The 56,971-nt window shown below is 63.3% G+C and carries 55 protein-coding genes, 1 tRNA gene and 5 pseudogenes (1 of these 61 cut by a window edge); 33 read left to right on the top strand and 28 right to left on the bottom strand.

Annotated elements, in window-relative coordinates; genetic code table 11:
• The 3 genes in view from C1737_RS24765 to C1737_RS24755 are tightly spaced (at most 23 nt apart) and all read left to right on the top strand, a layout consistent with a single transcriptional unit that may run on beyond the window.
• On the top strand, positions 1-525 hold the 3' portion of the coding sequence (locus tag C1737_RS24765; RefSeq protein WP_174813947.1) for an Nramp family divalent metal transporter. The gene continues 732 nt to the left of window position 1, outside the view; 525 of the gene's 1,257 nt are visible here — the last part of the coding sequence; its start codon lies beyond the left edge, outside the window; it ends in the stop codon at positions 523-525.
• Complete coding sequence (locus tag C1737_RS24760) at positions 526-1,581, top strand: poly-gamma-glutamate hydrolase family protein (RefSeq protein ID WP_102419699.1); 1,056 nt, start codon at positions 526-528, stop codon at positions 1,579-1,581.
• A 23-nt stretch (positions 1,582-1,604) separates the two neighbouring features.
• Positions 1,605-2,429 (top strand): LLM class F420-dependent oxidoreductase, encoded by an 825-nt coding sequence (locus C1737_RS24755; protein WP_102420115.1) that lies wholly within the window; start codon positions 1,605-1,607, stop codon positions 2,427-2,429.
• Here the strand turns inward: C1737_RS24755 and C1737_RS24750 are convergent.
• Positions 2,410-3,545: pseudogene (locus tag C1737_RS24750) on the bottom strand (CapA family protein). The gene C1737_RS24755 and the pseudogene C1737_RS24750 sit on opposite strands and share 20 nt — an antisense overlap.
• 180 nt (positions 3,546-3,725) lie before the next feature.
• On the opposite strand from C1737_RS24750, the gene C1737_RS24745 reads away from it, so the two are divergent.
• The 7 genes and pseudogenes from C1737_RS24745 to C1737_RS24715 all read left to right on the top strand — a co-directional run bounded on the left by C1737_RS24745 (position 3,726) and on the right by C1737_RS24715 (position 8,998).
• Positions 3,726-5,138 carry a phosphoribosyltransferase family protein gene (locus C1737_RS24745; RefSeq protein ID WP_102419698.1) on the top strand — a complete coding sequence of 471 codons (1,413 nt, stop codon included), beginning with the start codon at positions 3,726-3,728 and terminating at the stop codon, positions 5,136-5,138.
• Positions 5,139-5,148: 10 nt separating this feature from the next.
• Positions 5,149-5,457 carry a hypothetical protein gene (locus tag C1737_RS24740; protein WP_142393493.1) on the top strand — a complete coding sequence of 103 codons (309 nt, stop codon included), beginning with the start codon at positions 5,149-5,151 and terminating at the stop codon, positions 5,455-5,457.
• 184 nt (positions 5,458-5,641) lie between these two features.
• Positions 5,642-6,067 carry a hypothetical protein gene (locus C1737_RS24735; protein WP_067919023.1) on the top strand — a complete coding sequence of 142 codons (426 nt, stop codon included), beginning with the start codon at positions 5,642-5,644 and terminating at the stop codon, positions 6,065-6,067.
• 211 nt (positions 6,068-6,278) lie between these two features.
• On the top strand, positions 6,279-6,731 hold the full coding sequence (locus C1737_RS24730; RefSeq protein ID WP_068062178.1) for a DUF5709 domain-containing protein: 453 nt from the start codon (positions 6,279-6,281) through the stop codon (positions 6,729-6,731).
• Between the two features lie 71 nt (positions 6,732-6,802).
• Complete coding sequence (locus C1737_RS24725; RefSeq protein ID WP_067919022.1) at positions 6,803-7,024, top strand: hypothetical protein; 222 nt, start codon at positions 6,803-6,805, stop codon at positions 7,022-7,024.
• A gap of 75 nt (positions 7,025-7,099) precedes the next feature.
• A pseudogene (locus tag C1737_RS24720) lies at positions 7,100-8,665 on the top strand (APC family permease); the annotation flags it as partial.
• A gap of 260 nt (positions 8,666-8,925) precedes the next feature.
• Positions 8,926-8,998 (top strand) — tRNA-Arg (locus tag C1737_RS24715).
• Between the two features lie 136 nt (positions 8,999-9,134).
• On the opposite strand, the pseudogene C1737_RS24710 reads toward C1737_RS24715, so the two are convergent.
• A pseudogene (locus C1737_RS24710) lies at positions 9,135-9,245 on the bottom strand (GNAT family N-acetyltransferase); the annotation flags it as partial.
• Positions 9,246-9,330: 85 nt separating this feature from the next.
• Here C1737_RS24710 and C1737_RS24705 point away from each other — a divergent pair.
• The gene (locus C1737_RS24705; RefSeq protein ID WP_231984470.1) at positions 9,331-9,819 is read left to right on the top strand and encodes a helix-turn-helix domain-containing protein; all 489 of its coding nucleotides are present in this window, start codon (positions 9,331-9,333) and stop codon (positions 9,817-9,819) included.
• Complete coding sequence (locus tag C1737_RS24700; protein WP_102419696.1) at positions 9,819-10,394, top strand: DUF6036 family nucleotidyltransferase; 576 nt, start codon at positions 9,819-9,821, stop codon at positions 10,392-10,394. The genes C1737_RS24705 and C1737_RS24700 overlap by 1 nt, the downstream gene beginning before the upstream one ends.
• A gap of 1,267 nt (positions 10,395-11,661) precedes the next feature.
• Here C1737_RS24700 and C1737_RS24695 read toward each other — a convergent pair.
• From C1737_RS24695 to C1737_RS24650, 10 genes are all read right to left on the bottom strand, one after another.
• Positions 11,662-12,438 carry a hypothetical protein gene (locus C1737_RS24695; RefSeq protein WP_102419695.1) on the bottom strand — a complete coding sequence of 259 codons (777 nt, stop codon included), beginning with the start codon at positions 12,436-12,438 and terminating at the stop codon, positions 11,662-11,664.
• A 62-nt stretch (positions 12,439-12,500) separates the two neighbouring features.
• The gene (locus C1737_RS24690; RefSeq protein ID WP_102420114.1) at positions 12,501-13,229 is read right to left on the bottom strand and encodes an Mce protein; all 729 of its coding nucleotides are present in this window, start codon (positions 13,227-13,229) and stop codon (positions 12,501-12,503) included.
• On the bottom strand, positions 13,193-14,671 hold the full coding sequence (locus C1737_RS24685) for an MCE family protein (RefSeq protein WP_167527386.1): 1,479 nt from the start codon (positions 14,669-14,671) through the stop codon (positions 13,193-13,195). Before C1737_RS24685 ends, C1737_RS24690 begins: the two co-directional genes overlap by 37 nt.
• A gap of 4 nt (positions 14,672-14,675) precedes the next feature.
• Positions 14,676-15,830 (bottom strand): virulence factor Mce family protein, encoded by a 1,155-nt coding sequence (locus C1737_RS24680; RefSeq protein WP_102419694.1) that lies wholly within the window; start codon positions 15,828-15,830, stop codon positions 14,676-14,678.
• Positions 15,827-17,155, bottom strand: a complete 1,329-nt coding sequence (locus C1737_RS24675; protein ID WP_142393492.1) for a virulence factor Mce family protein — start codon at positions 17,153-17,155, stop codon at positions 15,827-15,829. The genes C1737_RS24680 and C1737_RS24675 overlap by 4 nt, the downstream gene beginning before the upstream one ends.
• Entirely contained in the window at positions 17,152-18,549 is a 1,398-nt protein-coding gene (locus C1737_RS24670) for an MCE family protein (protein ID WP_102420111.1), read from the bottom strand. The genes C1737_RS24675 and C1737_RS24670 overlap by 4 nt, the downstream gene beginning before the upstream one ends.
• Positions 18,546-19,574 (bottom strand): MCE family protein, encoded by a 1,029-nt coding sequence (locus C1737_RS24665; RefSeq protein ID WP_102419693.1) that lies wholly within the window; start codon positions 19,572-19,574, stop codon positions 18,546-18,548. The genes C1737_RS24670 and C1737_RS24665 overlap by 4 nt, the downstream gene beginning before the upstream one ends.
• A gap of 40 nt (positions 19,575-19,614) precedes the next feature.
• Entirely contained in the window at positions 19,615-21,102 is a 1,488-nt protein-coding gene (locus C1737_RS24660) for an MCE family protein (RefSeq protein ID WP_102419692.1), read from the bottom strand.
• Positions 21,103-21,107: 5 nt separating this feature from the next.
• On the bottom strand, positions 21,108-21,962 hold the full coding sequence (locus C1737_RS24655) for an ABC transporter permease (protein ID WP_102419691.1): 855 nt from the start codon (positions 21,960-21,962) through the stop codon (positions 21,108-21,110).
• On the bottom strand, positions 21,959-22,753 hold the full coding sequence (locus C1737_RS24650) for an ABC transporter permease (protein WP_067919768.1): 795 nt from the start codon (positions 22,751-22,753) through the stop codon (positions 21,959-21,961). Before C1737_RS24650 ends, C1737_RS24655 begins: the two co-directional genes overlap by 4 nt.
• A 1,388-nt stretch (positions 22,754-24,141) precedes the next feature.
• Between C1737_RS24650 and C1737_RS24645 the strand changes: the two genes are divergently transcribed.
• Positions 24,142-24,771, top strand: coding sequence for a TetR/AcrR family transcriptional regulator (locus tag C1737_RS24645; protein ID WP_067919769.1), 630 nt, complete (start codon positions 24,142-24,144; stop codon positions 24,769-24,771).
• 400 nt (positions 24,772-25,171) lie between these two features.
• Positions 25,172-25,609 carry a lipoprotein LpqH gene (locus tag C1737_RS24640; RefSeq protein ID WP_082962475.1) on the top strand — a complete coding sequence of 146 codons (438 nt, stop codon included), beginning with the start codon at positions 25,172-25,174 and terminating at the stop codon, positions 25,607-25,609.
• A 105-nt stretch (positions 25,610-25,714) separates the two neighbouring features.
• Here the strand turns inward: C1737_RS24640 and C1737_RS24635 are convergent, their stop codons facing one another.
• The gene (locus C1737_RS24635; protein ID WP_102419690.1) at positions 25,715-26,080 is read right to left on the bottom strand and encodes a DUF732 domain-containing protein; all 366 of its coding nucleotides are present in this window, start codon (positions 26,078-26,080) and stop codon (positions 25,715-25,717) included.
• Between the two features lie 175 nt (positions 26,081-26,255).
• Between C1737_RS24635 and C1737_RS24630 the strand changes: the two genes are divergently transcribed.
• Positions 26,256-26,849, top strand: a complete 594-nt coding sequence (locus C1737_RS24630; protein ID WP_067919804.1) for a CAP domain-containing protein — start codon at positions 26,256-26,258, stop codon at positions 26,847-26,849.
• A gap of 124 nt (positions 26,850-26,973) precedes the next feature.
• Complete coding sequence (locus tag C1737_RS24625; RefSeq protein ID WP_102419689.1) at positions 26,974-27,723, top strand: alpha/beta fold hydrolase; 750 nt, start codon at positions 26,974-26,976, stop codon at positions 27,721-27,723.
• Positions 27,724-28,105: 382 nt separating this feature from the next.
• On the opposite strand, the gene C1737_RS24620 is transcribed toward C1737_RS24625, so the two are convergent.
• Positions 28,106-28,957 carry an acyl-CoA thioesterase II gene (locus C1737_RS24620; RefSeq protein WP_158244000.1) on the bottom strand — a complete coding sequence of 284 codons (852 nt, stop codon included), beginning with the start codon at positions 28,955-28,957 and terminating at the stop codon, positions 28,106-28,108.
• Between the two features lie 552 nt (positions 28,958-29,509).
• Positions 29,510-29,806 (bottom strand): annotated as a pseudogene (locus C1737_RS27330) (MaoC/PaaZ C-terminal domain-containing protein); the annotation flags it as partial.
• Between the two features lie 105 nt (positions 29,807-29,911).
• On the opposite strand from C1737_RS27330, the gene C1737_RS24610 reads away from it, so the two are divergent.
• Together C1737_RS24610 and C1737_RS26800 are read left to right on the top strand one after the other, a co-directional pair.
• Entirely contained in the window at positions 29,912-31,102 is a 1,191-nt protein-coding gene (locus tag C1737_RS24610) for a thiolase family protein (protein WP_102419687.1), read from the top strand.
• A 1-nt stretch (position 31,103) separates the two neighbouring features.
• Positions 31,104-31,268: a hypothetical protein gene (locus C1737_RS26800; protein ID WP_156764297.1), complete on the top strand. Its 165-nt coding sequence runs from the start codon at positions 31,104-31,106 to the stop codon at positions 31,266-31,268.
• Positions 31,269-31,399: 131 nt separating this feature from the next.
• Here C1737_RS26800 and C1737_RS24605 read toward each other — a convergent pair whose 3' ends face one another.
• Together C1737_RS24605 and C1737_RS24600 are read right to left on the bottom strand one after the other, a co-directional pair.
• On the bottom strand, positions 31,400-31,702 hold the full coding sequence (locus tag C1737_RS24605) for a hypothetical protein (RefSeq protein ID WP_067919784.1): 303 nt from the start codon (positions 31,700-31,702) through the stop codon (positions 31,400-31,402).
• 24 nt (positions 31,703-31,726) lie between these two features.
• Positions 31,727-33,202, bottom strand: coding sequence for a class I adenylate-forming enzyme family protein (locus C1737_RS24600; protein ID WP_102420109.1), 1,476 nt, complete (start codon positions 33,200-33,202; stop codon positions 31,727-31,729).
• 357 nt (positions 33,203-33,559) lie between these two features.
• On the opposite strand from C1737_RS24600, the gene C1737_RS24590 reads away from it, so the two are divergent.
• The 6 genes from C1737_RS24590 to C1737_RS24565 all read left to right on the top strand — a co-directional run bounded on the left by C1737_RS24590 (position 33,560) and on the right by C1737_RS24565 (position 38,301).
• Positions 33,560-33,868 (top strand): acyl-CoA synthetase, encoded by a 309-nt coding sequence (locus tag C1737_RS24590; protein WP_102420108.1) that lies wholly within the window; start codon positions 33,560-33,562, stop codon positions 33,866-33,868.
• Positions 33,869-33,924: 56 nt separating this feature from the next.
• On the top strand, positions 33,925-34,293 hold the full coding sequence (locus C1737_RS24585) for a pyridoxamine 5'-phosphate oxidase family protein (protein WP_158243999.1): 369 nt from the start codon (positions 33,925-33,927) through the stop codon (positions 34,291-34,293).
• Between the two features lie 7 nt (positions 34,294-34,300).
• Positions 34,301-34,633 (top strand): pyridoxamine 5'-phosphate oxidase family protein, encoded by a 333-nt coding sequence (locus tag C1737_RS24580; protein ID WP_142393491.1) that lies wholly within the window; start codon positions 34,301-34,303, stop codon positions 34,631-34,633.
• A 380-nt stretch (positions 34,634-35,013) separates the two neighbouring features.
• Positions 35,014-36,216 (top strand): acyl-CoA dehydrogenase family protein, encoded by a 1,203-nt coding sequence (locus tag C1737_RS24575; protein ID WP_102419685.1) that lies wholly within the window; start codon positions 35,014-35,016, stop codon positions 36,214-36,216.
• A 2-nt stretch (positions 36,217-36,218) separates the two neighbouring features.
• Positions 36,219-37,211 carry an acyl-CoA dehydrogenase family protein gene (locus C1737_RS24570; protein ID WP_233214856.1) on the top strand — a complete coding sequence of 331 codons (993 nt, stop codon included), beginning with the start codon at positions 36,219-36,221 and terminating at the stop codon, positions 37,209-37,211.
• 349 nt (positions 37,212-37,560) lie between these two features.
• The gene (locus C1737_RS24565; protein WP_067919793.1) at positions 37,561-38,301 is read left to right on the top strand and encodes a FadR/GntR family transcriptional regulator; all 741 of its coding nucleotides are present in this window, start codon (positions 37,561-37,563) and stop codon (positions 38,299-38,301) included.
• A gap of 273 nt (positions 38,302-38,574) precedes the next feature.
• Here the strand turns inward: C1737_RS24565 and C1737_RS24555 are convergent, their stop codons facing one another.
• A complete protein-coding gene (locus C1737_RS24555) occupies positions 38,575-38,880 on the bottom strand; it encodes a hypothetical protein (RefSeq protein ID WP_232074998.1) in 306 nt (101 codons plus the stop codon).
• 302 nt (positions 38,881-39,182) lie between these two features.
• On the opposite strand from C1737_RS24555, the gene C1737_RS24545 reads away from it, so the two are divergent.
• From C1737_RS24545 to C1737_RS24530, 4 genes are all read left to right on the top strand, one after another.
• The gene (locus tag C1737_RS24545; protein ID WP_102419683.1) at positions 39,183-39,962 is read left to right on the top strand and encodes an SDR family oxidoreductase; all 780 of its coding nucleotides are present in this window, start codon (positions 39,183-39,185) and stop codon (positions 39,960-39,962) included.
• A gap of 255 nt (positions 39,963-40,217) precedes the next feature.
• On the top strand, positions 40,218-40,583 hold the full coding sequence (locus C1737_RS24540) for a hypothetical protein (RefSeq protein ID WP_102420107.1): 366 nt from the start codon (positions 40,218-40,220) through the stop codon (positions 40,581-40,583).
• A gap of 364 nt (positions 40,584-40,947) precedes the next feature.
• Positions 40,948-41,262 (top strand): acyl-CoA synthetase, encoded by a 315-nt coding sequence (locus tag C1737_RS24535; RefSeq protein WP_199182923.1) that lies wholly within the window; start codon positions 40,948-40,950, stop codon positions 41,260-41,262.
• Positions 41,263-41,614: 352 nt separating this feature from the next.
• On the top strand, positions 41,615-42,730 hold the full coding sequence (locus tag C1737_RS24530) for an epoxide hydrolase family protein (RefSeq protein WP_102419681.1): 1,116 nt from the start codon (positions 41,615-41,617) through the stop codon (positions 42,728-42,730).
• A gap of 371 nt (positions 42,731-43,101) precedes the next feature.
• Here the strand turns inward: C1737_RS24530 and C1737_RS24525 are convergent, their stop codons facing one another.
• The 5 genes from C1737_RS24525 to C1737_RS24505 form a co-directional block, all read right to left on the bottom strand.
• A complete protein-coding gene (locus tag C1737_RS24525; RefSeq protein WP_102419680.1) occupies positions 43,102-43,896 on the bottom strand; it encodes a VOC family protein in 795 nt (264 codons plus the stop codon).
• Positions 43,897-43,985: 89 nt separating this feature from the next.
• A complete protein-coding gene (locus C1737_RS24520) occupies positions 43,986-45,206 on the bottom strand; it encodes an amidohydrolase family protein (protein WP_067919802.1) in 1,221 nt (406 codons plus the stop codon).
• A gap of 30 nt (positions 45,207-45,236) precedes the next feature.
• Positions 45,237-46,070 (bottom strand): acyl-CoA thioesterase II, encoded by an 834-nt coding sequence (locus C1737_RS24515; protein WP_142393482.1) that lies wholly within the window; start codon positions 46,068-46,070, stop codon positions 45,237-45,239.
• Between the two features lie 21 nt (positions 46,071-46,091).
• Complete coding sequence (locus C1737_RS24510) at positions 46,092-47,303, bottom strand: CaiB/BaiF CoA-transferase family protein (RefSeq protein WP_102419679.1); 1,212 nt, start codon at positions 47,301-47,303, stop codon at positions 46,092-46,094.
• A complete protein-coding gene (locus tag C1737_RS24505; protein ID WP_102419678.1) occupies positions 47,300-48,796 on the bottom strand; it encodes an aldehyde dehydrogenase family protein in 1,497 nt (498 codons plus the stop codon). Before C1737_RS24505 ends, C1737_RS24510 begins: the two co-directional genes overlap by 4 nt.
• Positions 48,797-48,952: 156 nt before the next feature.
• On the opposite strand from C1737_RS24505, the gene C1737_RS24500 reads away from it, so the two are divergent.
• Positions 48,953-50,434, top strand: coding sequence for a class I adenylate-forming enzyme family protein (locus tag C1737_RS24500; protein ID WP_102419677.1), 1,482 nt, complete (start codon positions 48,953-48,955; stop codon positions 50,432-50,434).
• Positions 50,435-50,456: 22 nt separating this feature from the next.
• Here the strand turns inward: C1737_RS24500 and C1737_RS24495 are convergent, their stop codons facing one another.
• From C1737_RS24495 to C1737_RS24480, 4 genes are read right to left on the bottom strand one after another with little or no spacing between them, the layout of a single operon-like run.
• On the bottom strand, positions 50,457-51,263 hold the full coding sequence (locus C1737_RS24495; RefSeq protein WP_102419676.1) for an NAD(P)-dependent oxidoreductase: 807 nt from the start codon (positions 51,261-51,263) through the stop codon (positions 50,457-50,459).
• A 1-nt stretch (position 51,264) separates the two neighbouring features.
• The gene (locus C1737_RS24490) at positions 51,265-52,488 is read right to left on the bottom strand and encodes a cytochrome P450 (RefSeq protein WP_102419675.1); all 1,224 of its coding nucleotides are present in this window, start codon (positions 52,486-52,488) and stop codon (positions 51,265-51,267) included.
• Positions 52,488-52,694, bottom strand: a complete 207-nt coding sequence (locus C1737_RS24485) for a ferredoxin (protein ID WP_102419674.1) — start codon at positions 52,692-52,694, stop codon at positions 52,488-52,490. Before C1737_RS24485 ends, C1737_RS24490 begins: the two co-directional genes overlap by 1 nt.
• Before the next feature lie 24 nt (positions 52,695-52,718).
• Positions 52,719-53,921, bottom strand: a complete 1,203-nt coding sequence (locus C1737_RS24480; protein ID WP_102419673.1) for an amidohydrolase family protein — start codon at positions 53,919-53,921, stop codon at positions 52,719-52,721.
• 263 nt (positions 53,922-54,184) lie between these two features.
• Between C1737_RS24480 and C1737_RS24475 the strand changes: the two are divergent.
• The 4 genes and pseudogenes from C1737_RS24475 to C1737_RS24460 form a co-directional block, all read left to right on the top strand.
• A pseudogene (locus C1737_RS24475) lies at positions 54,185-54,484 on the top strand (SDR family NAD(P)-dependent oxidoreductase); the annotation flags it as partial.
• 67 nt (positions 54,485-54,551) lie between these two features.
• A complete protein-coding gene (locus C1737_RS24470) occupies positions 54,552-55,148 on the top strand; it encodes a TetR/AcrR family transcriptional regulator (RefSeq protein WP_068057253.1) in 597 nt (198 codons plus the stop codon).
• A gap of 94 nt (positions 55,149-55,242) precedes the next feature.
• Positions 55,243-55,614 carry a carboxymuconolactone decarboxylase family protein gene (locus tag C1737_RS24465; RefSeq protein ID WP_369807552.1) on the top strand — a complete coding sequence of 124 codons (372 nt, stop codon included), beginning with the start codon at positions 55,243-55,245 and terminating at the stop codon, positions 55,612-55,614.
• On the top strand, positions 55,611-56,414 hold the full coding sequence (locus C1737_RS24460; protein WP_102419671.1) for an SDR family NAD(P)-dependent oxidoreductase: 804 nt from the start codon (positions 55,611-55,613) through the stop codon (positions 56,412-56,414). Before C1737_RS24465 ends, C1737_RS24460 begins: the two co-directional genes overlap by 4 nt.
• An 83-nt stretch (positions 56,415-56,497) precedes the next feature.
• Here the strand turns inward: C1737_RS24460 and C1737_RS26640 are convergent, their stop codons facing one another.
• Positions 56,498-56,728 carry a hypothetical protein gene (locus tag C1737_RS26640; protein ID WP_142393489.1) on the bottom strand — a complete coding sequence of 77 codons (231 nt, stop codon included), beginning with the start codon at positions 56,726-56,728 and terminating at the stop codon, positions 56,498-56,500.
• Positions 56,729-56,971 lie beyond the last annotated feature (243 nt).

The raw sequence follows: 56,971 nt of genomic DNA, 5'->3' as shown, positions 1-56,971 counted from the left end.
CGGCTGGACGTCGTGCTGGCGATGGCCGTCGCGGGCACGGTGAACGCCGCGATGCTGCTGGTCGCCGCGATCAACTTGCAGCATCGCAACATCAGCGCCTCCATCGAGGGCGCCTACTCCGCGATCCACCACACCCTGGGTGCGACCATCGCGGTGCTGTTCGCGGTCGGCCTGCTGGCCTCCGGACTGGCGTCGTCCTCGGTGGGCGCGTACGCCGGCGCCATGATCATGCAGGGGCTACTGCACCGCAGGATCCCGATGCTGGTGCGCCGCTTGATCACCGTGTGCCCCGCCCTGGTGATCCTTGCGGTCGGGTTCGACCCCACCCGCGCGCTGGTGCTCTCCCAGGTCGTGCTGTCGTTCGGAATACCGTTTGCGGTCCTCCCCCTGGTGAAGCTCACCAGCGACCGCGACTTGATGGGCGACGACACCAACCACCCCGTCACGACGGTTCTTGGCTGGGCCGTCGGCGTAATGATTAGTCTGCTTAACGTGGTCCTCATCTGGCTGACGGTGACCGGCTGAATGCCGCCCCGCCGGCATGCCTACTTCGCATACGGGTCGAACCTGTGCGTGAAGCAGATGGCGCTGCGGTGTCCCGACGCGGCCGATCCGCGGCCGGCGATCCTGTCCGACCATGACTGGCTGATCAACCAGCGCGGCGTGGCCACGGTCGAGCCGTGCGCCGGCAATCAGGTACATGGCGTGGTCTGGCAGATCTCCGACGGGGACCTGGCGACCCTGGACAGCGCCGAGGGCGTGCCGGTGCGCTACCGGCGCGACCGGCTGACCGTGCACACCGACGACGGGCCGTCGCCGGCCTGGGTCTACATCGACCATCGGGTGACACCGGGCCCGCCCCGGCCGGGCTATCTGCCCAAGATCATCGCCGGTGCCGTGCAGCACGGGTTGCCGCAACGCTGGGTCGACTTCCTGCGGCGCTGGGACCCCTCACGCTGGCCGCGCCGCGCGTCGGCGTCGGGGCCTGCGCCGCAATCGCTTTCGGCGTTGCTGGGTCAGGAGGGGGTGAGCGAGGCCGGCCGGTTGCGGTCGCGTTTCGGCTTTCTGGCCATCCACGGCGGCGGGCTGGAAGAGATGACCGACGTGATCGCGGAACGCGCCGCCGAGGCTGCCGACGCGTCCGTGTACGTGCTGCGTCACCCCGACCACTACCCGCACCACCTGCCCTCGGCGTTGTTCGACCCGGCCGAGTCGCCACCGCTCGCCGAGTTCCTCGACCATGTCGACGTTGCGGTGTCGCTGCACGGCTACGGCCGCATCGGGCGCAGCACGCAACTGCTGGCCGGTGGGCGCAACCGCGCGCTGGCCGCGCATCTGGCCCGGCACATTCGGTTGACCGGTTATCGGGTGGTCACCGACCTCGACGACATCCCGCCGGAGCTGCGGGGTCTGCATCCCGGCAACCCCGTGAACCGGGTGCGCGACGGCGGGACCCAGCTGGAGCTCTCCCCCCGCGTGCGCGGCATCAGCCCGCGCAGCCCACTGCCCGGCGACGACGGCCTCTCGCCGGTCACCACGGCGCTGATCCAGGGACTCGCGGAAGCCGCACGTTGTTGGTAATTGTCCTCATCTGTTGAATGGAGTTGTTGGTGGCCAAGGATTTTCGCTTCGGAATGAGCATGCGCTTCATCAAGTCGCGCGCAGCATTCGTCGACAAGGTGAAGCAGGCAGAAGACATCGGATTCGATGTGCTCTGCGTGCCAGACCATCTCGGCGCCGTGGCCCCCATTCCGGCTCTGACCGCGGCCGCCATGGTCACCGACAAACTCAAGCTGAGCATGTATGTGCTCAACGCCGCCTTCTACAAGCCCGCCCTGCTCAGCCGGGACCTGGGCGACTTGGACAAGCTCAGTAACGGCCGCCTCGAAATCGGGCTCGGCACCGGGTATGTCAAGGAAGAGTTCGACGCCGCCGAGCTCCCCTACCCCAGCGCCGGCGCCCGGGTCGACTACCTCAACCACATGACGAAATACCTGAAAGAGCACCACCCGACGACGCCGATCCTCATCGCCGGCAACGGCGACCGGGTGCTGACCATCGCCGCCCAGCACGCCGACATCATCGGGCTGACCGGTTCGAGGGTGAAAGAGGCCGACGACCCGCTGACCGAACGGGTCGAGTTCGTCCGCAACGCCGCCGGCGACCGATTCGGCGCGCTCGAGTTGAACCTCGCCGTCACGGCGGTCCCGGCCGAGGGCGAGAGCCTGCCCGACCTGACGATGACGCGTCGGTACGCGTCGGGGTTGTCCGACGAGGAGATCCTGGCCATGCACTCCGTCCTGACGGGGTCACCGCGCGAGATGGCCGACACGCTGCTGGAGTACCGGGAGAAGTACGGGGTCACGTTCATCACCGTCCAGGACAACCACGTCGACAACTTCGCAAAGGTCATCGCGGAGCTGCGCTGAGCGCCTTGCCGGGTAACTCGACCTCCAGAAGGTCGTCCGGCCGCGTCACAACACGCAGCCCGAATCGGCTGCTGGCTTGCTCGATCGTTGCGCGGAGCCATTCAGCCTCGTCGCGAGGCGCACGCTCGAGCCGCATCCGGCGCACGCGCAGCGGGATCATCTGTAGCGACACCAATTCGCCGGTGGCCGGGTCGGTTCGGGTCAGATACAGGAGCCGGAGATCGGCGCGGTAGGCCTCGTGCCCACCGACGCCCTCGTAGTCGTCGATGACATCGCCGCAGCCGTAGAGGATCGGTCTGCCCCGGTATATCTCGATCGGCCTGGGGTGGTGCGAGGAGTGACCGTGCACGACGTCGACGCCGGCATCGATCAGCCGGTGCGCGAACGCGACGTCGCTTTCGGCCAGGGCATAGCCCCAATTGGATCCCCAATGCACCGAAACGATGGCGATCTGGCCGTCTCGTTTGTCTGCCAGCACGTCCGCGGCCACCTCGTCGGCGACGCCGCGGACCGATGCGTCCCGGATCAGCCGCACGCCGGGCCGATCGTGGTGCGCCGCCCAAGACACGGGAACGCCGGCCGACGGCATCGCCACCGAGCCCACCGTGACCCGGCGTTTGTTGGGAATACCGAGCCCACCGTGACCCGGCGTTTGTTGGGAATGTCGAGCACCACTGGTTGGCGTGCGGTAGGCAAATCGGCCCCCGCCCCGACGCCCCGGATTCCCGCACCCGTCAGCGCCGACACGGTGTCGGCCAGCCCGTGACGGCCGAAGTCGAGGATGTGGTTGTTGGCCAGCGCGCAGACGTCCGGCCCCAACGCGGTCAGGGCCGGCAGGTTGTCTGGATGCATCCGATAACAGACCGCCTTGCCGTGGGCGAATTGACCGCGCGCGGTGATCGTTGTCTCCAGGTTGATCAGGCGGACGTCCGGGGCGGCCTCGTCGAGGAGCGTCAGCACCTCGCCCCACGGCCACCGCCAATCCACCGGACGCGGGATCGGCCCATTTGCCCGCTCGGCGAGCCGGACGTATCCCCCGGCGTCACGCAGGTAGTGCTCACGCAGTTCCGGATCTCCGGGATGGGGCAGGATCTGATCGACGCCCCGCCCGAGCATGACGTCGCCACCCAACAGCACCGTGACCACACCGGAGTCATGCGAGGAGCCCGGTGGACGAGCCGTCTCCACCACGCCGACGCTAGGCGTTCGGAGAAAACGCCGGTCAGGGGCCTTGGTCCCCGCGGCAGTGGCCTTACGGCCCTTCGGCGCTCCGGCGGCTCGCGACACACTGAGGGGATGGCACAAACGGACCGCGATAGCGAGTGGGGTCGACCGCTGGTGCAGCGGCTTGCTTCGTTGCGCGGCGATCAAAGACTGTTCGACGATCGGGTCGACGCCGGACGACAGCTGGCCAAGAGTTTGGAATCCTTGCGCGGCCAAGACGTTGTGGTATTGGGCCTACCACGCGGTGGTGTGCCCGTGGCCTTCGAGGTCGCCAAGGCACTGCAGGCCCCGCTCGATGTATTGGTCGTGCGCAAGCTCGGGGTTCCGTTCCAGTCCGAGCTGGCCTTCGGCGCGATCGGTGAGGGCGGAGTGCGGGTGCTCAACGACGCCATCGTGCGTGAAGCTCACTTGTCCGGGGCCGAGATGGCGGCGGTCGAGGCGAAGCAGCGGGCCGAGTTGGCCCGTCGCTCGGAACGGTTCCGCGGCGGGCACGATCCGATTCCGTTGGCGGGACGAACCGCGGTGATCGTCGATGACGGCGTCGCCACCGGCGCGACGGCGAAAGCCGCCTGCCAGGTGGCTCGGGCCCAGGGCGCGAGCAGGGTGGTGCTGGCCGTACCGATCGGCGGACGCGATGTGTTCGCAAAGTTCTCCGGGTACGCCGACGAAGTGGTCTGCTTGCACACGCCCGAATACTTCTTCGCCGTGGGGCAGGGCTACCGGAACTTCACCCAGACTTCCGACGACGAGGTGGTCACGCTCCTGGATCGCGCCCGAAACGGTTCTCGCGGCCCGTTGGCCGATGCCGACTCGGCCGACCCACCATTACGCGACGAGGAAGTCAGGGTCAGCGCCGGTTCGGTGTCGGTGGCCGGGCATCTGACGATCCCCGAGAATCCACTCGGCGTGGTGCTGTTCGCGCACGGTAGTGGAAGCAGCCGCCACAGCCCCCGCAACCGCTACGTGGCCGACGTGCTGAACGGCGCGGGTCTCGCCACCCTGCTGTTCGACCTTCTCACCCCCGAAGAGGAACGAAATCGAGCCAACGTCTTCGACATCGAGCTCTTGGCTCGACGGCTCGTCGCCGCCACCGGCTGGCTGGCCCGCCAGCCGGATACGGCCGCGTTGCCGGTGGGCTACTTCGGTGCCAGCACCGGAGCGGGCGCGGCCCTGGTCGCCGCCACCGACCCGCGGGTGAACGTCGCGGCGGTGGTGTCCCGGGGCGGGCGGCCGGATCTGGCGGGGCCGTTCCTCGCCCGCGTCTACGCGCCGACGCTGCTCATCGTGGGCGGCAATGACGACGTGGTGCTGGAATTGAATCGGCAAGCGCGAGCAGCGATCCCCGGCACCTGCAAACTCACCGTCGTACCGGGCGCCACCCATCTGTTCGAAGAACCTGGGACGCTCGAGAAGGTCGCCATGCTGGCCCGCGACTGGTTCGTCGACCACCTGAGCCCGGCAGCTGTGACCACGAACCCGGTATAGCGTGGTGCGGGTGACCAGACTGACATTGACCGTGCCGGAGACAGTCGATCCCGACGAGCTGGCAAGCGAAATCGTCACAGCCCTCGCCGACCGGCTCCGGGACGACCACGGCTACGAGTTGGCGACCGCAACCGGGACGGGTGGCACCGGGACCCGCGAATATCCGTTGCATCCGGCCGGCGGCATCGTCCTCGATAGTGAGCCGGGCAAATTGACGGTCACGCTGCGCGGCGTCAACGCCGACGCGCACGACCTCTTCACTGGAGTCAGCAGTGAGCTGGAGCAGCGGCACGAAGGGATTCGCGTCGGTATCGGCTGACCGTTGGCCGTTCGGGGGCGCCAAACCGTCTGAACCGCAAGCAAATCAAAGCCTGATCGGCGGTCATGAATTCCGAGACCGGCCGGCCCATACCGATTCGCAGGGATCCCACTGTGCCGCCGGACCACCAAAACATGACTTTCGACTCTCGTCAACGGCGGCAGACCAGCACAGACTGCAAACCATGACCGCATCTGACGACACCGCGCAAAACTGGCGCGACGTGGCCGATCATCTCACCGCTGCGCAAATCGCTCAGCTGGAGCGCCTCGAACACGACGAACCGCAGACGCTGCTGGACATGGCGCGGCAGTGGGCGGCCAAGAACGTGTCCGCCGGGATGCCATTCGACGCGATCGGACCGCCCGACGGTGCGGTTCGCACGTTCGACTGGCACCTGGACAGCAATTGGTTTCGCGACTTCGAGGGCACCTCTCGCCGTAGCGGGTCTGCGCACGTGCAGATCTGCGGCCGACAGCAGGTCGACGGCTCCACGCGGCGGTGGATCTCCGTGCACGCCCGTCACCTGAATGCGCTGGACGCATCAGCCGCGCGCGAACTCGCCGCGGCGCTGACCGAGGCGGCCGACGAGGTCGAGCGACTGGGCTGAGTGTCTTCCGACCGAGATGACGGACGAGCCGGAGGCTCTATGCTGCAGATGAATTCGCGCTCCGTCGGTAGCCGGAATCAGCGTAATTGACGGATATACCTCGGCTGAAAAGGACAAATGACCCTATGCCGCAAAAGGTGCAATCCTTACTGTTGAAGTGCGCACGCGGCGAATATCGTGACAGTAACGACGATCACATGGCAGGCGAATGATGAGTGCTCACTACGAGACCGGCCCCGCGGCCGGCGAATACAGCGTCGAGGATGACAACCAACTTCAGCCGGAGGACACCCTGGTGGATCGCGGCGTGGACGACATCCTCGACGAGGGATACTCACCGCCCGAGCACCCTTACGCGCGCGGCGCATTCGGCCCGGCCGAGACCATGGACCAGATTCTCGCGGAGGAAGAGCCAGATCCTGCGTCGCGAATCAACGTCGTCCTCGACGAGGACGACCAGCGGCGCAGCGACGCCTCCGAGCGGGACGCCGAATTTCCGGAACGGCGCGAGGTGGGCAGCGCACGAGCCGGCCGGCTTATCGCGCCGGACTTGGGTTTTGGCGAAGATGCCGACGAGGAGCTGTTCGCCACGGACGTCGGAATCAGCGGAGGCGCGGCGTCCGCCGAGGAAGCCGCCATGCACGTCATCGACGAGGAAGATTAAGGCCCTCTCCCGCTCGCCGTCGCAGCGGTAGCCTCAAGAATTCGATCGGCGGACGCGGAGGGTTTTTCGGTATGAAGATGTGGATCCAGATTTGCGGCCGGGATGAAGACCACGAATATCCGGACGGCGCCACCTATGCAGTACTCACGGGCGGCGTGCTGAGGGTCAATAGCGGCAAAGACATTCACCTCTACAGTCCGACGTACTGGCAAGAGGTCACCATTGATACCGGCCCCGCGGCCGAACTCGACGAACGAGCCCAACAACTCGACGAAGATCTCAGATGGCAATAGTCGCCGCACCGCGACGGTAGGCGCGGCGACTTCTCGACGCCGTCTCGGCCCGGGAATGCTCAAGCAAGGGGCGCGATGAGCAAAGGTACGGCCACGGCCGCCCCGGATAACGAGGCCGCGGCGACTGCCGTCAAGAGCAAAGGCCTGCGGGGTGGCGCGCTCGGTCTGATCTCGGGCGTCGTGGTCGGCCTGGCGTCGATGGCGCCCGCCTACAGCCTTGCCGCGACATTGGGTCTCATCGTGGCCAGTGGTGGTGGACAGCTCGCCGGCGTCAAAGCCCCGGCGGTCGTTCTCCTTTCATTCATCCCGATCTACCTGATCGCCGTCGCCTACCGAGAACTCAACGAGGCAGAACCGGATTGTGGCACCACGTTCACATGGGCATCGCGCGCATTTGGACCTGTCGTCGGATGGCTCGGCGGCTGGGGCATCATCGCCGCGGAAGTGATTGTGATGGCCAACCTGGTCGATATCGCCGGGAAGTACTCGTTCAGGTTGGCCGGCGAGATGGGATGGCATTCGGTTGCGGACCTGGCCAACAGCAGGCTCTGGTCGACGGTCGCGGGTGTCTTCTGGATTGCCGCGATGACGTACATCTGCTATCGCGGCATCGCGGTCTCGGCCAGACTGCTGTACGCCCTGCTGTCCATTCAAATCGTGGTGCTGGTCGCGTTTTCGATGGTCGCGCTGGTCAAGACGTATTCCCATGACGCCCAGGTCTTTTCGCTGCATCCGTCGCTGTCCTGGTTCTGGCCGGGCGGTCTTGATTTCGGGACGACCGCCGCCCCCGCAATTCTGATGGCAATCTTCATGTACTGGGGCTGGGACACCGCCGTGTCCTGCAACGAGGAGTCCGACGACCCCGGCCGCACGCCTGGCCGCGCCGCCGTCATCTCGACTTTCCTGCTGTTGGCGACCTACACCCTGGTCACCGTGTCGGCCGTGGCGTTCGCCGGTGTCGGGACGGCGGGCATCGGGCTGGGGAACCCGCACAACTCGAAAGACGTGTTCGCTTCCATCGGTCCGGAACTGTTCGGCAACGGCGTCTTCGGGAAGGTTGCACTGCTGTTGCTGGCGGCATCGATCCTGACGTCGGCCTCCGCGTCGACGCAGACGACGATCCTGAAGACAACGCGCACCACCCTGTCGATGGGGGCGTACCAGGCGTTACCGCACTCGTTCGCGAAGACCCACCCTCGCTACCTGACGCCGACCACGTCCACAATCGCGGTCGGCGGAGTCTCCGTCCTCTTCTACGTGCTGTTCACGCTTGTCAGCGAGAACCTGCTGGCCGCGCTGATCGGATCGGTCGGGTTGATGATCGCGTTCTACTACGGGCTTACCGGGTTTGCGTGCGCCTGGTACTACCGCCATACCCTTACCGCTTCGGTCCGGGGTTTTGTGATGCGCGGCGTCGTCCCGTTGCTGGGCGGCGTGGTCTTACTGGTCGTTTTCGTCTACGGGCTCATCCAGTACGCCAGGCCCGAGTGGTTGACCGATGACGAGGGCCACCCCATCACGATCCTCGGGTTCGGGGCCGTCGCGGCGGTCGGTGTCGGCGCGCTGGCGCTCGGAGTGATCCTGATGCTGGGCTGGTGGGCGATCGCCCCGGGTTTCTTCCGCGGCCGCACCCTCACGCGCGGCCCCACCGGAGCGGATTCCGGTGAGGGCACCGTTCAACCGGTAGGCCCATGAGCTTTGTCGGGAGCGAGCCGCCCTAACGCCAGCCGGCACGACGAGGCTCCCCCACCTAGAAGTCACGTGGTCATCGCCATACCAGCTACACTCACACCCGCCAGATCAGGACGCGTAGGCTGATCGTCCGGAATGGCACCTGGACGCCGCGAACGCCGCTGAACCCGCCTAGCTAGGTTTCAGTCAGGTATTCGAAGACGTCCCCCGCCCTCGTAGCTCAGGGGATAGAGCACGGCTCTCCTAAAGCCGGTGTCGCAGGTTCGAATCCTGCCGGGGGCACTTGGTGTTTGCGCAGTTCAGCGATGGTTTTCAGATGTCTGCCGACTGGCCTCGGCTGGTTCTGGTCGGTGCTGTGGTCGGTGATTGGTTGGCGTCAGCTGGCGCAGCCTGGCTCGCGATAGTCAATCGCGTTGCATCAGCCGACGATGAGCGCGCGGGCGTCCTTCATCAACAGCATCAAATGCAGCGGATCGGTCGAAGACGTCCAAAACTCGAAGTTGGCGTAGAACGTGCGGACCTCATCGTGCGGCACCGCACAAAACGGCCCCCGCTATCTATAGTAGAAAATGCTATAGTTGGGCATGAGCGGTCGGAGTGACGTATTGCGGACGGTGATGCACGAAACAGGCACCACCCAGTCCGAGTTGTCTCGGCTCAGCGGTGTGCACCAGCCGAGCATCAGCCAGTTCCTCTCCGACAAGGTTGAACTCAGCGATGAGCAGCTCGACCGACTGCTGTCCTGTATGGGGTACCGACTCGAAATCACCCGCCAGCCGGTCACTCCCAAGCTGACACGTTCCGAACGCCGCTCGTGGAAACTGCACCGCGAGCTGGCCAGGCACCTGAGGCGGTCGACTCTCACACAATGGCAACCCGCGATCGAGCACAACCTGCGACGATTGCGGTCCGGCGTCACCGGCCAGCCACACATGAGAAACCTCGACCGCTGGGAATCACTCATGAGAAGCGGCGACGTACCCGGCCTTCATCGCGTCCTTACTGGACTCAGCCGCGATTGCATCGAGATGCGCGAAGTCTCACCGATGGGTGGACTGCTCCGCGATGAGGAGCGCATCCGCGTTTTGCGCACGGTGCGCTGATGCGGCGCGACCAGCTTGAGCACGCTATCCGGACTGCCTGCCAAATCGCGGGCCTGACTGAAGTGATCATCGTCGGCTCCCAAGCGATCCTCGGCACCTACACCGAAGATCAGCTGCCCTTCTACGCCACCAGATCGGCGGAAATCGACGTTCTCCCGATCGCCGACAACACCGGTGAAATCACCCGTCTCGCAGACGAAATCGAAGGAGCAGCGGGCGAATTCTCCCCATTTGAGCAGCTTCACGGCTTCAGTATCGACGCCGTAGACCTGCAGACCTCGACACTGCCCGGCGGATGGCGCGATCGACTGGTCAAGGTCCAGAACGAGAACACCGCCGCCCCATCGGGCGAACCTCAATTCATCGGATGGTGCCTCGACAAGGAAGACCTGTGTGTTGCGAAATTGTGTGCTCTCCGAGAGAAGGACTTGAACTTCGTCGACGCACTGATCACTGCTGATCTTGTTGACCCGCAAGTGATCGCAACGCGCCTCGCGACCGTACCCGAACGCTTTGGGAGAGCCTCCCAACGCGCAGCCGCCTGGCTCGCTCACCGCACAAACAGCGTTGAGTAGCTCGCGAACCGCAGCCGCGGCGTTGGGATTGGCCAGGATTGGGAAAGGATGTCACTTCGCCGCGAGGCACTTCTTCCGAGTACTGCCACATTATGGATAACCGCTATTGATCCATCAGGTTCCGGCTACACGTTCGCCCGCCGCTCGCAGACGTGCCAACCGGATGGGGCGCCGATATGTCGCCCTACGTCGCTCGGGACGACGTTAGTGGTGCTAATGCGTCGCGGCAGTCACCGTGAGACAAGTCGGCTTCTCTGCCAAGGGCGGCTCTGGTCCTGCCGACCCTCCGTCAACGCTGATCCGTGGTCGGTGTTTGGTCGGTGAATCTGGGACACGCCGTGGCGCGATGTAGCGTCAGATGGCCCAATATGGCGGGGCCAGAGGCGCTTCGACCCCGCGGACTCGTCCGCTTGGAGGTTCTCACAGGACGAGCGAGCTGACCGGTGGCGTAGCGGCTTGAGCCAAAAGCCCCTGGCGCATCTCGCCGAGATATAGTCAAACGCCTCGCCAAAATTCATTGCCGAACCTTGCCGATGGCCGCCCCGAATTCATCAACCCTAGCGATAAACCGTGAGCATAAGCGGCCGAGAACATCTATCTGGTTGGTCCAGCGACCATGACCTCGCTATACGAGAACACTCACGTGTGAATGATCTGTGGCCGTGCCAGCAAAATGGGAAGCTCACCGAGCCTCCACGGGGTATTGATACCGCGCTGGGCTCGAAATCTGTTGTGGGGCCAGCGTAGTTCGACTCGCAAGCGTGCGTGTCAGACCCTACCTAGCCGGGGCGCTGACTTGTATTATTCAAAGATGTTTCGCTGTCTCGCGGCTTTTCGCCTGGTTATCGGGATGGCGCTCGTTCCCGTCGGATCGGCCGGCGTCTCGCACGCATCGCCGTCGGGGGAAGATGCATCCGGACAGTGCTCCTTTGTGCTCACACCGCCTGAAGTTGTACAGGTATCCGGAGAGAGCAAGGTGTTGGTCACGATGCATCCGGGGCCGTGCACCACAGCTGCCGTCCCCAACTCGCAGGTGGTGTGTGTATCTATAGCGGGCGACGGTTCGCCTGGGCATTGCGCATATAAGTCCGGTCAGGAGACGGTGCGCATGTACTACTTCTACCGGCCTGGGGCGACATACGTGGTGAAGGCCCAAGGATGTGCAGACTCCATCACGCCGCCGTACACGTTGTGCCAGAATTTCGGCCCGACACAGACGACCCTGTAATGCTGCCGCGCATATCCCTTGGGCCACCGCGCTTTCCGACTAGACGGGGTCGAAAGAGGAGATCAGCCAACGGCCGCCGCTCTTGTCCAACGTCACCCGGACAGTGGACGCGGTGTCCGTGGGCGCATCATTGCCAACAGTCACGGTCTGGTTGACGAACACCAGGACAACCGCGTGGTTGGGAGTCGCCGACACCGACGCCGCCGCGGGAACGGTGGCGATCGCCGAAATGTGGTCCTTTCTGGCGCCGGGCATCACGACGTCATGGACCAATTGTGTGTAGGAGTCCTTGAACTTGCCGGTCAACCGGTCCCGCGCGGCAGTTAGGTCTTTATCGACGGTGTCGGGCTGGTAGGACAGTATTGCCACGGTGGAATCCTTAGCGGCCGCGACCGACTCGATACCGGCGACCGCCGAATCCCGGACCCACGCGTCTTGCCACTTCAAATAACCCGCGGCAGCCGCGATCATCATCGCGACCGCTGGAAGCACCCAGAAGACAAGCACCCGCGACCATTTGATCCGGCTGATTCGGCGTTTACGTTCCGGCGGCTCAACGTCTTTGACATCTTTTTCGGTTTCAACATCATCGGCTTCAGCATCATCAGAGGACGTGTCGCCCGATTCGGCAACGTCTTCCGCGTCCCCGCCGCTCGTGTCCTCGGCAGGTTCGGCCCGGTCTTCGGCGTCATTGGTGATGGTCTCCGCGTCGCCGATCGCCTCGGGTTCGCTCGTCTGGCTGGCGACCTGCCCAGCCTTCTCCTCGGAGACCTCGGTTGCGTCCGGATCGGTCTTACGATCGGTTTTGAGCCGCACTGCGATAGTTCCTTTTCTGGTTGGCAGAGCCCGGTGTCGGCGGTTGCCGGACAACGGCCTGCTCACGGTACAAATCCGACATTGGAGACTTTTGCGCCACCGCCGACCTTCTGCACCGTTATCCGCATTCGCCAATGCCGCGGATCCTGTTCGGCCGCAACGGCATTCGAGGTCTTAACGGATACAGCCACCAGAACCTGGGCTTCGTCGCCCGATTGCGACTCGAGACCCGCGTCGGTGATTGTCCCCACCGACGTGGACTGCGCCTTCTTGACCACATCAACGAAAGGTTTTGATCGCTGGGAGAAATCGTCGTAGAACTGACCCGTCGCGGAGTCCAGGATGCGCTGGACGTCAGCGTCGGCGTGGTGCCAGTCGATTGTGGTCAGGTTCAGCGCGCCTTGCCGCCCGACCTGAACCAGCAGCTCGCGTTGCTGTTGGGCCTGACGTGACTGATATCCCCGATACCCGAACCATCCGGCCACCGCGCCCAAGGCCACGACCGTCACCAAACCCAACGCCGCTGCCAGCCGCACCGGCGTGGCCCGCTTTTTAGGCGGCGCAGCGTCTTCGGAAGCGTCGTCGACGTCTTCATCGACGGCAGTGTCATAGTCGTCGGCCGCATCGGATTCGTCCGGGGCGACTCCCGCCTCGGCGTTCTCGTCTTTCGAGGTGATCCTGTTGGGCAATTGCGTTGAATCGCCGTCGCTCTGCCCCGGCGTCGCCGCGGACGTAGACGGACGGCCTGTCGCGCTCAGTTCGTCTTGGGCGGCATCAGCATGCTTTGCCATGTTTGCTCCTTTGTGGCACCACGGGCCAGGTCTCGTTGTGTGTACATACGCCCGTCGGGTCCCACGTACATGCCCGTGGCTGGGTCGTACTGGACGGCTGCGATCGGCGGTGGTTCCGGACCGGGCGGCGACGGTGCGGGGACCTGCCCCGCTGGTTCCTCCCCCGGCCTGAACTGCGGGACACCTTGGCCGGAAAATGTAGCGTTCGGATCACCCTTCCAGTTCCAGCCGTCGTTCAGCGGAACGTACGTCTCGTCGCTCTCGCACATCTTGACGGTAGGCGCCCGCTTGCCGGGCCGGGTCTCACACGGCAGATTGTGTGCGCCACGCACGTTGAGCTGCGAGTCTTGTGGCACCCGGCAGTAGAAATCCCCCTTCGGGACATCCGGGTAGTCCTCGTAACTGGGCGCCCGCTGCTGCTGGGCCGGCAGGAATCCCGTCGTGCACGGCGGCGGCCAGTTGAGGTTTAGCTTGAAGCTCAGAAAGGGGGCGCGGTAGGGCTGCTTGGTGTCTTTGTTGGCCACGCCGATCGCCTGGATGTCGGCGGCCCCCTGTGGCAGCTCCACCAGAAGGGATTCCAGATTGTCGCGGTAGGTGACGCCTACCTGCCCGACACTGACCAAGTTGGCCAGGACGATCGGCAAGGTGGGGTTCAGCCGGTCGAACAAATCGCGTGCCTCGGCGGCGGCTGGGCCACCCTTATGCAGCAGGCCCGCAACCGAGGAGTCGTTGTTGCGCAACTGCGAGGTGATCGCCGCCAGGTGTGAGGCCCACGCCTGGATTCCGTCCGATGAGTCGATCTGACTGTCGAGCAGCGGCTTGGAGTTGTCGATCAGATTGACCAGTGCGTCCAGGTTCTTTCGGGCGTCGATCGACAGCGCAGTCGTCCCTTTCACCAGCCGGGAAAGTTCCGGCCCGAGCCCGCCGACTGCGACATACGACTCGTCGACCACCGTTTTCAGGTTGTCCCGTGGGATCGCGTTCAGTCCGCGGTTGGTGGCCGCCAACAGCGAATTGATGTCCGGCGGGACATACGTGCGGTCGACCGGTATCACGTCACCGTCTTTCAGTGGCGGCCCGGCCGTGCTGCGGGGCAGCAGTTCGACGTACTGCTCGCCGATCGCCGACACGCTATGCACCTGGGCGCCGGAATCGGCCGGAATATGGAAATCCGAGTCCATCCGCAGCACCGCCTCGGCGCCGCTATCGGTCAGGCGCACGGCCTGCACCCGACCGACTTCGACCCCGTGGTAGGTGACATTCCCGCCGGCATACAGGCCACCCGCCTGCGGCAGTTTGACCGTGACCTCATACCGATCGATCCCGAAAAAGAAGGTCGGTATCTGCATGTAGGCGAAAAAAATGATGGCGGCCGCGGCGGTGCTGACCGTCGCGAAAACCGCCAGCTGGAGTTTGACGCGTCGGGGGAGTCGGTTCAGCATGATGTCACGGCCCCTGGTTGAAGTGGTAAGGCACGACCAACGGGTTACCGGGGTTGTACTGGCTTCCCGCCATGCAGGGGCTGGGCAGCTGGCCGATGGTGCGGCCCCACTGAAGCTCCAGCTCGCTCAGGTTGCACTCAAACCGGGTGCCGGTGAACAACCCCGAGTCCAGCCGGCTCAGGGTCAAGTCGAAGATGCCGGTCAGGTTTGCGTAGTCACCGCGCAGCCATTTGCTCAGCGTGTCCTTGGGGAACGGGAAGGTGCCGAAGAGGCCCAGCGAACGGGTCAAGGACACCCCCGCGTCGCCCAGTGACTGCAGCACCGGGCCGAGGTCGTTAAGTTCCTGCACGAGGCTTTGCTTGGTCTTGTTGACCGAGTCGGCGGCAAGCGCACCGAATCGGCTCAGGTCACCCAGCGCGTTGGCAAGGTCCTCCCGATCGTCCTTCAGCGCCGTCAACGCGTCCGGGATCGTCTTCAGCGCCTTGTCGATCACCGGTTTTTCGTCGGCGAATTGACCGGCCAGGTTGTTCAGGCTGTCCGTCGCGGCGATGATGTCGTCCTTTTGGTCGTTGAGGTAGCCGACGAACTTGTCGAGCTGGCCGAGCAGGCTTCTCAGGTCCTGCTCGCGACCGGTGAACGCGGTGCTCAGCGCCTTGGTGATGTCCTGGACCTGCCCTAGGCCGCCGCCGTTGAGCACCAGGGAAAGCGCCGCCAGCGTGCGTTCGGTTGACGGATATCCGCCCGCCGAGGACAGCGGTATAAACGACCCATTTTTGAGCTTGCCCAGGGGCGGCACCCCAGTGGGTGGCGCCAATTCGAGGTGTACCGAGCCCAGCAGGCTGGTCTGGCCGATCGTGGCCGTCGCGTTGGCCGGGAGGTCCACGCCGCCTTCGATGCTCATCGTGACCAACGCGTGCCAGCCCTGCAGTTCGATGTCGGTCACGGTGCCGACGGTGACGTCATTGACCCGGACGCGGGAGTTCCGCTGCAGGTTTTGAATGTCGGACATCTCTGCTTTAACGGTGTACGAACCGGGCCCGCCGCCCTTGGTTCCCGGCAGCTTGAACGAGTTCGCCCCGTGGAAGCCGCAGCCCGATAGCACCAGCGCAAGTGCCGTCACCAGGCCCGCGGCCATGCGATACCGTGGTGCCCGGCTCATTGTCCACCCCCGGACGGCACCATCATTCCGCGCAAGCCGGCGGCCGGATCTGGGGTCTGCACCGGCGCGGCCGGCGGTGGCGCGGCCGGCGCGTCTGTTGCGCTTTCCTGCGGCGGCGCGGCGGCCGGTGCGGGCGCTCCCGGAGGTGGCGGGGGAACGTAGTCGGGCCGCAGCCAGTCCTCGCTGTAGGTGATTTCGTTCGGCCGCGCGGTGGCGCCGACGAAGAGGTTTTCCCCCAGCGGGAGGAAGTTGATCTGGCGGTTTTTGATGATGGGCGCCAGGTACTGCACGCACAGCTTGGCCGACTCCTTGGAGTTTTTGCGCGACGCGGCTTCGACCGCGGCGCACAGGAATTGGATCGTGTTGGCGAATTGGTTGACGTCCAGGATGCCGGTCAACGAGCCCTGCGCGGGGTTGTAGATGTTCAGGAAGTTCTGGAACGCGGTCGGGGCGACATGCAACACCTGTTTGATGTCGTCGAGACTCTGGTTCACCGCCGTGGTCACCGACGCCAGCTTGTCCGACGCGGTGCCCAGCGTCTCTCGGTTGTCGGCGACGAAGTCTCTGACGTCGCCGGCCACGTCGTTGAGGTCGCGGACCGCGTTGCCGACGGCGTCGGGGTCGCTGGCCAACAAGCCGGTCACCGCGGCCAGGTTTTGGTTCAGTTGCCGCAGCAGGTCGCTGCTGTCGTGCAGGGCGGAGACCAGGATGGACAGGTTTTTGAAGGTGCTGAACAGGTCGTCGCTGTGATCGCCGAGCGCGGAAATCGCCTGCGACAGCTTGATGAGCGTGCTACGGATATCCGGCCCCTGGCCGCGCAGGTTGTCGGCCGCGGTGTTGACGAACGCCCCCAAGGTGCTGGTTCCGCCTGGCTTGGCGGGCTGGAGTGTCTCAGTCAGTTTTTGTAGCTGCTGGCGAAAATCGTCGTATTCGACCGGAACGGCGGTGCGGTCCTGCGGGATTGTCGCGTGATCGGCCATAGTCGGCCCGCCCGTGTAGGCGGGCGTCAGCTGGATGGCTCGCGGTGTCACCAGTGACGGCGCGATGATCACGGCTTTGGCGTCGGCGGGGACCTTGTATTTGTCGTCATACCAGAAGGTGATCTTGACGCGGCTGGGTTGCGGTTCGATCTTCTCGACCCTGCCCACGCGCACGCCGAGGATAACGACGTCGTCCCCGGCGTAGAGGCCGGTGCTGTCCGCAAAATAGCCGACGACTTGCGTATGGCCGATGCCGGTCGCCAATCCGACGACGGTGACAATGCCGCCGACAAGGACGACCGCAAGTGCGATGGCCACGCCGAGCTTGACGTAACGGTTCCTCACTGGCCACCCCCTCCAGCCGGCTGGGATGGGCCGATGGGTCCGGGTCCGTTCAGCACGGGCGGTTGGCTCGGCGGTATCTGACCAGGTGCTGGTAGTTCGACGGGCCCCCCTGGCGGGATGGACTGTCCTTCGCCCGGACCCGGCGGCGCGGGAGGTCCCGGCGGGGGGCCGCCGGGTGGCGGCGCGGGCAGCGGCTGCCGATACGGATAACAGCCGGGGCCGGGCAACGCCACGCCGGGCACACCGCATGGATGGTCGCTCGGGTTGCCGGTGATGGCATCCGGGATGGTCATGCGTGGTTCCCCGCCTTGGCCGGTGCGCGGGAACGGTATCGGCAGCGGCGGCGTGCCCGGCTGCCCGCGCTGCGGGTCGGTGCGCTGTGAGGGCAGCAGCACATTGGGGTCCAGGCCCAAGTCGGAGAAGGCCGCGTCGATGAAGGGCTGCACGAACTGCCCGGGCAGTAGGTTGACCAGATACGCTTTGTAGAACGGTCCCGAGCCGACGGATTCACCGAGCCCTAAGGCGTATCTGCCTAGGCCGACGATCGCTTTCTGGACGCGTTCCTTGCGGTTGTCCAGGATGGCCAACACCCCGTTGAGCTTGTCCAGTGCCGGCTTGAGCGTGTTGCGGTTCTCGGCGATGAAGCCCTTGATCTGCTGCGCCACGGCGGACAGGTTGCTCGAGATCTGGCTCAGCGCACTGCTTTGGCTTCTCAGTTGAACCAGTAGCGCGTTAGTATTGGCGACGAGCTTGACCACTTCGTCACTGCGGTCGGCCAACACCTTGGTTGCTTTGTTGGCGCTGCTCAACAGGTTTCGCAGCTGCGCATCGCGCTCGTTCAGTGTCTGAGAGAAGCGCGCGACCCCCTGCACCGCCTGCTTCAAGTCGGGCGGTGTGTCGGCGAAGGTGTCGGACAGCACGGCCAGCGAGGTGGACAACTGCTGGGTGTCCAACCCGCTGATGGTATTGCTGAGATCGCTCAGCGCGTCTGGCAGTTGATAGGCCGGCCTGGTTCGGTCGAGCGGTATCGGGCGGCTCAGCTGCCCATCGCCGCGCGGGGTTACCTCCAAGAGTTTGCTGCCGAGAACGCTCTTCAGCTTGATCGCCGCCTCGGTGCGCTCACCGAGGCGGACGTCGTTGGCGACGCTGAACTTGACCAGCACCCGCGGTCCGTCCAGGTCAACGCCCAAGACCTGCCCGACGCGGTAACCCGATACCTGGACGTGGTCACCCGGTACCAAGCCGCCGGCCTCGGCGAAGTACGCCGAATAGGTCTTGCCCCTGCTGGAGAACGGCAGCTTGTCATAGTTCAGGGAGATCAACACGAGAGCCAGGGTGACGCCGATGCCGATGAGGCCGACGATCAACGGATTGCGTTCGGAGAAGGGTTTCATCGCGGCGTGCACCTGCCGGTGGCCTGGCCGGCCAGCTTGATGTACACCGGCTGGCCGCCCTTGCCGTTGACCTTGATCAGAATGTCGCACAGATAGAAGCTGAAGAAGTCTCCGTACATGCCCTGCCTGTTGAGTATTTGCGTCGCGTCGGGCCACGTGTTGAGGAAGTTGTCGAAATAGTCGTGGTCGGCCAGCACGTTTGCGGCGGTCCGGTCGAGTTCGTGGACCACCTTCCTGGCCGGCGGACGGGCCTGTGACAAGAGATCGGCGATTGACCCGGCGGCCGCGTTGGCGTACGCAACCCCGTTGCTGATGTCTTGCTTGCGGCCCTTGAGCCCTTGCACCAGTTCGGCCAGAGAGTCGACCGCCGTGGCGAACTGCTTGCTCTGGCCGCTCAGTGAACCGAGCAGGGTATTCAGGTTGGTGATGACCTGACCGATCAGTTGATCGCGGTCGGCCAGGGTGTTGGTCAGGGCCGCGGCCTGGGTGAGAAACGAGCCGATCGTGCCTCCCTGTCCCTGGAACGCCGCGACGAGTTGGCCGGTGAGCTTGTTGACCTGGTCCGGGTCCAGCGCGCGGAACAGCGGCCGGAAGCCGCCGATCAATGCGTCGAGGTCCAGCGCCGGCTCGGTCCGCGCCAGTGGGATGGTCGTGCCCGGATTAAGCCGCTTGACTCCCCCGGCGCCCTCCTCCAGGGCCATGTACCTGCCGCCGATAAGGTCCGCGAAGCGGATGGCGGCCCTGGTGCCCTCGGTGAGCACTACCGAGTCGGCCGTGGCGAACTCGACGAGCACGGTGGAGTCGGGCTGGACGGTGATGCTTTTGACCTTGCCGACCTCGACCCCGGCGACGCGGATGAAGTTTCCCTCCTGCAGGCCGGACACGTTCGCGAACTGGGCCTTGTAGGTCTTCTCCGACTGGAAGCGCAACTGGGCGAAGACCGCGATGAGCGCAAACGCGCCGAGCACGCACACGACCAAGTAGATGGACAGGCGCCACAGGGCACCGACCAAATTCTCTCGCATGTCTGCCTTCCTCTATCGCTGCTGGTGTCTCATTCGGTGGTCACGGCGCCGGGCTGTAAGGCGGCGGTGGCAACGGTGCGCAGTCGTTGTTGACCAGGCCGCAGGTTTGTTGCTGCCCGGTGCGCACCGGCGGCACGAACGGTTCCGAACCCGCCGGCGGGGGACCAGGTTCGCGTGGCCTGCCCGGCGGCGGAGCCGGCGGCAGACCGGGATACAGCGGGGTGCCGTCCGGGGCGTATCGCGGCGCCCCATAGGGTGCCGGACTGTCGTATCCATCCGTTCCTTGGACGGGGCCGGGCGCCGGGCCGCCGGGGTGCCGAATGCTAGGCGGTTGCGGTGTCCCCCGAGTGACGGGGAGATAGTCGACATACCCCGGGAAGCCGATGCCGGGGTTGGGCCGCATGTCTAGTCCGGTGCCCCACCCGGTGTTGGTGACGAGGTAGCGCTGCGGGAAATTCTTGGCGACGTCGGGCAACGATCCGCACCCGGGCTGGCCACCGGGGCCACCCTTGGCGCCGTTGATCGGCAGGTTGTCGGGGAACTTGTATGCGTCTTCCCCGAAGAGTAAACCGGCGTCCAGGATCACCGAATATCCGTTGTCGCCGCCGGTCGGCCCGATGAACCTGTCGACGGCGGTCTTCCCGCCAACCAGCGTGCAGGTGAGCTCTGGGTTGTACTTCATCAGCAGCCGCGTTGTGGACTCCAGCAGGTTGATGCCGTGCACGAGGTTGTCCTTGTTCGGGCCGATCAGGTTGGTGCCCGCGCGGGAGAGTCCGCTGACGTTGAGCAACAGTGCGTCAAGTTCCTTGGCGTTCTTGGTGACCGTCGTGCCGGTCGTGCTGGCAGCGTCCAGCGTCGTGAGGATGTCGTGTGCGGCCGCGCTGTAGGCGCCGCTGAATCCCTTCAGGGCGCGGTAGTCGGCCCGGATGGTCTCGCTGCGCGGATTGATCGTCAGCAGGACCTGGTTGAGGTCGGTGGTGGCTTCGCCAATCGCCTCGCCCTTCCCGCGAAATCCGTCGGCCACCGCGGTGAGCACGGCGTTCAGTTTGGGGACGTCGACCTGGTTGAGTACGCCCACGAGGTTCTGAAAGACGGTGTTCACCTCGACGGTCACGTTGCTTGCTTCGACCACCGCGCCGGATGCGAGCCGTTTCGAGGTCGGGTGGGCGGGCGTGGTCAGGTCGACATACTTGGCACCGAAGGCCGTGGTGGCGGTGATTTTGGCGCCCACGTTGGCCGGGATGTACTTGAGCTGCTCCGGGTAGAGCTCCAGCTGAAGTCTCACCGGATCACCTGGCTGAATCGACGAGACCCGGCCAACCTGGACGCCGCGCAATTTCACCGCCGCGCCAGGTTCCATCACCAGGCCCGCACGATCCGACATCAAGGTCACTCGGCTATAGGGCCGCAAGTCCCTGTTGAACTGCGCGATGGTCAGCGCGACCGATCCGATGATGACGCCGAGGAGAACGAAGGTCCAGATCGCGGGGTGCAGGCCGGCTTCGCGGCGCTTCTTCTTCTTTTCCATAGCCGCTACCCGGACAGGTGGAAGTTGCCGGACACTCCATAGGCGGCGAGCGCCACCGCCAGCGTCACCGCCATCGCCACGGTCAGTGAGGCGCGCACCGCGCGACCGACCGCCTCACCGACGCCGGCCGGACCGCCCGAAGCGTAGAAACCGTAGTAGGTGTGCACCAGCATGATCGCTGTGGCCGAGGCGATGACCTGGAGCAAGGACCAGATCAAGTCGAGTGGCTGCAGATAAGAGTGGAAGTAGTGCTGGTAGACACCGGGAGCCTGGCCGTACCCGAAGATGATGAGACTGCGGGTGGCAAAGTATCCGGCCATCGCCGCCATACACCACAGCGGAATCGCGACGAGCACGCCCGCGACCACCCGGGTGGAGACCAGGTAGGGAACGACGCGGATGCTCATCGTCTCGAGCGCATCGATCTCCTCGTTGATCCGCATGGCGCCCAGCTGCGCGGTGGCGCCGGCGCCGACGGTGGCCGCCAGGCCGATGTCGGCGATGATCGGCGAGGCGATGCGCGTATTGATGTAGGCGGATGCGAAGCCGCACAACGCCTGCACGCCTACATCGGATAACGATCGGAAGAGTTGGATGGCTACATACGAACCGGTGGCCATCGTCAAGATGACGACGATCACCACGGTGCCGCCGATGACGGCCAGCGCGCCGATGCCCATGCTCATGCTGGCGATCAGGCGCATCATCTCCACTTTGTATCGGGCGATGGCTTCCCAGACCGAGCCCAGAGCCCTGACGTAGAACGCGGTCTGGCTTCCGAGCTCGTTCCACCTGTTGGCGAAGGCGCGCGCGGCGTTGCTCAGCCGCGGCAGCCGAAGTGCTGCTGGCGCGGCCGTCACATCGTCGCCTTCGTCGTGATCGCGAGCAAGATCCCGTTGATGATGAACAGTGCCAGGAACGTGTACACCACGGTTTCGTTCACCGCATTGCCGACACCTTGCGGACCGCCGCCAACGGTCATGCCCTTGTAACACGCAATGAGGCCCGCCACCACCCCGAATAATGCCGCCTTTGCGTAGGCCGTGATCGTCTCGGTAAGCCCGACAAGCAGCGTGAGGCTGGCCGCGAAGGTACCAGGGTTAACGTGCTGGAAGTAGACGGAGAACAGATAGTCAGCGACCAGGCTGACGATGGTCACAACACTGTTCAACACCAACCCGTTAAGCCCGAGCGCCAAAACCCTTGGCACCAGCAAACGTTGGACCGGGCTAATCCCCATCACTCGCATGGCGTCAATTTCTTCGCGGATGGTGCGAGCGCCCAGCTCGGCGCACATCGCAGTAGCGCCGGTACCGGCGATCACCAGCACCGTCGCAATCGGTCCGATGAACACGACGCTGGCCAGCGCGGCCCCGGTCCCGGATGCGTCGGCGGCGCCGATCTCGACCAGCAGGACGTTGATGATGAAGATCGGCAGCGTGCTGAGCGGGATCGCCAAGAAGACGGCGGGAAACATCGACACCCGCGCCACGAACCAAGACTGATGGATGAACTCACGCCACGCGAAGGGCGGCCGCACGAGCTGCACGAGGATGTCGAGCGACAACGCGAAGAAGGCGCCGACCTCGCGCAACGGCTTCGCTTCAACGTCCCAGGTGGGCCGCACCCCCAGGGACGCCAACACCGCCATCGGAGATCTGACGGGAGCCGGATCCGACGCCGCCAAAGGCTCTGTGTTCGCCGTGTCTCTCACAACCATTAGTGCCCTCGTCGGTATCTAATCGCCACCGACATTGGACCGATCAATGCTCACCCAGCGGAAAGTCAAACCGCCCCCTTCCAATAGTGTGACAGGTAGCACAGCGGGACGGTACACCATGGCTTTCATGGAGGGCAACATACACCTCTCTTATTCGCGCCCATGCCGGATTGGTCGACGCCTGATAAACAACCGCCGATTTGCTGCGACGGTTCCGACAAATTTAGTCCGAATGTGGCAACCGTTATCGAAATAGTCGGCCAGCGCCCCCCGGTCGAAGGCTCTCAGCTAGCCGTTCTTGCATGTGAGCCGCCCACTAGGCCAAGGTCTCGCGGCCCGGGCCAGCGTGGAGGCGCCCCCGCCCTCCAAGCGGATTGGAAGGGTTCGGCGGAAGTTAAAGGCGACCCGTCACTATGATTGAACAATTTGCCATTCGGCAAATATTTCGCATATTCGGAAGACTTTTTGGACGAAAGTTGCCATACAGAATTTTCCACTAGAGCGCGCTTGGTCAATCTGGGCGGACATACACTTTAGAGAGCGTCGACAATTCTGTCTTACAATGCCGGCAGAGCGGTCCAACAATAGAACGCCACCACGACAAATAGATCGCGATAAATGCTTCCACATCGCCGCCGAAAAGCAGCGCTCGTGTGGCGAGGTCGATCGCAGCGCGGCTGCATCAGACGACCAACGGCCGGGGCCTCGGGGAAGCCGGCTGACGTCCGCACTCGAAAACAGGCTATGAGCTGCAATTTTGCGAGACAACGACGACGCCATCATGGTTGATGGACGCGCCGCGGTGCATCCGCGGTCATCAACGTCATCGCGTATGCCATCTCAATATCCCCCAAATGCAACACCAGTAACCAATCGCTCCCAACCCACCGGGGGATCATTGCTGGCCGCGTCGCGTCGATGACCACTTGCGAACATATGACGCCTGCGGCTGCGTTACGACATCAAACCATCTATCTATTTATCTGATTTTCTAATTTGCACGATTCGGCGCGTTGCCGTCGAATTTGAAGCAATCTGTCGGGCGCCCAACCTCATCGGGATTACGGTTGCTGCCCAACGGTTGCCCACGGTTAGCTCGCCATGGAATCAACTTCCACCCACCCGGAGAGCAGCTGGACCGATCCCTGCTGCGCAGCAGGTCCGTTCTTCTACTGCGGCGTGCCACCCCGCCGTCAAGTGCTCCCTCAGCGTAGAAATCTTCGGCCAGCGCCGGAAAAGGCCGGTTTTCGCGCGCCAGTGCCGAGCCGTCCGGCTTGGCCATTGCCTCACTGGTGCTCCGTGCGTCGTAGTGTGCACTTGTGACCGCGAAGGGCCACGCATCCCGCGCACGTTCGTGGCGTGCCGACACTCCTGCAGACGAGGAGGAGGCGCGCGAACGGTTGCTGGCCGCGGCGGACGCTTGCTACGCCGAGAAAGGCCCAGTTCGCACGCGGATGAGCGACGTTGCGCAGCGCGCCGGCGTGCACCGCTCTACTGTGTACTACTACTTCCCGAACAAGGACGCACTGCTGGCAGCCTCGTTTGTGCGAGTGCTTGGCGTCACGGTGGAGCGCGTTTACCGATGCTGGCAAACGGACGAACCCTTCTTGGCTCAGCTGGTCGCGGCATGCCTGGTGGGCCAAGAGATCGCTCGCAGCTCACCGATAATGCGATCGCTGGTCGACGACCACCAAGCCCTCGGCGCTGCCTATCACGCGGCCGAGGGTTCTGAGTTGTGGCGAGCCAAGCTTGCTGACGCGCTGGTGCGGCGCCTCGAGGATGCCGCCGTTGCTGGTGAGATTCGCCGTGATCTTCCGGCGGAAACCCTGGCCCGCTGGATTGTCCGGGTCAGCTTCAGTCTCGTTGCCGAACCGGCCGACCCTGAAGACGGTGGTGACGAGGGCGTGCTGCGGAACCTACTTGGTGCTTCGTTGAAGCCTCGGCCCTAGCCCCGTCAGGCGCCCAACGGTGTTATGCCGGCTGGGCAGTCGCCGTTCGCCACCATCGTCCCGACCTTTCTCCGCGGCTCGTGCCGGGCCGAAACCGGCTAGGACACTGCTGGATTCGTGCCCTCGTTTTTCGCCGTTCCGAACGGGAGGACGCCCCTACCGAATGCTCGTACGCTCGCCGGTGACGAAGGAGCCAGATCGTCGGCTGATCACTAGCTCCGTCGGAAACGGAACGGCGATGCTGGTGGCGAAAACATCAGAGTATGGATAACCTTGTCTCGCTTAGCCATCACCGCGGTTTGTCGAGTAAGTTGCCGTCGGGCGGCCGTGACGGTGGCACATATCGTTTGGCGCGAGGTACGCGGCATTGCAGATCGAAACCTACTGAGGTGGGCTTGTGTTGAAGTCGTTCATCCACGCGTCCGCAGCCGGTGTGATCGCGGCAGGCCTCGCGGCGTGCTCGTCGTCGCCCGCCAATCTATCTTCGTCAGGGCGACTACCGGGGGGAACCGCGCAGGTGACGATCAACAATCGGACTCTCCCCGAGATCCACTCAGTCCAGTGCATTCTGCTCGGTTCACTAACGACGATCGCAACCGGCAACCCAGCCGCGGGCGTTAAAGCATTCGTCTCCAACAAGGATGCGCTCACTGCTAACTCCGTCAGCATCAACGACTTGGGCGGATTCACTGGCAGTTATGAGGCCGGCCTCGGCGGCAGGGCCGACGTGACCATGAACGATCAGACGTACACGATCCGTGGCAGTGCGGACGGGTTCAACACAGATAACCCCGGCCAGAGGACAACCGGCACCTTCACGATCAGAGTCGCCTGTTAGCGGCTAGCTGAAACCCCGTTGGTAACTGCGAGACATGCCTTTCGCCACAGCGTTTCGGGGGCGGCGCCGTTTTTGTCCGGCAGGTGCCGCGATGCATACCGGGCATCAGCCTGGCGGTGGCAGGTAGTTCCCCGCGGAATTCCGCAGCGGCCAAATGAGGCTGGGGCACAGTTCCTGGGCGGCCTGGCTTATCAGATACGTCGCCTGATACTCGCCGGAGTTGTTGAAGTCGGCTTTGACGTCACGCGCGATGCTGGCGTAGCTGTCACCTCGGGTGATCTTGTCGCAGATTCCGTGACCGTAGGCCAGGGCCGCATCGGCGTTGGCGAAGCCGTACCCAGGCCGAACAGTTACGTTTAGCAGGTACGCGACCGCGTCCGCGTCTGCAGCTGGGGCTGTTGCCACCGCGACAACGCTTGAAGCAACGAACGTAGCGACGGCGAGCTTAGCCCTAGTTTTCCCTTGCTTCATGACCGTCAAAGCGTAATATATCTATCTAATTTCTACTAGTACCATTCCAAACCGCGACGTGTACACGGCGTTGCGCTCAGCTGGGGGTTCTGCGATGACGGTTCAGACAAGCAGGAGCCTGTACACGCGCTATCGGCCGTTGCCTTTGCCCGTCCTTCTGATCGCCGCCACCCTGCTGGCCAGCCCCACCGCGCACGCCGACAATGACAACAACACGCTCATACCGAACAACAAACGATTCAACGACGGTGTCCTCGCCAACGTTTTCACAGTGCAGCACCATGCAGGCTGCACCAATGACGTCAGGCCCAACAAGCAACTGCAACTCGCAGCGCAGCGTCACGCCGAGGATCTGCTGAACAACCGCGCCCTCGATGGTGATACCGGCTCGGACGGATCAAACCCACAAGATCGCGCCAATGCGGCCGGCTACCAAGGTCAGGTGACCGAAACGGTGGCCATCAATCAGTCCATAGCAATCAGCGGCGTCGATCTGATCAACCGGTGGTATTACAACCCAGATGATCTGGCCATCATGTCCAACTGCGCCAACAGCCAAATGGGAGTTTGGTCGCTAAACAATCCAGGTCGTACCGTTGTCGTCGCCGTTTACGGCAAGCCAGCGCAGCCAGTCAACACCGAAGGCGAGAACATTCCGCCCGATCCCAGCCCCGACTATGACGCCAGCGACGAGCTCGAATTTGGCTTCAACTGGTTCCCCTGGATTCTCAGGGGCGTGTACCCGCCGCCTGGAAATCCACCGCAATAAGCAAGGCTCACACGTAATGATCAACACAGTCGGCTTCATTGGAGCGGGTCAGACGGGTGAGCCCGTCGTGCTGCGCCTGCTCGACGCCAACGGGCGCGCTATGCGGTTCCGCTGAGGACTTCAGATGCCGCTACCCGATCTGGTTCTCGTCCATGGTGGAGCGCATGCTGGCGACTGCTGGGATCTGACGGTCTCGGAATTGCGCCGCCAGGAACCAAAACTCCGCATCCTCGCGGTGGACCTTCCCGGTCGCGGCTCGAAGCCAGGTGACCTGACCGCAGCCAGCATCGGCGCCTGGGTGGACTCCGTGGTCGCCGATATCGATGATGCGGGTTTTGGCGAAATCGTCATCGCTGGCCACTCGATGGCGGGGGTTACGGTACCCGGGGTGGTGGCCCGGCTGGGCTCTGCGCGCGTCCGTGAGATGGTTCTGGCGGCGGCGTTCGTGCCGCGTCAGGGCGAAGCGATCACGGACACGCTCGACGGTCCAATGGCATGGTTCGCTCGACGCGGCGTGGGGAAGCGAAAAGCGATGAAAATACCGGCTTTCCTTGCGCGCTATGCGTTCAGCAATGAGATGACCGAGAAGCAACGCCGGTTCATGATGGCACGGCTCTACCCCGAAACGATATCGATCGCGACTGAACCGGTGGACCGTAGTGACTTTCCGGCGAACGTATCCCGCACCTGGATCCTCACTACCCGCGATCGCGCGCTTTCCATCGCGTCCCAACGGCGAAGTATCGACGCCCTGGGCGGGGTCCACACCATCGTCGAGGTCGACTCATGCCATGACATGATGATCAGCCATCCGAATCGCACAGCGCAGGTCCTTCTCGACCGCTGCCGCCGATACGATGCCTCGGTCGGGTGAGCGCGTGTACTTCAGATCGAGCCCCGCAGGCTTGGCAGCACCGACTTTTGACTCGTGCTGGCGGCCGCGGTTGACCTGCCCCACCCGACGTACTTCGTTCCGCGGGGACGATTTGCATCAGTGGAGCAGGCCACAGCCCTCAGGTTGTACCGCAGGGCGCAGTCCCGACGCCTGACGCGGACTGTAGGAGACAGCCGACGGCCCTTCAGCGTATGAATGCCACTTTGGGTCAGTCGGCTTGACGATCTCGTCACCGATACACCAGACATCCATTTCCAGATCGTCGACGTAACGTACCGCGGAATAAGCTCACCCCACTTCGGCGGCATCCGCGAGGTCCAATGATCCGGCGGCTCACACACATGACCGTCTGCGTCGATGATCATCTGTTGTTCCTCCAATTGTGTTGACCTGACCATTCTCGAATGAGACCCACTTGCGTCGCAGAGGCAACGTGGTTGCCGCGCTCGTCGAAGAATCCGCCGACGCAGAACGCCCTGCCTTCCGAGGCACTCGGCGACAAATGATCGAAGCGCAACCACTGATCAATGCGGAAGGGGCGGTGAAACCACACAGAGTGATCGAGGGTGAACGTCTGAACGTCGTTGTGGGGCCCGATCTCGTGGGGGCTGAAGGAGCTCCTCAACAAAGTCAGGTCAGCGACACATATGGCGATGGCACTGTGGACCGCTTGAGGACCTTCGAAAGGTGTCGACGTTCGCACCCAGAGGCGCGGCAGCGTACCCTTGCCCGTTGTCGTAAGCGGCTTGCGCCCATTCGAATCCGGGCACCAGTCGACGTCCAGAGAAGACCATCGTCGATAGAATTCCGCCCAATCATCGGGAAAGGGACGCATGGCCGCGCCGGCCTTTGGCGGGCCGTCGACCGCTTCGGCAGCCAGTTGATGCTCGGGCCCAGTTTCCGGAGCGTGGAACGAGGCCTGCATGGAAAGAAGCTGCCGACCCTGCTGCTCGGCTATGACGTGCCGGTCGGAGAACGAGCGTGAGTCGCGCAAGCGTTCGACGCGAAAGTCGATCGGCGGCCCGATCAGCCCCGCGGAGAGAAAGTGCGACTGAACAGAGTGTGGGAGGCGTTTTTCCTCGACGGTCTTGGCCGCTGCCATCAGCGCCTGGCCTGCCAGCTGCCCGCCGAAGACCCGGGGCATACCGATATCGGGCGTGGTCCCTCGGTAGAAGTCGCTTGCGACGAATCGGACGTCGAGCAGGTCGATCAAGGATGCGACACTGGCGACCATCAACAGCCCTCTTGGAGCGGGCTGCGACTTCCGACCGGCGTCCGCGATGTCCGGCGCTCGTGTGCAAGTCGCAATACCGCGGCGGCTTGTTCGGCTGGGATGAGGGCGAGGACCCCGCAAAGGTTCGACAGCGGTGTCTTCTTGACCCGGCGAACGGACGCGACCGCGCTTTTGCTGGGCGTGCCTCGTGTCTGGGTACGCAGAGCTGCCATGGCAATCCCTGTCTATCTAGGCCACTCTTCTGGGCCGTGACTGCCCGAGAATTTCCGTCCGCTTCCCGGTGACCATTTCGCGATACAAATCTACTATATAGCAGAAATTCGAGTACGCCGGCGCGCCCAAAATCAAGGACCGAGGCACTGCAGGCTGCTGTGACACGTCACACGCAGCACCACGGGCCTGGCACAATCGCCAAGCACGCGAACGGCTTTCGTCAAGTCCTTGTTCGCGCCCTTCGCTTCGACCGTTACCGAACGCATCCACCCTTCTTGGGAGGGCCCCGCGCTGGGCGCGATACCGTCGATGAGGCAGCGACGCGAACCCGACCGGGTTCAGCCCGTAGTTGATGCCCATCCTGGCATTTTCCACGCGGTAGTTGTCCATGCTCAGGCCCGGAATAAGCGACAGGGTCAGAAAGCCTTGCGTAATGGTTGCGCCGTAGGGACTTTCAGTTTCCACGCGCTCCACATCGACGTGGGTCCACTGGTGGTCCCTGGTCACATCGGCGAACTCGTCGATACGCGACTGCTCCACGTCGAACCACCGGCTGACGCCGAGTTCGGCCCCTGTCGCCTCGACCGCGTCGTCGACCGATCCGAATGACTTCATTTCACTCCCGCCACACGACGAATACAGATATCTATTTAACGGTATACTCTGACGGCGAATCAGGACGACCCATCGGGGCCAGTCCGAGAACCTTTCGGGAGACACATGACGCCGACGACGTCGCGCGCAGCCATAGTGGCCGCCGCCCGCACCCCTATCGGTACCGCCCGCAGAGGGACGCTAATCCACATGCCTGCCGTTGAGTTGGCGAAACCGGTGGTCGCCGCGGCCATCGAACGATCAGGACTTGATGCCGCCGAGTTCGACGACCTGGTGCTCGCCGAGAGCCTGCAGGGCGGCGGAGACAGCGCCCGCTACGTCGCCGTCGACCTGGGCCTGATCGGCATTCCCGGGATGGCGGTCAACCGGCAATGCGCGTCGAGTCTTTCTGCGGTCGCGGTGGCCGCAGGGCAGATCGCGGCCGGAATGAGTCGAGCGATCCTGGCCGGCGGGATGGAATCGTGTTCGACAACACCGCTGCTGCGCAAACGCAAACCGTTCACCACTGGTAAGTCCCCGGAGGACTACGAGGACCCCTGGTCCCCGCTGTCACACCCGCCGACACCGGACGCGCCGGCCCTCGACATGTCAATCACGGTGGCACACAACTGCGCAGTCCAGTACGGCCTCTCGCGTCAGGACCAAGACGAGTGGGCGCTGCGCAGCCACCAGCGCGCGGTGAAGGCCATCGACGCCGGTTCCTTCGTCGACGAGATCGTGCCGCTGCGAGTTCCGCAGGCCGACGGGTCATCGGTCACCTTCGCCCAGGACGAACACCCGCGCCGCGACACCACTCTGGAGGCCTTGTCCGGACTGAAGGTGCTGCATCCCGAGATCGAGGGGTTCACGGTGACTGCAGGAAATTCCTCGGGGCTCAACGATGCGGCGGCGATGGTCGCACTGGCCAGACCAGACACTGACAAGGACGTCTTGGCCAACGTGCTGGCGTGGACCTCGGTCGGCGTGCCGCCGAATCGGACTGGGAGCGGACCGATCTCGGCCATCCCCAAAGCGCTGGAGTTAGCGGGCCGCAAACTAGGAGACGTGGCGCTGTTCGAGATCAACGAGGCGTTCGCCGCCCAGGCGGTGGCATGCACACGTGAACTGGGCCTCGACGAGGACATCGTCAATGTTTACGGATCCGGCATCAGCCTGGGCCATCCTATCGCCGCGACCGGCGCACGGATGTTGACGTCGGTGATCTACGAGCTCCGCCGCCGCGGTGGCGGAATCGGCGTGATGTCGATGTGTGCGGGCGGCGGAATGGGGTCGGCAATGGTTATCGAGGTGGCATGACATGCCTCAACTCATCGCAGACAATCTCTTTCGGGTCGACGGCGAACGTGCCGTGCTCCAAGGGTCACGACGGTGGTCCACCCTCATGGTGAAATTCCCGGCGGAGCGCCCGGAGCTGTTCGACGCCAATCCCGATGTTCAGGCAGACATCGAGTCCAGCGAGTAACCGCTTTTCGACGACTCGCAGTCGACGTATGGCAAGATGCCCCGGACACCCCAGCGACGCGTCCCGCCCAATATCTAAGTGCCCTTTCTGGGAGGGCTCGGTTGCGGACGTAGTCCGAGCCAACATGTTTCTCAATCGCTGGCGGGCAGCGGTTTTGCCTCTTTGAGTGCCAGCGGAGTGTCACCGACACTCAACGCCCCGACTCCGGCCTTGGTCACCAGCACTTCGGCGCCAGTGTCGTCGACGTAGCGTTTGCCCATCGTGCTGCCCCCGGCGAAAGCAGGATCCAGGTCGGCATGGGGTGACTTCTCAGCGTCCAGGGGCACCATCGGCTCTCCCCCGCACCGCAAGTCATCGAGGCTGTCGGCGGACCGCACGACGATGACCTGCGTGTCGCATACCTGGCTCTGCAGACGGGTTCCGTTCTTGATCATCTTCAGCTCCTTGGTTTTTGGTGACTAATGTTGTTCGGCCACAGTGTGCAGACTTTCAACGACTTCGCGGCGGAGTACCTTGCCTGTCGCGGTTGTCGGCAAACCATCGCGGATGACGATGCGGTCAGGAGTGCGTGACCCCCGTAGCGTTTTGCGAACGAACTCGCGCAGCTCTTCAACATCCGGTTCGGCGCCCGGCTCGGGCACCACGATTGCGACGATGATCTGCCCCCACTGCGGGTCGTCGATGCCGACCACCACCACCTCGTGGACGTCGGGATGCTCCACGAGCACGTCCTCCACCTCCGCAGGGGCAATGTTCTCACCACCGCGGATGATCGTGTCGTCGGATCGGCCACCGATGAACAGATAGCCTTCGTCATCGAGCATCGCGGTGTCCCTGGTGGGGAACCAGCCGTCGGCGTCGAGCACTGAACCGATTCCCGTGTATCGGCCTGATACCTGGGGCCCCCGTACGAACAACTCCCCCGTTTGACCGGGCGGGAGTACAGTGCCCGTCTCATCACGGATCTGGACCTCGATGCCGGGCACCGGCCTGCCGACTGAACCGAGCCGGCGCGCCACGGCCTCCTCGGTCGAGCCGTGGGCCGTGCGGTGGTCCTCCGGCGTGAGAACCGCGATGGTAGAGCTTGTTTCGGTGAGTCCGTACGCGTTGACGAGCCCCACGTGAGGCAGCAGCGCGATGGTCTTACGGACCAGCGGCAGACCCACTTTCGATCCTCCGTACGCGAGAGTGCGCAGCGTCGGGAGATCCGTCGGGCTGGCCTGCAACTCGGCGATGATGCGGTCGAGCATCGTCGGCACCACCGTCGCAGTCGTCACTCGCTCGTCGCGCACCAACTGTGCCCACTCCCGCGGATCGAACTTGCGTAGGTAGACGATCCGTCGGCCTGCGTAAAGGTTCGACAGTGCCGCACCAATGCCGGCGATGTGATAAGGCGGCACACACACCAGGGCCGCGTCGTCGGCGTCGGCGGAACCGAATTCGACTGTGCCCGTGACGTAACCGGTCAGGTTGTTGTGTGTCAGCTCCACAGCCTTCGGCGCAGATGTGGTACCTGAGGTGAACAAGACGATTGCCACATCATCAGGATCGGCGAACTCCTCGACGGGTTCGCCCGCACGAGCGGCTTCGGTGAACTCCTTGGACGTCATCACGCGTCTACCCGCGTCGGCGACCAGTTCGGCGTACTCCGGGTCCGCGATTACCAGCGGCGCCGGCAGGCGCCCGATCAACTGGTGCAAACTCTCGGCGCTCAGACGGTAGTTCAGCGGCGTGAACGGAATGGCCGCTCGCGCGGACGAGAAGATCAACGACGGCAGCATGTGCCCGCCGGTGCCGACGTATGCCACGTGCTGAGCGCCGGAGCTGCGGACGACTCCAGCTCCCCCGCTCGCGAGCTGACTCAACTCCGACGCGGTCAGCCGGGCGCCACGATCGACTACGGCGAGACGATCGGGATCGCCGGAAACGGCCATCTCCAGCAGCAGTGCAATGCTCAAATCCCGGGGCCTTTCTCGAATCCGATATATAGTTATATACTTACTGTCCGCCGGAGTCCAACCAGCGATTCGAGGAGCACCATGAGCAGCACGCTGGGTACCGCAATCATCGGCATCGGGCTCCATCCCTTCGGCCGCTACGAGGACCGGGGCGCAGTTCCGATCGGCCGCGCGCTTGCGATCGAGGGCAGATCGACCCACGTCATGCTGGGCCAACCTGGGCCGAGCGCGGAGGCGATCCGGGCGTTCATCCACAGATGGGCTCCTAATTGTTTAGGTGTCTATGACTTAGGAGCGGTAAGAGGCTAATTGCTGTTCGCCGAAAGGAAGACCATGGCAAGCGTCGACGAAGCGGTCCCGACACGCGAAAGGCTCGATGAGGACGACCACGACCTATTGACGTTCGGGGAGGCAGGCGAGCGGCTTCACTTGGAGACCGCAGCCGCCGAGCATGACGTTGGACATCTCGAGCAGTCCAGCGCAGATCACGACCCCTCGAAAGGCCGAGCCCGCCTGAAAGCGCTCCGCATGGCAGCGCGATGCAATTCGACGCACCGGATCAACCACGAGAACTTCCAGGAGTTTTTCGGCAAACCCCGTAAGGCCAGGCGCAGCCTACCCTGCACCCAGGCTGCCAATTGACGGTCGTATACCCCGGATGGTTGGTGAACGGCCGGCCGGTTTTGATGTTCCTCTTCATGAGGCGACCCGACGACACGGTGATCGGATACCCCATGACCGGCACCCCACGTGACGGAGCCATCGAGTTCACGACCTATCGCAAGGCCGCGAAGGCGCGCTATCTGGCCGCGGACGAACGCGTCTGCGTTGTCATTGTCAACGACGACGATCCCGCCGAGGGCGTTGCCTTATGGGGCCGTAGCCGCCTGATCGATCCAGCCGCGTTCATTCCCGCACGACCTGAAGTGGGCCCGACAGACGTACCCGATGCCGTGATCGACACCGTTCGCGAGCGTTTGGAAGACGGTAAGCGGGTCGTGTTCCGAATCGAAGTCGATCATTCCCGACCCTCGCGGAGGGTGGTCGCCGCCAATGCCGAAGCGTGATATCCGCATGGACGCGGAGGAGATCGACGAATTCCTGTCGCGCTGCGAAGTCATGGCGGTCGGCACCGTCGACGCCGAGGGCTGGCCGACGGCCACCCTCACTCATAGTGAGTTCCGCACCACAGCGCTGCTGCTGCGGTTGGACCCGACTGATCCCGTCGCGGTAAATGCCATTGCGCGCCAACAGCTCTGCTGTGTCGCCGATGAGCATTCGAGCTACTACGAGATTCGGGGTGTAATAGTGCACGGCCAGCCAAACTTCGTCGACGAAGGTGTTCGTGTCGACATCGAGCGAAGCACGGGTTTCGATTTCGGAAAACTCCAGCGGGGCGAGTCGTAGTGAGCCGAGTGAGACAGGGGCCAGGTTCCGGGCGTCCTACGCGATAACCGAGCGTATGAATGCCAATCTGGGTCAGACGGCTCGATCGCTAGCGCATCGCCTCCGCGAGACGTCTCCATTCATCACGCGGCAAGGCATTCGCATCATGTGACACGAATTGTATGCACACGTGGTCGACTCGGGCTGAGAGATGCTCACGCACCCTGCCTAGTCGGTTGAGAGACGCGGCCCTCCAATCGCTCTCCCGATCTAGTATTGTGCGCCGGCCCCGAGGCTTTCTCCTGCTGGACGGCGGGCGCGACCTAGTGTACCTCTTATAGATAACTGTTTAGCTGATCAGGCGACTGATCCAAGCCGGTTGACCCGAAGGGGGTGACGTAGTGTCGGCCTCCCTCAACGACGTTGTGAACCGTGGCGACTACGTGTCGCAGGTCGCGATCTTCCGCGAGGATCTCCGACAGTCTCTACGCACGCTCGACTGCGCCGATTACTGGCGGACCGCCGCGTACGCGACCGCCGAGACCGGGCTCGAACACGATGCAGCCGTGATGGCACGGTTGCACGCTGATGGCTGGAATCGATACGGCTGGCCCGAGGCGGCTGGCGGCTTGGGCGGCAACGAGATTCACCGCGCCGTCCTCTACGAGGAGCTCGCGAACGCGATGCTGCCCATCCCGGCGCAGGCGTGGACGTTGGAGGTGATGGGGCCGGCGATCCTGAAGTTCGCCCCACACCTGGCACGTGAGTACCTTCCCCGCTGTCTCGACGGCTCCGAATGGTGGGGACAGGGCTTCTCCGAGCCGGAGTCCGGCAGCGATCTGGCCTCCCTGCAGACGCGGGCAACCGACGACGGCTCGGGTTGGTTCATAGTCAACGGTCAGAAGATCTGGACCAGTCACGGCGGCACGGCCAAGCGGCTGTGCGTGCTCGTTCGCACGGGATCACCAGAGAGCAGACACCGCGGCCTGACGATGATGCTCATAGACACGGATGCACCGGGCGTCACGGTGCATCCGATCGCGTTGGCCAGCGGGCGGCGCGAACTCGCCGAGGTCTTCTTCGACGATGTCCGCGTGCCACCGGAACGGCTGGTCGGTGAGATCGGCGCCGGCTGGGCCGTGACGATGTTCCTGATGCAGTACGAGCGCGGCATGTACGGCTATGCCGCGCTGAACAATATGTTGATGGAGTTGGGACGGCTGCGCGAATACATGGTGACCCGTGGAGCGGGTTCGGCCCAGCGAGAGCGGTTCGCGCGCGTGTACGTCGAGGTCATCGCAGCGCAGGCCCGTGCCGCCACCACCGTGCGCAAGCTGGCTGCCGGCGAGTCCGTAGACTCCGAGAGCAGCATCGACAAGCTGCTCTGCAGCGAAGCCGAGCGCGCGGTGTACGACCTGATCCTCGACCTCATGCGAGACCACATGATGGTCGGCACCGGGAGCGGCCCTGACGAGCTCGACACCGCACGCGCGAAGTGGTGGTACTCGCGGGCCGCCACGGTCATGGGCGGCACGGCTGGGGTTCAGCGTGGGATCATCGCCGACCACATTCTCGGGTTGCCGAAGGAAAGCCGCGCATCGTGACCATGCGCACGCGAGGAGCGACTCCAACCGACGAATCGTGGCCCATGATCGAAGAGGCGGTGTTCCGCCTGTTCGACGAAGTCGCGGCCAAGCAGGACCACGTGGCGATCGATCCGCTGCTGGCCGAGCTCGGCTGGTCGGAGATCGAGTCCGAATACCCGGTAGATGCGTGTGCGCTGTTGTTCCGGGCACAGGGGCGCACGCTCGCGCTGACCGATGCTCTGGACCGCGTCATGCTGGCCGAACTGGCTGCGTTGGCGGATCCGCCACTCGATGCCGTCGTGCTGCCTGCGCTGTCCCAAGGTTCCACGCCCAGTTCGAACGAGGGCCAGGTGAAGGGCATCCTGCTCGGTGTCCCGCGCGGCCGTGTCCTGGTTCCGATCTCTGGGGGGATGGGAACGGTCTCTGTCACCGTCGTCGATGCCGACCAGCTGCGGAGCGAACGGCTCGACACATTCGACGCAAGTGTGATCTGGAGTCGCGTCGAGGGGGCCGCCAACGGCGACCTGACCGATGCGTCAACGGAGTGGGGCCGCGCGATCGCGGCGGCGCATCGCTCGCTGGCCACCGAACTCGTGGCGTTGGCAGACCAGGCCCTGCACATCGCCGTTGAACACGTCAGCGCCCGGGTCCAGTTGGGTTCGCCGATCTGCTCGCGCCAGTCCGCGCTCCATGCCCTAGCGGCTGCTGCGGCCAAATTGGAAGGCGCGCGAACACTTCTCGACGACTCGTGGCGATACGGCGGGGCGTTGTCGGCCCAGGCCGCAAAAGTTGCAGCAGGTCGGGCACACCGCGACGTGGCCGACGCCGTCTTGCAGGTGTGCGGGGCGGCCGGTTTGACCGCCGAACATGACCTCCATCGATACGTGAAGCGAGGCTTTCAGATCGATGCGCTGTGCGGCTCCTACTTGCAACTGGAGTCGCTGCTGGCCGACCGCCTGTTCAACACATATGCACCCGGACGCACACTTCCTGCGATCATCAACCTGGACTGAGGAATCGGTACGCCGCAGCATTTTCGATGAAGTAGGTGAAGTAGATGACGACTTCCGCGCCACCGCGCGGGAATTCTTCGAGCGGTTGAGCCTTCCCTATGTGGAGAAGTCGGACCGACGCGGCTAAGTCAGCTGTGATCGACGGAAAGTACGGCAGACTCGGTGTGAAGGATTTCCGGTTCAACCAGATCATCTCCGAGCAGATGTGCACGAAGGACCTGATGGGCCGGGCGATGCGGTGCCAGAAATGAGCTTGATCACTGGGTGGGCGCGTAACTCGGTTTATGCAGCCCCGTTCGGCTAACCTACAAATAATTAGTTGATTACCACTATCGGTGGAAGGATCGATATGGAGCTCACCAGCCTTCGTGAGCCGAAGATGGCGGATCGCGTGGCCACCGTGCTGCGCAGGATGTTCATCCGTGGCGAGATCGCCGAAGGGACGATGCTTCCGTCGGAGTCAGAACTGATGGAGCGGTTCGGCGTGTCAAGACCGACGCTGCGCGAGGCATTCCGCGTTCTCGAGTCGGAATCGCTCATCGTCGTCCAGCGTGGCGTACGTGGCGGCGCCAGGGTCACCCGACCGCGACGCGAGACGCTTGCCCGTTACGCCGGACTGATTCTCGAGTACGAAGGCGTCACGCTCAAAGACGTCTACGACGCGCGAATGGCTCTCGAGACGCCAATGGTGGTGCAGCTGGCCAAACAGCGCAACGCAAGAGTAATCGCGGACTTGGAGCAGATCGTCGAAGCCGAGGAGCAATTGAAACCAGGCAGCGATGCCGTGGTCCAACTGACAGACTTCCACGTCGCAATCGCACGGCTGTCGGGCAACAAGACCTTGCAGATCGTCAGCGACATGTTGCATCACATCATCGTGAACGCAAACCGCTCGTTACAGCCCACGGAAGGTGCTCGCGCAGAGCAGGCGATCCGCCGATCGGCAAAGACGCACCGCATGGCGCTGGAGCTGATCAAAGCCGGGGATGCTGAGCAGGTCGGCGAGCTGTGGAAAAAGCACCTACGCAAGACGGAGGAGTTTGTGCTGTCGGGTTCGGAATTATCCACCGTCGTCGACCTTCTCGACTGACAGCACCAACACATAGACTCGTTCCTCAACGACGCCGTTGGCGTCGGCGGGGCTCGAATTGGCCGCATGCGCGACGGTGAACACTGGCGGCGCGCCGATGCGAACCGCGTCGGTCCGGGTGGACTATCTGTGTCCCTTCTACTGCCAGCGACCGGTCCCGCTACAAAGCAGTGCCGCTGCGAATCGGGCGCGGCACCGCCGTCGCCGCCGCACGCGCGATCGGGGGACGGCAAGCCTGCGCCGGCGGCACGCGTCACCGCCTACCGCTAGCGGCTACTTCTTGGTTCGAGCGCGGAATGCGGCGACTCGCTCCTTGAACTCTGGTGTCGAGAACGACGTCAGTTTCTCCGCGAACGCGTACTCCAGTACATCTTGTGCAGCCGGGCAAGGTGCATGTTCAGTGCCACCTTCGACGACCCGTAAAGTTCGCGGCGGCAGTGCGGCGAACCGCTCGCCGAGCGCCAGCGCCTCGTCGGGCACCGCGTCGTCATCGGCGTCGAGCGCCTTCCAGTTCGTGGCGAACACGTGGTGCACGTCCTCGGTGACGGAGTTGAGCGCTTCCCGCCGATTGATGCTCACGATGTGGACGCTGCGCCGCGCTTCTCCACAGAAGCCATGGGACATAGGGCCTCGCTCCTGCGCGACGGGGCCCGCCGCGATCGCAGATCCAATGCGATATATAGTTATAGCATTTGACTCGCATGTCCGTGTCAGCGGGCGAGAGGAGCCGTGACACGGCGCGCGCAGAGCTGGAGAAACGACTACGGCACACCGGCCGGCTATGCGCGTCGGCTCGGCCGGATGCCCCAGACTGCTGCCGATCCGTGGGACCTGGCGATCGGCAATTTATGACAGGTTCAGTCCACACAAAAGGAGAATTAGTGACAGTCGAAAAATTCAACGGTGCGTCCGCGATCGTCAGCGGAGGCGCGGGCGGCCTCGGTGAGGCCACGGTGCGGCGATTGCACGCCGAAGGCCTCGGCGTGGTGATCGCCGACCTGGCCACAGACAAGGGCAAGGCGCTCGCCGACGAGTTGGGCAGCCGCGCGAGTTTCGTCAGTACCGATGTGACGAGCGAAGACTCCGTCGAGGAAGCGATCGAACAGGCCAACCACCTCGGCCAGCTGCGGTATGCCGTGGTCGCGCATGGTGGATTCGGCGTCGCACAACGCATCGTGCAGCGCGACGGCAGCCCGGCCGATTTTGCGGGGTTCACCAAGACCATCGATCTCTATCTCAACGGGACCTACAACGTCGCTCGGCTCGTCGCCGCTGCCATAGCGGCCGCGGAACCCCAGGCCGACGGCGAACGAGGCGCATTGGTGCTCACGGCGTCCATTGCCGGTTACGAGGGACAGATCGGTCAAACCGCTTACGCTGCGGCAAAAGGCGGTGTGATCGGATTGACGATCGCCGCCGCGCGCGACCTCAGCTCCGCCGCCATTCGGGTCAACACCATCGCACCCGGGACCATGAAGACGCCGATCATGGAGTCGGTCGGAGAAGAGGCCATCGCCAAGTTCGCCGCCAACGTGCCATTCCCCAAACGCCTCGGGGCTCCCGCGGAATTCGCCGATGCTGCGGTCTTCCTGCTGACGAACGGGTACGTCAACGGCGAAGTGATGCGTCTCGACGGCGCACAACGGTTTACTCCGCGTTGAGTAGCAGCTCACACCGGCCAAGCACGCTGAAATCTTGTGTCAGCAAGCGTTTTTGACGGAGCACGTTCCGATCCTGCCCAATCCTTTCTTTAGCCCGCGAAGAATGGCCGACGCGAACGACAGTGGCGCAGGGCGGACAGCTCATTGGGTTGGTCAGCCGCGGCGCCTACCCATGTCAGAAACGGGCGCCCCGACGCAAGGATGCATAAGGTCACCCAATTGACTATGGCAGTCACCTGTCATAACGTGTCCGCCGTGGCCAAAAACGTGCTCATCGTGCTGAGCAATCCGATCGCTGATGAGGACGATGCCTTCAACAAGTGGTACGACAACACGGGCATACCCCAGGTCCTTGATGTACCCGGAGTGGTTGCGGCGCAACGGTATGCGATCTCGGAGGTCAACGTTCCCGATGATCAGGAATTGCCCGCCGTGCTGCCACCCCCGACTCACCGGTACCTGGTGATCTATGAACTAGACCGGGAACCCGAACAAGTGATGCAGGAATTCCTTGCAAGGTCGATGGCAGGAAAGTTCACGCTCGGCGAGTCGCTGGACCTGGGCACCATCTCGCTCACCGGGTGGACACCGGTCGGTAAGCGCCGGCTCGCGAAATTGTAGGACGCCCGAGCGAGATCCTCGACATCTTGCACACCGAACGAGTCTCCCGACGGATTAATCCGACGCGATCCCGTCGACCTGCCGCCTGAGGCCTCACAATACCGGCAGTCAGCGGAGCGTTTCCCGCCGACCTTGCCACGATGAACGATCAAGACCGTCAAGAGCTGTGGGCGACGAATGGGAGGAGAAGGGCCAGTGCTACCGAAACCATTGGGTCTCAGTGCATAATCTCGAACCGTGGGAGGACCTGGCTAAGTTCCTCCATCACGCAGCGCTCGCGCATACGCGCTGAAGTGCCTGTCGGCCCGCCCCGAGCTCGGTACGATAGGGCATCACTGATTGCCGTCCCCCGAAAAGGATGACCATGGCAAGCGACGATGAGGCAGGCGCCGTCCCATCACGCGAAAAGCTCGACGAGGACGACCACGACCTATTGACTTTTGGAGAAGCAGGCGAGCGGCTTCGCCTCGAGATCGCGGCGGTCGAGCGTGACGTCGTGCATCTCGAGCGGACCGGCTCCGCGGACGGCCTGCCGAAGGCTCGAGCGCGTTTGGCCGCGCTTCGCGCGGCAGCGAAACGCAATTCGGCACACCCCATAAACGACGAGAACTTCGAAAAGTTCTTCGGGTACGCCGGCAAAGCTAAGCGCAACCTGTCGCACATCCACCCGACCAATTGACGAGTGAGTTATCCGGAGCGGTGGATGGCTGGCCGGCCCGTTCCCCCGGCGTTGCACTAGGCGTTGCAGTCGCCTCACAAATACGTGACTTGTACCGGTAATCATTAATCCAGCCAGCTCCGGATCCCCGCCGACTACTGATCGCTGGAGCCATGGCATTGGCTCCCTGCGGGCGGTCGAGAGCGCAGATCGCCGTTTCGCCAACACGTTTCAACGTGAGAAATGGGTATCAAACCACTCGCCGTCGGGCGGGCCATCGAGATCCTGAGACCGGAGTCGATCCTCCCGGGTCGTGAATCCGCAGACAGCTATACATTTATATGATTACTGCAACCTGTGCTATAACGGACGCATGCCCTCCATCAAGCCTTTCCGTATTTTGGTTCCTGATGCCGCACTCGACGATCTGAAGGCGCGGCTGGAGCGAACCCGTTGGCCGGAGGTCGAATGCGTCGAGGACTGGAGCCAGGGCATGCCGCTCGCTTACACCCGCGAGTTGGCTGCGTACTGGGCGAACGAATACGACTGGCGCGCACGCGAGTCGGCTTTGAATAGGTTCGATCACTGCACCACCGAAATCGACGGCCTGGAGATTCATTTCATTCATCAGCGCTCCCCGCGCAGCGACGCGCTGCCGCTGGTGATCACCCACGGTTGGCCTGGATCAATCGTTGAGTTCCACAAGGTGATCGAACCACTGACGGAAATGGGATTCCACGTGGTGTGCCCGTCGTTACCCGGTTTTGGCTTCTCAGGCAAGCCCACGAATACCGGTTGGGGCATCGAGAAGATCGCCACCGCGTGGGATACGCTGATGGGCCGTCTGGGATACGAGCGGTACGGGGCGCAGGGCGGCGACTGGGGCGCCGCCGTGACCACACAGCTGGGCCGTGCCGGCGGAAGATGCGTCGCCATTCACCTCAACATGCCGGTCAGCTTTCCGCCGGCGGACATGGGCCAGCCGACTGACGAAGAGCAACAGGCGCTAGACAGCCTCGCCTACTATCAGCGCTGGGACTCAGGCTATTCGAGCCAACAGGCAACCAGGCCGCAGACCCTCGGCTACGGTCTTGTGGACTCACCGGTCGGGCAGATGGCGTGGATCGTTGAGAAGTTCTGGCGTTGGATGGACTGCGACGGCCACCCGGAGAACGTGCTGACACGCGACGAGCTCCTCGACAACGTGATGCTGTACTGGACGACCGCGTCGGCGGCGTCGTCGGCCCGCCTGTATTGGGAGAGTTTCTTCTCCACCTTCGGCGGTCAATTCGATCGCGTAGAGGTACCCACCGGCATCGCGGCATTTCCGAAGGAAGTATTCAAGACTCCCCGTAGTTGGTGCGAGCCCAACTACAACATCACGCATTGGACGTCCATGCCGCGCGGCGGTCACTTCGCCGCGTTCGAGCAGCCCGAGCTCTTCGTCGACGACGTGACGTCATTCTTCGCTACGGTGCGAAAGAGCTGAAATATCGGGCTGGTTGGTCAACCCGCGATGGCGTCAAACTCAGTGCCGAGTGCAAGGATGTCGGGTCGGTGTCGAGGTTCGACCGCACAGGCCGGTGCGCGATTTTGCGTCCGCTCACCGCGGTTGCGATACGGGGAGTCGCGGCTTCACCACCCGTCGTGATCGATGGCATGCTCGCCGCGGCTGGATTCACTGTGGTGCAGCAGATTTCGACAACGAAATCTCGACCTCGTCAGCGAAGCGCGCCATGCCGCAGCCCGACTCCGGTACTCAGCTTGGGCAGCTGCTCGGCATCCGCGCAACCGGGCGCCGCTCTTCTACCCCGGCTCACCATGCCAATCCGCATGATGGGTGTGGGCCGATGCGGACACCTATTCGGCAGCGAACTCCATCATCACGCCCCGATTGTCGGCGGGCATAATCGCGAGAGTGTCGGTCTGGTCGCCCGGAGCTAGCTCGACACCGTGGCCGGCGAAATGGGCTGCGGCCGCACCGAGATCATGAACTCCGAAGACAACCGACCGCACACCATTGCCCCACCGTCGCAGGTGACGGTCGATGACACCGGCGCCGGTCGGGCTGATCAACTCGACCACAGTGTCCGCCAACTGAAAACCTGTCACCCTTCCGGCGATGAACGGACGGTCTTCCTCGTAGAGTTCGTCGATGACGAATGTGTCCCGAAAAAAGGCCAGTCCAGCGTCGTGGTCAGCGACGGCCACGCTGTAGCGCTTCAGGCCGGTGTACCCGATCGGATGATCGCGCCGCCAATAGTCGGCCGACTTGAGGGGTTCCTTCCAATCGAAGGGCTCGTTGTGGAAACTGTGGTCGTAGAACTCGAACGCAATTCCCATGCATGGCTCCGGTTCGGTGTGAAAAGCCATCCCGATGTCTCTGATCAAGCCCACACCGCGGGCGGCAAGCTGGTGACGGGTGGCACTCAGATCGTGCACCTGGTATTCGATCCCCACGTAGTGGGGGCCATATCTGCCGTTGAGCAGAAAATGTTCCGGTACAAAGAGCTCGAAGAGCACGCCACCAACGTAGACGAGCACGGCATGCCAATGGGGTGCCGGTATGTCGTACACGTACTGCGCGCCCAAGACATCGGTGAAGTGTGCCATGGTGAGCTCGAGGTCCCGCGCAGCAATGTTGATGTGCTGCATCTCCAGGCATTGGATCGATCCATGTGTGGCAGCGATCCGGCCGTCCTGCTCCGCGGCAGGCGACGCGCCAGTATTTCGCTGGGTCACCATCAGATCGGCAGCGCAGCGCCTGGGATCCTACCGACCTCGTGCTCAGCGATGTTGAAGCAACGCATCGCGTTTCGGTAGGCCACCTTTTTGCGGTCCTCCTCGTTGAGCGCGCTCAGCTTGGTCGTCAGCGAATCTTGGATCTCTTCGCCGAATAGGCACGTTGGGTGTGGATAGTCCGTCTCGAACATGATGTTGTCGATCGGCAGCAGCGCGAGGTCGTCGGGGCGGAGATTCTCATACCAGGTGTTGACGAAGACCTGGCGCCGGAATGCCTCGCTCGGCAGTTCGTCGGCCTTGAGTTCGGGACGGTTTTCCCACGGCCGGTACCGGAGGAAGTGGACGTCGAGGGACTCCAGCAGGAACGGCACCCAGCTTGCGCCACTTTCAACTATGGCGAATTTCATGTCGGGATAACGAGGCAGCACCCCGGACATCAGCAGCTTGCTGCAGGCGTTGGCGTTGTCGAGGAATGACTTCACCACATCGACGACGGCACGGACCCGGTCCCCGCCCACCGTGCGTTGAGTCGGATCGACTCTGTACTCAGCCGGGTTCATCGTGGTGCCGGCGTGAAAAGCGACCGGGCCCCCGGATGCATTGATGACATCCCACATCGGGTCCCAGTGCCGATCCGACAGCGGCGGCTCGCCGTGGTATTCGGGTGTGCCCGACAAGACCCAGCCTTTGTGACCGAGGGCAGCGCAGCGTTCCAGTTCTTTGACACACCGATCGATATCCCAGTACGGGACGACCGCGAGCGGGATAAACCGGCCCGGCTCCCGCTCAGCCCAGCTCAGGACGAAGTCGTTAAACGCTGCAATAACGTCGAATTGGAAGTCGAGGGTGGCTCCGGGGATGGTGCGATAGCGATCCGGATTCGTCAGCCCGAGGTTCGGGTAGAGCGCTGCCATGTTGATGCCGGCCTCGTTCATCACCTTCACCCGCTCCGTTGGATCCCACGACGACGGGTGGACCTCCTCGACGCGTTGCGGCACCTCGGGAAAGTCGTCTTCTCGGCGATGCGGCAGCGGATTGTCCGCTTCCTGATAGAAGACGGTAAAGGCCAGGGAGTTGACGATCTCGTCCCCGATACACCAGACATCCATCTCCAGATCGTCGATGTAACGAATCCGCGGAATGAGCTCACCCCACTTCGACGGCATCCGCGAGGTCCAAGTATCCGGCGGCTCGCACACATGACTGTCTGCGTCGATGATCATCTGTGTCTCCTCCAATTATGTTGACACGAATCAAAAGTCATGAGTTACCACTCTCGAACCAGACCAACCTGGGTCACAGAGGCCACGTGATTGCCGCCCACCGAAGAGCCGGCCCATACAGAACGCCCTGCCTTCCGAGGCACTGGGCGACACCTGCTCGAGGAGCAGCCACTCATCAATGCGGAAGGGGCGATGAAACCATAGACAATGATCGAGGGTGAACGTCTTGATATCGCGATGGGGCTTGATTTCGTGGGGCGTAAAGGCGCTCATCAACAATGTCAGGCCAGCGACACATGTGGCGATGGCACTGTGGACCGCTTGGGGAGCGTCGAAGGGTGCCGATGTCCGCACCCATTGGCGCGACAGCGTACCCCTGCCGGTTGTCGTGAGAGGTCCGCGCACATGCGAATCCGGGTACCAGTCGACTTCCAGAGAAGACCATCGTCGATAGAATTCCGGCCAGTCCTCGGGAAATGGACGCAGGCCCGCGCCAGCCGACGGAGGACCGTCGACAGCCTCGGCAGCCAGTTGATGCTCTGGTCCGTTTTCTGGAGCGTGGAACGCGGCCTGCTGGGAAAGCAGCTGTCGACCCTGCTGCTCGGCTATGACCCGCCGGTTGGACAGCGAGCCGGAGTCGCGCAACCGCTCGACGTGAAATTCAATCGGCGGCCCGATTAGCCCCGTGGAGAGGAAGTGGGTCTGAACAGAGTGCGGGACACGTTTTTCCTCGACGGTCTTGGCCGCTGCCATCAGAGCTTGACCCGCGGCCTGTCCGCCGAAGACCCGAGGCATACCAATGTCGGGCGTGATCCCTACGTAGGAATCGCTTGCGACGCGTTGGACGTCAAGCAGGTCGATCAAGGAGGCGACAGTGGCGACCATCTAAAGTACGACCGACTTGACCTTGAAGTCGATGATCTGGTCTTCGTCGTAGCCGAGTTCGGCCAGTACTTCATCGGTGTGCTCACCGTGTCCTGGTGCGCACCTCAGTGATAACGGCGTCTCATCGAACTGGACCGGGCTGCCGGCCAAGGCGAATTCGTTGCCGTTGGTGTCAGTAGTGCGGGGCAGGTATCCGTTTGCAATCACCTGGGGGTCGTCGTGGATCTCGCGCGCGGTACGCATCACGTCCCACACGCCCTCGAACCCGGCGAAGGACTCCTCCCAATGCGCGAGATCTTGCGCTGCGAAGACCGCCCGTAACTCGGCGATGCACTCCTTGCGATTCTCGAAACGCATGGGCGCAGTGGCGAATCGCTCGTCCGAAATCAAGTCCGGGCGACCCAGGCGTGTACAGAAATCAGACCAGAACCGATCAGCCTGAAGAAGTACAAAAGCGATGAACCGGCCGTCGCGCGTCTTATAGAGATTGACACCCGGGTTGGGCATCTCCTCGAGCGAGAACTTGGGAACGTCCTGACCGGTGATGCCCGCGCCGACGATGTTGGGTCCGAGTTGCCAGATGGCGGCGCTGAGCAGAGAGACGTCGACAATAGACGGTTCACCTGTTCGCTCGCGCTTCACCAAGGCCCCGGCGATTCCTGCGGCGATTGACAGGCCGCCATATACGTCACCAAACGCCGGCAGCTGAAGCGGCGGATAGGATCCGTTGCCGGCGGCGTAGCCCTCACCGATCCCTCCGCGCGCCCAATACGCCGCAAGGTCGAAGCCACCATGCGTTGCTGCTTCTCCCCTGGTGCCGTAGCCGTGGCCGCGGGCATAAATGATCTTGGGGTTCCGCGCACGCACCTGGCCGACGTCGATTCCCATGCGTCGCCGAGAGTCCGGCAGCAGGTTGGTGAGGAACACGTCGGCCGTTTCGATCAACTTCATCAACACCTCCAGGCCGTCTGGACTGGAGGTGTCCAGACCGATGCTGCGTTTGCCGCGGTTCGGCTGTTCGATGAAGTGGTTGACGCCGCCCGCGCCGGCGACAACTCCCGAATTGACTAGTCCGCGTTGCGGATCTCCGGTTTCGGGGTGTTCGATCTTGATGACGTCGGCACCCCAATCGGCGAGCACGGCACCAGCAGCCGGAACGAACGTCCATGCGGCGAGCTCGACGACGCGAATTCCGCTGAGCACATCAGTCATGCGCTGGTGTATCCAATCGTCTTGGTCTCAAGATGCTGTTCGAAGCCTTCGTGACCGTTTTGCCTGCCCAGCCCACTCATCTTGTAACCGCCGAACGGTGCGTCGGCGCCGTAGAACATGGCACCGTTGAGATTCAACGTGCCGGTGCGGATTCGCCCGGCCACCGCCATGGCGCGATCGGGCGATCCCATCACCGCACCCGACAAACCGTAGGTTGAATTATTCGCCAGCTCGACCAGACCATCGTCGCCGCCGTCATAGGGGGTGATCGTGATGACCGGCCCGAAGATCTCCTCCTGGAACAGACGGTGACTTGGGTCCACATCGGCGAAAACGGTCGGCGCCACAAAGTACCCACAGTCCAGCCCGTCAGGCCTTCCCCCGCCGACTGTCACCCGGCCCCCTTGCTGCTTGCCGATCTCGATGTAATTCAACACGCGGTCACGTTGCTTGGCCGACACCAACGGACCGCAGAACGTCGCAGGATCGGTAGGGTCACCGACCGGAACCGCCGCAAAGGTCGCAGTGGCAACTTCGACCGCCTGGTCGTAGACCTGCCGCGGTACCAGCATTCGCGTGGTCAATCCGCAGCCTTGGCCGGAATGGATGAGCGCTCCCATACAGCCCGGCAGAACCGCCTCCATGTCAGCGTCATCGAGCACCATGTACGCCGATTTGCCGCCGAGCTCGAGCAGAGTTCGCTTCATGGTCTCGGCGGACAGTCTTTGAATCAACTTGCCGACCGCCGTCGAGCCGGTGAAGGAAACCATGTCCACGCGCGGGTCGGTGGCGAGCAGCTGCGCGACGTCGTTGTCGGACGTTGGAACGACATTGAACACACCCGCTGGGATGTCGGTCTTCTCCGCGACGATACGGCCCCAGCGCAGCCCGCTCCATGGCGTCTCGATCGCCGGTTTGAGCACCATGGTGTTGCCGGTCGCGAGGATCTGCGCCACCTTGTTGCTGATGATCTCGAACGGAAAGTTCCACGGCGTGATAGCACCGACGACGCCGACCGCTTCCTTGACGACCTTACGGTGATACGGCGCGCCCAGCAGCACACCGTCGGGAAGTGCCCGCTCCCAAGGAAACTCCGAGATGTACCGGGCCGGCCACCGAACGGCGTCAACGATCGGCCACTCGAGCTGCGCAATGTATGTCGACGAAAGCGGCGCACCCACCTCGGCGACGAGCTCGGCGCGGATGTCCTCTTTCTCCGCCTGGAGGGCTTCGTGGAGTTGCATCAGGCAGTGCTGACGGAACTCGTGATTCGTCGACCAGTCGGTGCTGTCGAAGGCGCGCCGCGCAGCGCCAATCGCCGCCTGCATATCCTCTGCGCCGGCGTCGGTCGCCACGCCCAGCACCTCTTCGGTGGCCGGATTGATGTTGTCGGCGGTCATTCCGGTCAACGAGTCCCGCAACTTCCCGTCGATGTACAAGCGGGATTCGGCATTGAACGGAACTGTCGGAGTGGCAACCGACGAAGTCGTCATGGAATGTCCTCTCGCTGGGCTGGCGGCACCCTCTAGCGTAAACCATAATAGATAACTATTTATCTGATTTCGCGCGATCGACGGTGCCTAGTGCGGAACGCAGCGTTACTATCCTAGATTCTGTTACTAAGTAGATTACTCCACGGAGGAACGCACGTGGCCCCAGGCACGGTCGTCGAACAGCTTGAAGCTGGTGCACTGGAGCGCCCCGACAGCCCCCTCCTGCTCGAACCCACCGGCGCGGTACTGACCCTCGGTGAGGTGTCCTGCCTGTCCGCTGCCGCGGCACGCTGGTTGGCCGCACACGGCATCAATAGCACCATGACCGTCGCTTGGCAGCTACCCAGTCACTGCGCTGCCGCAGTCCTGATGCTGGCGCTGTCGCGAAGCGTGTCCGTCCAGGTCCCGGTGCTGCACTTGTTCCGACAGCGTGAGGTAGCCGCCGCACTCGAAATCGCCAGCGCCGACGTGTTGATCGTTGACGAGACCACACAGCACAACGCACCATCGAATACACCCGTGATTTGCCTGCCCTCCGATTTCCTCGACGTCCTTCGGACCATGCCCGATGACCAGCCATCAGAGACTGCAGCGAACTTCCGGTCGGACTGCCCGCGATGGGTCTTCTTCACGTCCGGAACGAGCGGGCGCCCGAAAGGGGTGCGACACAGCGACAAGTCGCTGTTGACCGCGGCGCGTGGCTACGTGAAGTATCTCGGGCTGGGATCCGCGCCCGACGACGTTGGGACCATCAACTTTCCCATCGCACACGTTGGCGGCATCTTCTATGTCTCGTGCGCCCTTATCGGGAGGTTCTCGGTGCTGTTGCTGCCGCGGGTCGGGCCGGACATCGCCGCAGTGCTTGCAGCCAATCGAGTGACGTTCACTGGCTCAAGTACGGCGTTCTACCAGATGCTGCTCTCCGCACAGCTCTCCTCGGGCAGTAATGCTCCCGTCATTCCCACACTTCGCATGCTGATCGGTGGCGGTGCACCCTGCCCACCAGAGCTGCACGAGAAGATCAGACTCGTGCTCGGGGTGCCCGTACTGCACGGCTACGGCATGACTGAAGCCCCCGCTATTACCGCCAGCCCGGCGTCGGACAGCTTTGAGCAGCAGTCGCACAGCGCGGGCCGCGCCGTTCCCGGCGCCGAAGTCCGTATCGCGGAGTCGGGAGAGGTCGAAGTGCGCGGCGATGTCCTGACACCCGGCTATGTCGATGATGGGCAATGGGCCTCATCTGTCACGCCGGAAGGCTGGCTCCGAACCGGGGACACGGGATACCTGCGGACCGACGGCCGGCTGGTGATCACCGGTCGGATCAAGGATCTGATCATTCGAAAGGGTGAGAACATTGCTCCCGCCGAGATCGAGAACGAACTGCTCGCGCACCCGCTCATCGACACCGTCGCCGTACTGGGCCTTGCCGACGAGGCACGCGGCGAGCTCGTCTGCGCGGTCGTCCAACGATCACCCAAGCACCGCGATGTCACACTCGAAGAGATCTGCCGTTTCCTTGATGAACGGGGCTTGATGAAGCAGAAGTGGCCCGAGCGGCTTTACATACTCGATGCGTTTCCACTCACCGGTTTGGGCAAGGTCGCGAAGCGTGAACTTGCTAAGCAGTTGACGGCCTGAATCGGCGACACCCCGGGCGGAATCACGTCACGGCCAGTGGTCCTTTTTCCGCGACACCGCGCACAAAGTCGATCGACACACCCATCTCCTCGGCCAGCGCGATCGCCGTCGCGACGTCCTTACGCAGATACGGCGTCACGCGGCCCTCGAAAGGAGCAAGACCGCCGACCTGCCGCACACGCTGAAGGGCCGCGCTACTGCCGCTACACGCACTCAACGCGGCGAGTAACGACCCCTCGTCCAAGCCCAACTCTGCTCCGGCTGCGGCGGTACCCGCCAGCAATTGCGAATTCGCCGCGAACAGAAGGTTATTGAGCAGCTTGACCAGCAACGCGCTGCCCAGCGCACCGGTCGCAATGATGGGATCGGCGTAAGCACCCACCACGTCGCGCGCAGTATCGACCGGGTCAGGTTCCCCGCCCAACAGGACCGTGAGCCTGCCCTGAAAAATGTCTTCCGAATCTCCACTGATCGGCCCGTCGACCACCCGAATATGCGGCGCCGTCTGGGCGATGTCGGCGACGAGCGCCGGACTACCCGTCGTATGCGAAACAAAGATCGCACCCTCGGGCAGATGACCAAGGAAACCCTCCTCGCCAAAAGCCGTTTCACGCAGCTGCAGATCAGAGAACAGACACACGATCAACACGTCACTGGCTCGCGCGAGCTCCTTGAGCGAGCCGGCCAAACCAGCCCCACGCGCGACATGAGGTTCGCATACCTCGGGTCGGCGCGCATAGAGTACGACTTCGTGCTGACCGCGATCGAGCAGCCGCGACACCATCGGCGCACCCATTTGACCGACACCGAAGAAACCGACTCGTGACATCTCATGGCCCCGAACCGGGATTAAGACGAGGACCCGGCGTGAAACGGATGGGCAAATGGCGGACAGCGTAGACCTCACCAGCGTCCTCAAACCGCACGATTTCGCCGTCGATCGCGAAATCGGGCAGACGGGCGAGGATTTCGGAGATCATCTCCTGGAACATCACCCGGGCGAAGTTGGAGCCGAGACAACGGTGAGCGCCGAGGCTGAACGCGAGGTGGCGGTTCGGCGAACGGGTCAGGTCGATCTCCTCAGGCTCGTCGAACACCTTCGGATCGCGGTTGCCCGAGGCGAACATCAACATGACCCGGTCTCCCGCACGCAGCTTGTGACCGTGAAATTCACAGTCCCGTTTGACGACTCGATAGAGCCCCTGCGTGGGAGTGTCGTGCCGGAGGAACTCCTCGGTCGCAGCATCGAGAAGCTCGGGATCGTCAATCAACTGCTGACGCAATGCCGGATCTTCTTCGAGCCGAACCAGCGCATTACCGGTCAGTCCGCTCGTCGTGTCCATACCGGCAAGCAGCAGGAGGAAGATGTACCCGATCCGCTGCTCCTCGGTGAGCGGCGCGCCGTCGACTTCGGCTTGCAGGATGACACTGATCAAGTCGTCGCCGAAACCGTTGGTCCGCCGATGCTGCATCGCGGTCACGATGGCGCCGTAAATATTCATGACGCCATTGCTGGCCCGCTCGGGGTCGTGCGAGCGGTCATGAATGGCGGAATGGATCCACTCCACCCATTCCGGCCAACGGCTGTCGTCCAGACCCAACATCTGCAGGATCCAGCGCGCTGGCAGTGGGGTGGTCAGCTGTTGGACGATGTCGGCTCGGCCGGTCTCGATGAAGTCGTCGACCAACTCCGCCGCTAACTGGCGAATTCGCGGCCTCCAACGCTGGGCAGCGCCCGGGGAAAAGCGTGGCAATACGATACGGCGGCATGCGCCGTGCAGCGGCGGATCGATGTCGATGGGAATCAACGGATCCGGGGACAGCGCCGGCACCGCTTTCTCCACGCCATTGCCGAACAACTCGGCGTCCTGCGCGGCGTCGACGATCGCGTCGTACCCGAGAAACAGCCAGAACCCATCCCATGCGGTCGAGTGCAAAACCGGGCAACGATCGCGAAACTCATAGTAGATCGCGAAATTGTTCTCCCGGAAGTACGCCGAATGGTGGTCGAGGTCGGTCGAGGCGGCCTCGGTGCCTGAGTCGATAGTCGTCATCACGCGTCCTTTAGGTCGTCGATCGTGATCGCCCGCTCGGGACATTCCTGTTCGGCTCTTCGGATCAAATCTTTGTCCTCGAGCGCGATTCCGTTTTGGCTCGTCACCGCTCGCTCTTCGAGGTCGAGGAATTCGAAGGCGTTGGGCGCTATCGTCAAGCAGCGTGCATGTCCTCGACATCGCTGCGGGTCCACCGCGACCCTCATTCGGCCTCCCGTTGTCTTCACCCGCTACACATTGGCGGCGGGTTGCGGCTCGGCCGTCCTTGGGAAGTTGAGCATGCGCCGCGCGTTGTCCTCGACGATGAGCGCACATTCGTCATCGGGCACCGTGGCAAGCACTTCGGCCGCACGCTTGCGCGAGTTCGGCCAGTTCGAATCCGAGTGCGGGAAGTCGATCTCCAAGGTGATGCGATCAACACCGATCGCATGGCGGTTGGTCAATCCGTGCTCATCATCGATAAAGCAGCCCCAGAAGTGGGAACGGAACAGATCAGAAGGGCGCGCGTCGAAATCGATCGGCTGGTAGTAGCGGTGACGCTCCCACACGTAGTCCGTGCGCTCCAAAATGTAAGGCACCCAACCGATACCGCCTTCGGATAACGAGATCTGAAGGTTCGGAAACTTCTGCAGTTTGCCGGAGAACAGCAGATCGACGGTTGACCACATGAGATTGGTCGCAAACAACGCAATCGCCACCGCGAAGGGCGCCGAAACGTCTTGGTTAGCCAGATCATTCTGGAATGTGCTCGTCCCCGAGAACGAGAATCCGGGAACGTAACCGCCCGACCCGAAATGCAGTGCCAGCGGCATGCCCGCGTCCGAGCACACCTGCCACAGATTGTCCCAGTGATCTGAGTGAAACGACGGCAGACCCAACGACACCGGGCTGTCCGGAAACGACACAGTACGCGCCCCCTTCGAGGCCAGACGCTCGGCCTCGACGACGCACGCGTCGATGTCCCAGACCGGAAGCAAACCAAGCGGAATGAACCGGTCCGGCGCCGTCGCGCACCACTCGTCGATGTGAAAATCGTTCCACGCCTTCACGCACAGCAGAGCCAGCTCGCGATCGTTACCCCGATAAAACGTCCCCCCCGCAAACCCCGGGAAGGAGGGAAAGCACAACGCCGCCTGCACCCCATCGAGGTCCATGTCCGCCACCCGCGCCGCAGGATCGTAGCAACCGGGAATCATATCCTCGTAGCGCACCGGATCGGTGCCCCACTCCTGCGGTGGCTTGCCCGCAACCGCGTTCAGCCCGATCGTCGGATACAGCGTGTTGTCATACGACCACAAATGCTGGCCGTTGATCTCGACGATCTTGGGTCCGGCCTCCCGATACTTCTGCGGCAAGCGGTCTTGCCACACACGTGGATGCTCGATGAGGTGGTCATCGACCGACACGATCTGATGGGTGTCTTGTAACGGCATCCTTCGCTCCCTTGCGCCGTGCCCCGCCGGACCCGGCTGAGATCCGTCCGGCTCAGTGTTCTACCAGAATCTGTTTATGAACATATTCTATATGTGCTTCGAATTTTATACCTGAGCGATGTCGCGAACAAGTCCTTCAAGCACGTGTGGGTCAATCCGGTTCCTGCGTACTTGTCGAACGCGCCGACTCGTTCGCGCTCACACGGCACTAATCAGCCAGGTCCAGCTGGCATGCGTCTCGGTGGAAGGAAGGGACACAGATCGTGGGTTTGCTTGACGGTCGCGTCGTTTTCATCACTGGCGCGGCACGCGGTCAGGGCCGTTCGCATGCAGTCACTCTCGCAGAAGAAGGCGCCAACATCGTCGCCGTGGACATCTGCCGCGACATCGACGCCGTGCCGTACAGGTTGGGCACGTGGGAAGACCTCGAAGAGACAGCTCGACTCGTCCAGAGAACGGGCCGAGAGATTCAGTTCCAGGCGGCCGACGTGCGGCATAAGTCGGCCCTACAGGCCGCGTTCGACGCAGGTGTAGAGCAGTTCGGGCATATCGACACGGTGCTGGAACAAGTGGACCCCTAGGTCCGTTTCATGTTAACCTGCGTAGGTGCCGTGCCAGGGAGGTCCACCTATGCCACCGACAGCCAAAGCGCGACGACAGCGGTCCGATGCACGCGCTAACTACGAGCGCATCGTCCATGCCGGGCGAGAGTTGTTCGCCGCCAAGGGCACTGCCACTCACGCAGATGTCGCGCGCGCGGCAGGCATCGGCAAGGCCACGGTGTTCCGGGTCTTCCCCAGCCGGGAGGCGATGATCTCGGCCTTTCTTGAACCGCAAACGATTTGGATCGAGGCGCGCGTTTGTGAGGCGATTCTGCAGGCACGCCAGGGCGATCCATGGACGGCGCTGGCCGAGGCGTTGTACGACGTCATCCATCGCATTCGCCAGGACCGCATCGCCGGCATGGTGTTCGATGTCGACACGCATGCCGTCGGTGATGACGCGCATCGACTCGCGACGTTGAGCGACGAGCTGATCGCATTGGGGATCCGCGCCGGCCGGGTGCGTTCTGAGGTGACCTCACGCGACTTACGCCGGCTGATTCGAGGCCTGGCGCTGGCTCTGTCGTCCGAACAGGAAGCCCGTCCCGAGGAATGGGATCGGTGCGTCGAGTTGACGCTGGCAGCGTGCGCCGTACAGCAAGGGAAACACTCGCATGCCCCCTGACCCTCGCTGCCGGATCAAGCGGCCCGCACTCACCTGGTTCCGTCATAGATAAGGAAGTAGATTCATGTCAGAACGCATACAAGCGGGGCTGGAAGTGTTCGCCCAACTCTGCCCCGATATCGCTGCCAAAATCGGTGAGGGCAAGAGCGAGCCGCGGTTCGGTGACGAACTCGGCATTCTCAGCGCCGACAATCTGTTCGGTGCGTTGTGGACGCGGCCCGGCCTGGACTGGCGGTCTCGTAGCCTCGTCACCATCGGTGCCCTGATCGCGCTCCGCGCCAACGACCAGTTGAGGGAACACTTCCAGATCGGGCTTCGCAACGGTCTTACGCGCGCCGAGTTGGAAGAAGTCATCTACCACCTGTCGGGTTATCTGGGATTCCCGGCGGCCGCCAATGCCAGTCAGGTTGCGGCCGGCGCAATCGGCGCCCACAAGACCGACGAGCCGATTGGAGCATCGAAGTGACCGGGAGACTCGACGGCAAGGTCGCGGTCGTTGTCGGCGGTGGTCAATCCGCCGGGGCCACGATCGGAAACGGGCGTGCGGCATGCATCACGTTCGCCCGCGAGGGCGCAACAGTTCTAGTGGCCGATCGTGTGCTGGAGAGCGCCGAGTCCACCGTGAAGATGATCCATGACGAGGGCGGTACCGCGGCGGCGATCGAAGTGGACGTCACCGCGACGGCAGACGTGGAAGGCCTTGCCGCACGCGTCCGCTCGGACTATGGCCGCGTCGACGTGCTGCACAACAATGTCGGTATTATCTCGACCGGCGCCACGGACGAGATCGATCTGGACTTCTGGAACCGCATGTTCGCGATCAACCTCGACGGAATATGGCAGGTCATCAAGCATCTCGGACCCATCATGCGCGAACAGGGGTCAGGGTCGATCATCAACATCTCGTCGTTGGCCTCGTTTCTCGCCGGGCCGGAGAACATCGGATACGCGACCTCGAAAGCAGCGCTGAACTCCATGTCGAGGTCGTTCGCCAAGGAGTACGCCAAACATCATGTGCGGGTGAATGTGATCGCCCCCGGAGCCGTGGAAACGCCGATTGGCGTTGATCAACTGGTCGAGCGCACAGGCCTCAGCCGCGAGAAGGTCATGGAGATGCGGGACTCCACCGTACCTTTGGGCAAACAGGGCAGCGCCTTCGACGTCGCCAAGGCAGCCGTGTTCCTTGCGTCCGACGATGCCGCGTGGATCACCGGGATCATCCTTCCGGTTGACGGCGGCGCCACCCTGAGCATCATCCCGACGTAGGTCGCAGCGGATTGGTGCCAATCCTGGCGGCAGAATGATGGTCCGCACCTCGACTGCGGATCCATGCATCTCCGCTCGCCACTTCATGCGGCCGGCGCCGGATTTTGCGCAATCCGCCGGCACAGCGACAACAGCTGGACTACTTGAAGCACATCGCCGTCACCCAATTTCGATTTCGACCATCTCGGCGGCATCGCCGCGTCTTCGACGCCGAAGTTCAGTGCACCGATTCGGTTCGAAACGGCAGTCGGCCCACCTGGATGGAAATCGTCACTCATACATACGAAGGCGAAAGCTGGTGCGGCTTCAATCATCTCGATCCTTTCAGACGCATCCTCGTGTCCACTATCCTTGGTACCGCCGGCCATAGTCAGTGGCCCGATCGTTGCCTCGTCCGATGCAGCTAAGTTTGGCCTCGCGAGTCGCCGGACCAGCCGTTCTGACTGGCGGCGAGCGCGAGTGGCCTGACATGCGCGGCAGGTCGGCTTACTACCACGGGCATCCCGATCGATGAGCCGTCTCCGAGGAGGAACTTGCCGTCGAGGCTCAGCTTGCCG

The sequence above is a fragment of the Mycobacterium sp. 4858 genome (assembly GCF_900240975.1).
Classification (GTDB): Bacteria; Actinomycetota; Actinomycetes; order Mycobacteriales; family Mycobacteriaceae; genus Mycobacterium.
This window is presented reverse-complemented; position numbering and strand designations above follow the sequence as displayed.

Excerpts from the sequence above, each read along its gene's own strand:
- C1737_RS24760 (WP_102419699.1), top strand. The coding sequence starts at position 526 with ATGCCGCCCCGCCGGCATGCCTACTTCGCATACGGGTCGAACCTGTGC.
- C1737_RS24745 (WP_102419698.1), top strand. The coding sequence starts at position 3,726 with ATGGCACAAACGGACCGCGATAGCGAGTGGGGTCGACCGCTGGTGCAG.
- C1737_RS24735 (WP_067919023.1), top strand. The coding sequence starts at position 5,642 with ATGACCGCATCTGACGACACCGCGCAAAACTGGCGCGACGTGGCCGAT.
- C1737_RS24730 (WP_068062178.1), top strand. The coding sequence starts at position 6,279 with ATGAGTGCTCACTACGAGACCGGCCCCGCGGCCGGCGAATACAGCGTC.
- C1737_RS24725 (WP_067919022.1), top strand. The coding sequence starts at position 6,803 with ATGAAGATGTGGATCCAGATTTGCGGCCGGGATGAAGACCACGAATAT.
- C1737_RS24700 (WP_102419696.1), top strand. The coding sequence starts at position 9,819 with ATGCGGCGCGACCAGCTTGAGCACGCTATCCGGACTGCCTGCCAAATC.
- C1737_RS24690 (WP_102420114.1), bottom strand. The coding sequence starts at position 13,229 with ATGGCAAAGCATGCTGATGCCGCCCAAGACGAACTGAGCGCGACAGGC.
- C1737_RS24685 (WP_167527386.1), bottom strand. The coding sequence starts at position 14,671 with ATGCTGAACCGACTCCCCCGACGCGTCAAACTCCAGCTGGCGGTTTTC.
- C1737_RS24680 (WP_102419694.1), bottom strand. The coding sequence starts at position 15,830 with ATGAGCCGGGCACCACGGTATCGCATGGCCGCGGGCCTGGTGACGGCA.
- C1737_RS24670 (WP_102420111.1), bottom strand. The coding sequence starts at position 18,549 with ATGAAACCCTTCTCCGAACGCAATCCGTTGATCGTCGGCCTCATCGGC.
- C1737_RS24665 (WP_102419693.1), bottom strand. The coding sequence starts at position 19,574 with ATGCGAGAGAATTTGGTCGGTGCCCTGTGGCGCCTGTCCATCTACTTG.
- C1737_RS24660 (WP_102419692.1), bottom strand. The coding sequence starts at position 21,102 with ATGGAAAAGAAGAAGAAGCGCCGCGAAGCCGGCCTGCACCCCGCGATC.
- C1737_RS24650 (WP_067919768.1), bottom strand. The coding sequence starts at position 22,753 with ATGGCGGTGTTGGCGTCCCTGGGGGTGCGGCCCACCTGGGACGTTGAA.
- C1737_RS24635 (WP_102419690.1), bottom strand. The coding sequence starts at position 26,080 with ATGAAGCAAGGGAAAACTAGGGCTAAGCTCGCCGTCGCTACGTTCGTT.
- C1737_RS24625 (WP_102419689.1), top strand. The coding sequence starts at position 26,974 with ATGCCGCTACCCGATCTGGTTCTCGTCCATGGTGGAGCGCATGCTGGC.
- C1737_RS24610 (WP_102419687.1), top strand. The coding sequence starts at position 29,912 with ATGACGCCGACGACGTCGCGCGCAGCCATAGTGGCCGCCGCCCGCACC.
- C1737_RS26800 (WP_156764297.1), top strand. The coding sequence starts at position 31,104 with ATGCCTCAACTCATCGCAGACAATCTCTTTCGGGTCGACGGCGAACGT.
- C1737_RS24605 (WP_067919784.1), bottom strand. The coding sequence starts at position 31,702 with ATGATCAAGAACGGAACCCGTCTGCAGAGCCAGGTATGCGACACGCAG.
- C1737_RS24600 (WP_102420109.1), bottom strand. The coding sequence starts at position 33,202 with ATGGCCGTTTCCGGCGATCCCGATCGTCTCGCCGTAGTCGATCGTGGC.
- C1737_RS24590 (WP_102420108.1), top strand. The coding sequence starts at position 33,560 with ATGGCAAGCGTCGACGAAGCGGTCCCGACACGCGAAAGGCTCGATGAG.
- C1737_RS24585 (WP_158243999.1), top strand. The coding sequence starts at position 33,925 with ATGAGGCGACCCGACGACACGGTGATCGGATACCCCATGACCGGCACC.
- C1737_RS24580 (WP_142393491.1), top strand. The coding sequence starts at position 34,301 with ATGGACGCGGAGGAGATCGACGAATTCCTGTCGCGCTGCGAAGTCATG.
- C1737_RS24570 (WP_233214856.1), top strand. The coding sequence starts at position 36,219 with ATGCGCACGCGAGGAGCGACTCCAACCGACGAATCGTGGCCCATGATC.
- C1737_RS24565 (WP_067919793.1), top strand. The coding sequence starts at position 37,561 with ATGGAGCTCACCAGCCTTCGTGAGCCGAAGATGGCGGATCGCGTGGCC.
- C1737_RS24535 (WP_199182923.1), top strand. The coding sequence starts at position 40,948 with ATGGCAAGCGACGATGAGGCAGGCGCCGTCCCATCACGCGAAAAGCTC.
- C1737_RS24530 (WP_102419681.1), top strand. The coding sequence starts at position 41,615 with ATGCCCTCCATCAAGCCTTTCCGTATTTTGGTTCCTGATGCCGCACTC.
- C1737_RS24525 (WP_102419680.1), bottom strand. The coding sequence starts at position 43,896 with ATGCAGCACATCAACATTGCTGCGCGGGACCTCGAGCTCACCATGGCA.
- C1737_RS24520 (WP_067919802.1), bottom strand. The coding sequence starts at position 45,206 with ATGATCATCGACGCAGACAGTCATGTGTGCGAGCCGCCGGATACTTGG.
- C1737_RS24510 (WP_102419679.1), bottom strand. The coding sequence starts at position 47,303 with ATGACTGATGTGCTCAGCGGAATTCGCGTCGTCGAGCTCGCCGCATGG.
- C1737_RS24505 (WP_102419678.1), bottom strand. The coding sequence starts at position 48,796 with ATGACGACTTCGTCGGTTGCCACTCCGACAGTTCCGTTCAATGCCGAA.
- C1737_RS24495 (WP_102419676.1), bottom strand. The coding sequence starts at position 51,263 with ATGTCACGAGTCGGTTTCTTCGGTGTCGGTCAAATGGGTGCGCCGATG.
- C1737_RS24490 (WP_102419675.1), bottom strand. The coding sequence starts at position 52,488 with ATGACGACTATCGACTCAGGCACCGAGGCCGCCTCGACCGACCTCGAC.
- C1737_RS24485 (WP_102419674.1), bottom strand. The coding sequence starts at position 52,694 with ATGAGGGTCGCGGTGGACCCGCAGCGATGTCGAGGACATGCACGCTGC.
- C1737_RS24480 (WP_102419673.1), bottom strand. The coding sequence starts at position 53,921 with ATGCCGTTACAAGACACCCATCAGATCGTGTCGGTCGATGACCACCTC.
- C1737_RS24470 (WP_068057253.1), top strand. The coding sequence starts at position 54,552 with ATGCCACCGACAGCCAAAGCGCGACGACAGCGGTCCGATGCACGCGCT.
- C1737_RS26640 (WP_142393489.1), bottom strand. The coding sequence starts at position 56,728 with ATGATTGAAGCCGCACCAGCTTTCGCCTTCGTATGTATGAGTGACGAT.